Source organism: Streptomyces sp. NPDC001927, from assembly GCF_053594455.1.
Window position 1 is genome coordinate 451,265 of record NZ_JBSFEN010000001.1, and the last position, 54,632, is coordinate 505,896.

General features: G+C 71.6%; 58 protein-coding genes (2 of these 58 running past the window's edge). 18 read left to right on the forward strand and 40 right to left on the reverse strand.

Annotation, left to right across the window (positions count from 1 at the left end):
• From ACWCO8_RS01755 to ACWCO8_RS01790, 8 genes are all read right to left on the reverse strand, one after another.
• On the reverse strand, positions 1–16 hold the 5' portion of the coding sequence (locus ACWCO8_RS01755; protein WP_451030433.1) for an alpha/beta fold hydrolase. The gene continues 773 nt to the left of window position 1, outside the view; only the first 16 of its 789 coding nucleotides appear in the window; its start codon is at positions 14–16; the stop codon falls past the left edge of the window.
• A gap of 43 nt (positions 17–59) precedes the next feature.
• Positions 60–1,076, reverse strand: coding sequence for a TIGR03842 family LLM class F420-dependent oxidoreductase (locus tag ACWCO8_RS01760; protein WP_451030434.1), 1,017 nt, complete (start codon positions 1,074–1,076; stop codon positions 60–62).
• Positions 1,077–1,088: 12 nt separating this feature from the next.
• Positions 1,089–2,492, reverse strand: a complete 1,404-nt coding sequence (gene hydA / locus ACWCO8_RS01765; protein ID WP_451030435.1) for a dihydropyrimidinase — start codon at positions 2,490–2,492, stop codon at positions 1,089–1,091.
• A 29-nt stretch (positions 2,493–2,521) separates the two neighbouring features.
• Positions 2,522–3,802, reverse strand: coding sequence for an aspartate aminotransferase family protein (locus ACWCO8_RS01770; protein WP_451030436.1), 1,281 nt, complete (start codon positions 3,800–3,802; stop codon positions 2,522–2,524).
• Positions 3,799–4,641, reverse strand: a complete 843-nt coding sequence (locus ACWCO8_RS01775; RefSeq protein WP_362012871.1) for a nitrilase-related carbon-nitrogen hydrolase — start codon at positions 4,639–4,641, stop codon at positions 3,799–3,801. Before ACWCO8_RS01775 ends, ACWCO8_RS01770 begins: the two co-directional genes overlap by 4 nt.
• 180 nt (positions 4,642–4,821) lie before the next feature.
• Positions 4,822–6,081 carry a UL36 very large tegument protein gene (locus ACWCO8_RS01780; RefSeq protein WP_451030437.1) on the reverse strand — a complete coding sequence of 420 codons (1,260 nt, stop codon included), beginning with the start codon at positions 6,079–6,081 and terminating at the stop codon, positions 4,822–4,824.
• Between the two features lie 156 nt (positions 6,082–6,237).
• Positions 6,238–6,618 carry a PPOX class F420-dependent oxidoreductase gene (locus tag ACWCO8_RS01785; protein ID WP_451030438.1) on the reverse strand — a complete coding sequence of 127 codons (381 nt, stop codon included), beginning with the start codon at positions 6,616–6,618 and terminating at the stop codon, positions 6,238–6,240.
• A gap of 34 nt (positions 6,619–6,652) precedes the next feature.
• A complete protein-coding gene (locus tag ACWCO8_RS01790; protein WP_362012864.1) occupies positions 6,653–6,904 on the reverse strand; it encodes a helix-turn-helix transcriptional regulator in 252 nt (83 codons plus the stop codon).
• 46 nt (positions 6,905–6,950) lie between these two features.
• On the opposite strand from ACWCO8_RS01790, the gene map reads away from it, so the two are divergent.
• A complete protein-coding gene (map, locus tag ACWCO8_RS01795) occupies positions 6,951–7,718 on the forward strand; it encodes a type I methionyl aminopeptidase (RefSeq protein WP_451030439.1) in 768 nt (255 codons plus the stop codon).
• Between the two features lie 53 nt (positions 7,719–7,771).
• Here map and ggt read toward each other — a convergent pair whose 3' ends face one another.
• Entirely contained in the window at positions 7,772–9,574 is a 1,803-nt protein-coding gene (ggt, locus tag ACWCO8_RS01800) for a gamma-glutamyltransferase (protein WP_451030440.1), read from the reverse strand.
• A gap of 104 nt (positions 9,575–9,678) precedes the next feature.
• On the opposite strand from ggt, the gene ACWCO8_RS01805 reads away from it, so the two are divergent.
• Complete coding sequence (locus ACWCO8_RS01805) at positions 9,679–10,410, forward strand: hypothetical protein (RefSeq protein ID WP_451030441.1); 732 nt, start codon at positions 9,679–9,681, stop codon at positions 10,408–10,410.
• On the opposite strand, the gene ACWCO8_RS01810 is transcribed toward ACWCO8_RS01805, so the two are convergent.
• Both ACWCO8_RS01810 and ACWCO8_RS01815 read right to left on the reverse strand, forming a co-directional pair.
• Positions 10,361–11,665 carry a cytochrome P450 gene (locus ACWCO8_RS01810; protein ID WP_451030442.1) on the reverse strand — a complete coding sequence of 435 codons (1,305 nt, stop codon included), beginning with the start codon at positions 11,663–11,665 and terminating at the stop codon, positions 10,361–10,363. The genes ACWCO8_RS01805 and ACWCO8_RS01810 overlap by 50 nt on opposite strands.
• A gap of 14 nt (positions 11,666–11,679) precedes the next feature.
• The gene (locus ACWCO8_RS01815) at positions 11,680–12,270 is read right to left on the reverse strand and encodes a hypothetical protein (protein ID WP_451030443.1); all 591 of its coding nucleotides are present in this window, start codon (positions 12,268–12,270) and stop codon (positions 11,680–11,682) included.
• 160 nt (positions 12,271–12,430) lie between these two features.
• Between ACWCO8_RS01815 and ACWCO8_RS01820 the strand changes: the two genes are divergently transcribed.
• A complete protein-coding gene (locus ACWCO8_RS01820) occupies positions 12,431–13,618 on the forward strand; it encodes an Ig-like domain-containing protein (RefSeq protein ID WP_451030444.1) in 1,188 nt (395 codons plus the stop codon).
• Between the two features lie 137 nt (positions 13,619–13,755).
• Positions 13,756–15,321 (forward strand): alpha/beta fold hydrolase, encoded by a 1,566-nt coding sequence (locus ACWCO8_RS01825; protein WP_451030445.1) that lies wholly within the window; start codon positions 13,756–13,758, stop codon positions 15,319–15,321.
• 52 nt (positions 15,322–15,373) lie between these two features.
• Here ACWCO8_RS01825 and ACWCO8_RS01830 read toward each other — a convergent pair whose 3' ends face one another.
• The 11 genes from ACWCO8_RS01830 to ACWCO8_RS01880 form a co-directional block, all read right to left on the reverse strand.
• A complete protein-coding gene (locus ACWCO8_RS01830; RefSeq protein WP_451030446.1) occupies positions 15,374–16,246 on the reverse strand; it encodes an amino acid ABC transporter permease in 873 nt (290 codons plus the stop codon).
• The gene (locus ACWCO8_RS01835) at positions 16,243–16,887 is read right to left on the reverse strand and encodes an amino acid ABC transporter permease (RefSeq protein WP_362012845.1); all 645 of its coding nucleotides are present in this window, start codon (positions 16,885–16,887) and stop codon (positions 16,243–16,245) included. The genes ACWCO8_RS01830 and ACWCO8_RS01835 overlap by 4 nt, the downstream gene beginning before the upstream one ends.
• Before the next feature lie 13 nt (positions 16,888–16,900).
• Complete coding sequence (locus tag ACWCO8_RS01840) at positions 16,901–17,818, reverse strand: glutamate ABC transporter substrate-binding protein (protein WP_451030447.1); 918 nt, start codon at positions 17,816–17,818, stop codon at positions 16,901–16,903.
• Positions 17,819–17,835: 17 nt separating this feature from the next.
• Positions 17,836–18,582 carry an amino acid ABC transporter ATP-binding protein gene (locus ACWCO8_RS01845; RefSeq protein WP_362012839.1) on the reverse strand — a complete coding sequence of 249 codons (747 nt, stop codon included), beginning with the start codon at positions 18,580–18,582 and terminating at the stop codon, positions 17,836–17,838.
• Positions 18,583–18,720: 138 nt separating this feature from the next.
• Positions 18,721–19,158, reverse strand: coding sequence for a DUF6278 family protein (locus ACWCO8_RS01850; protein WP_362012836.1), 438 nt, complete (start codon positions 19,156–19,158; stop codon positions 18,721–18,723).
• An 86-nt stretch (positions 19,159–19,244) separates the two neighbouring features.
• On the reverse strand, positions 19,245–20,024 hold the full coding sequence (locus ACWCO8_RS01855; RefSeq protein ID WP_451030448.1) for an exodeoxyribonuclease III: 780 nt from the start codon (positions 20,022–20,024) through the stop codon (positions 19,245–19,247).
• 30 nt (positions 20,025–20,054) lie between these two features.
• On the reverse strand, positions 20,055–20,687 hold the full coding sequence (locus ACWCO8_RS01860) for an MBL fold metallo-hydrolase (protein ID WP_451030449.1): 633 nt from the start codon (positions 20,685–20,687) through the stop codon (positions 20,055–20,057).
• Positions 20,688–20,727: 40 nt separating this feature from the next.
• The gene (pcaDC, locus tag ACWCO8_RS01865) at positions 20,728–21,996 is read right to left on the reverse strand and encodes a bifunctional 3-oxoadipate enol-lactonase/4-carboxymuconolactone decarboxylase PcaDC (protein ID WP_451030450.1); all 1,269 of its coding nucleotides are present in this window, start codon (positions 21,994–21,996) and stop codon (positions 20,728–20,730) included.
• Positions 21,997–22,074: 78 nt separating this feature from the next.
• Positions 22,075–22,752, reverse strand: coding sequence for a class F sortase (locus ACWCO8_RS01870; protein ID WP_451030451.1), 678 nt, complete (start codon positions 22,750–22,752; stop codon positions 22,075–22,077).
• A 106-nt stretch (positions 22,753–22,858) separates the two neighbouring features.
• A complete protein-coding gene (locus ACWCO8_RS01875; protein ID WP_451030452.1) occupies positions 22,859–23,365 on the reverse strand; it encodes a sortase in 507 nt (168 codons plus the stop codon).
• 248 nt (positions 23,366–23,613) lie between these two features.
• Positions 23,614–25,275, reverse strand: a complete 1,662-nt coding sequence (locus ACWCO8_RS01880) for an FAD-dependent oxidoreductase (RefSeq protein ID WP_451030453.1) — start codon at positions 25,273–25,275, stop codon at positions 23,614–23,616.
• A gap of 231 nt (positions 25,276–25,506) precedes the next feature.
• On the opposite strand from ACWCO8_RS01880, the gene ACWCO8_RS01885 reads away from it, so the two are divergent.
• From ACWCO8_RS01885 to ACWCO8_RS01915, 7 genes are all read left to right on the forward strand, one after another.
• Positions 25,507–26,628, forward strand: a complete 1,122-nt coding sequence (locus ACWCO8_RS01885; protein ID WP_451030454.1) for a SchA/CurD-like domain-containing protein — start codon at positions 25,507–25,509, stop codon at positions 26,626–26,628.
• A gap of 66 nt (positions 26,629–26,694) precedes the next feature.
• A complete protein-coding gene (locus ACWCO8_RS01890; RefSeq protein WP_362012817.1) occupies positions 26,695–27,165 on the forward strand; it encodes a cupin domain-containing protein in 471 nt (156 codons plus the stop codon).
• Complete coding sequence (locus ACWCO8_RS01895) at positions 27,162–28,430, forward strand: beta-ketoacyl-[acyl-carrier-protein] synthase family protein (RefSeq protein WP_451030455.1); 1,269 nt, start codon at positions 27,162–27,164, stop codon at positions 28,428–28,430. Before ACWCO8_RS01890 ends, ACWCO8_RS01895 begins: the two co-directional genes overlap by 4 nt.
• Entirely contained in the window at positions 28,427–29,674 is a 1,248-nt protein-coding gene (locus tag ACWCO8_RS01900; RefSeq protein WP_451030456.1) for a ketosynthase chain-length factor, read from the forward strand. Before ACWCO8_RS01895 ends, ACWCO8_RS01900 begins: the two co-directional genes overlap by 4 nt.
• A gap of 24 nt (positions 29,675–29,698) precedes the next feature.
• Entirely contained in the window at positions 29,699–29,959 is a 261-nt protein-coding gene (locus tag ACWCO8_RS01905) for an acyl carrier protein (protein WP_362012809.1), read from the forward strand.
• 2 nt (positions 29,960–29,961) lie between these two features.
• A complete protein-coding gene (locus ACWCO8_RS01910; RefSeq protein WP_362012805.1) occupies positions 29,962–30,441 on the forward strand; it encodes an SRPBCC family protein in 480 nt (159 codons plus the stop codon).
• A 58-nt stretch (positions 30,442–30,499) separates the two neighbouring features.
• A complete protein-coding gene (locus ACWCO8_RS01915) occupies positions 30,500–30,832 on the forward strand; it encodes a TcmI family type II polyketide cyclase (protein WP_362012803.1) in 333 nt (110 codons plus the stop codon).
• A 90-nt stretch (positions 30,833–30,922) separates the two neighbouring features.
• Here ACWCO8_RS01915 and ACWCO8_RS01920 read toward each other — a convergent pair whose 3' ends face one another.
• Both ACWCO8_RS01920 and ACWCO8_RS01925 read right to left on the reverse strand, forming a co-directional pair.
• Positions 30,923–31,951, reverse strand: a complete 1,029-nt coding sequence (locus tag ACWCO8_RS01920; protein ID WP_451030457.1) for a methyltransferase — start codon at positions 31,949–31,951, stop codon at positions 30,923–30,925.
• 53 nt (positions 31,952–32,004) lie between these two features.
• The gene (locus tag ACWCO8_RS01925; protein WP_451030458.1) at positions 32,005–33,069 is read right to left on the reverse strand and encodes a right-handed parallel beta-helix repeat-containing protein; all 1,065 of its coding nucleotides are present in this window, start codon (positions 33,067–33,069) and stop codon (positions 32,005–32,007) included.
• Positions 33,070–33,256: 187 nt separating this feature from the next.
• Here ACWCO8_RS01925 and ACWCO8_RS01930 point away from each other — a divergent pair, with 187 nt between their 5' ends.
• Entirely contained in the window at positions 33,257–34,804 is a 1,548-nt protein-coding gene (locus ACWCO8_RS01930) for an MFS transporter (RefSeq protein WP_451030459.1), read from the forward strand.
• A gap of 33 nt (positions 34,805–34,837) precedes the next feature.
• On the opposite strand, the gene ACWCO8_RS01935 is transcribed toward ACWCO8_RS01930, so the two are convergent.
• The 6 genes from ACWCO8_RS01935 to ACWCO8_RS01960 all read right to left on the reverse strand — a co-directional run bounded on the left by ACWCO8_RS01935 (position 34,838) and on the right by ACWCO8_RS01960 (position 40,311).
• A complete protein-coding gene (locus tag ACWCO8_RS01935; protein ID WP_451030460.1) occupies positions 34,838–35,413 on the reverse strand; it encodes a hypothetical protein in 576 nt (191 codons plus the stop codon).
• The gene (locus ACWCO8_RS01940) at positions 35,410–36,588 is read right to left on the reverse strand and encodes an ROK family glucokinase (RefSeq protein ID WP_451030461.1); all 1,179 of its coding nucleotides are present in this window, start codon (positions 36,586–36,588) and stop codon (positions 35,410–35,412) included. The genes ACWCO8_RS01935 and ACWCO8_RS01940 overlap by 4 nt, the downstream gene beginning before the upstream one ends.
• A 57-nt stretch (positions 36,589–36,645) precedes the next feature.
• A complete protein-coding gene (locus tag ACWCO8_RS01945; protein ID WP_451030462.1) occupies positions 36,646–37,440 on the reverse strand; it encodes an ATP-binding cassette domain-containing protein in 795 nt (264 codons plus the stop codon).
• On the reverse strand, positions 37,437–38,492 hold the full coding sequence (locus ACWCO8_RS01950) for an ABC transporter permease (RefSeq protein ID WP_362012785.1): 1,056 nt from the start codon (positions 38,490–38,492) through the stop codon (positions 37,437–37,439). The genes ACWCO8_RS01945 and ACWCO8_RS01950 overlap by 4 nt, the downstream gene beginning before the upstream one ends.
• Entirely contained in the window at positions 38,489–39,508 is a 1,020-nt protein-coding gene (locus tag ACWCO8_RS01955) for a sugar ABC transporter substrate-binding protein (RefSeq protein ID WP_362012782.1), read from the reverse strand. The genes ACWCO8_RS01950 and ACWCO8_RS01955 overlap by 4 nt, the downstream gene beginning before the upstream one ends.
• Positions 39,509–39,591: 83 nt before the next feature.
• A complete protein-coding gene (locus tag ACWCO8_RS01960) occupies positions 39,592–40,311 on the reverse strand; it encodes a GntR family transcriptional regulator (protein WP_362012941.1) in 720 nt (239 codons plus the stop codon).
• A gap of 146 nt (positions 40,312–40,457) precedes the next feature.
• On the opposite strand from ACWCO8_RS01960, the gene ACWCO8_RS01965 reads away from it, so the two are divergent.
• Positions 40,458–41,462: a Gfo/Idh/MocA family protein gene (locus tag ACWCO8_RS01965; RefSeq protein ID WP_451030463.1), complete on the forward strand. Its 1,005-nt coding sequence runs from the start codon at positions 40,458–40,460 to the stop codon at positions 41,460–41,462.
• Positions 41,463–41,492: 30 nt separating this feature from the next.
• Here ACWCO8_RS01965 and ACWCO8_RS01970 read toward each other — a convergent pair whose 3' ends face one another.
• The 4 genes from ACWCO8_RS01970 to ACWCO8_RS01985 are packed head-to-tail and all read right to left on the reverse strand — an operon-like array spanning position 41,493 to position 45,019.
• Entirely contained in the window at positions 41,493–41,927 is a 435-nt protein-coding gene (locus tag ACWCO8_RS01970; protein ID WP_362012774.1) for a PaaI family thioesterase, read from the reverse strand.
• Between the two features lie 4 nt (positions 41,928–41,931).
• Complete coding sequence (locus ACWCO8_RS01975) at positions 41,932–43,116, reverse strand: cytochrome P450 family protein (RefSeq protein WP_451030464.1); 1,185 nt, start codon at positions 43,114–43,116, stop codon at positions 41,932–41,934.
• Positions 43,117–43,136: 20 nt separating this feature from the next.
• Positions 43,137–43,805: a response regulator transcription factor gene (locus ACWCO8_RS01980; RefSeq protein ID WP_451030465.1), complete on the reverse strand. Its 669-nt coding sequence runs from the start codon at positions 43,803–43,805 to the stop codon at positions 43,137–43,139.
• Positions 43,802–45,019: a sensor histidine kinase gene (locus ACWCO8_RS01985; RefSeq protein WP_451030466.1), complete on the reverse strand. Its 1,218-nt coding sequence runs from the start codon at positions 45,017–45,019 to the stop codon at positions 43,802–43,804. Before ACWCO8_RS01985 ends, ACWCO8_RS01980 begins: the two co-directional genes overlap by 4 nt.
• A 146-nt stretch (positions 45,020–45,165) precedes the next feature.
• On the opposite strand from ACWCO8_RS01985, the gene ACWCO8_RS01990 reads away from it, so the two are divergent.
• From ACWCO8_RS01990 to ACWCO8_RS02000, 3 genes are all read left to right on the forward strand, one after another.
• Positions 45,166–45,384: a hypothetical protein gene (locus tag ACWCO8_RS01990; protein WP_451030467.1), complete on the forward strand. Its 219-nt coding sequence runs from the start codon at positions 45,166–45,168 to the stop codon at positions 45,382–45,384.
• 134 nt (positions 45,385–45,518) lie between these two features.
• Entirely contained in the window at positions 45,519–46,280 is a 762-nt protein-coding gene (locus ACWCO8_RS01995) for a hypothetical protein (RefSeq protein WP_451030468.1), read from the forward strand.
• A gap of 79 nt (positions 46,281–46,359) precedes the next feature.
• Positions 46,360–47,196, forward strand: coding sequence for a hypothetical protein (locus tag ACWCO8_RS02000; protein ID WP_451030469.1), 837 nt, complete (start codon positions 46,360–46,362; stop codon positions 47,194–47,196).
• 22 nt (positions 47,197–47,218) lie between these two features.
• On the opposite strand, the gene ACWCO8_RS02005 is transcribed toward ACWCO8_RS02000, so the two are convergent.
• The 3 genes from ACWCO8_RS02005 to ACWCO8_RS02015 form a co-directional block, all read right to left on the reverse strand.
• A complete protein-coding gene (locus tag ACWCO8_RS02005) occupies positions 47,219–47,593 on the reverse strand; it encodes a hypothetical protein (protein ID WP_362012758.1) in 375 nt (124 codons plus the stop codon).
• A gap of 11 nt (positions 47,594–47,604) precedes the next feature.
• Positions 47,605–48,531 carry a DMT family transporter gene (locus ACWCO8_RS02010; RefSeq protein WP_451030881.1) on the reverse strand — a complete coding sequence of 309 codons (927 nt, stop codon included), beginning with the start codon at positions 48,529–48,531 and terminating at the stop codon, positions 47,605–47,607.
• A 114-nt stretch (positions 48,532–48,645) separates the two neighbouring features.
• On the reverse strand, positions 48,646–49,257 hold the full coding sequence (locus ACWCO8_RS02015) for a dihydrofolate reductase family protein (RefSeq protein ID WP_362012755.1): 612 nt from the start codon (positions 49,255–49,257) through the stop codon (positions 48,646–48,648).
• Positions 49,258–49,503: 246 nt separating this feature from the next.
• On the opposite strand from ACWCO8_RS02015, the gene ACWCO8_RS02020 reads away from it, so the two are divergent.
• On the forward strand, positions 49,504–50,253 hold the full coding sequence (locus tag ACWCO8_RS02020) for an SDR family oxidoreductase (RefSeq protein WP_451030470.1): 750 nt from the start codon (positions 49,504–49,506) through the stop codon (positions 50,251–50,253).
• A gap of 217 nt (positions 50,254–50,470) precedes the next feature.
• Here the strand turns inward: ACWCO8_RS02020 and alc are convergent, their stop codons facing one another.
• The gene (gene alc, locus ACWCO8_RS02025) at positions 50,471–51,586 is read right to left on the reverse strand and encodes an allantoicase (RefSeq protein ID WP_451030471.1); all 1,116 of its coding nucleotides are present in this window, start codon (positions 51,584–51,586) and stop codon (positions 50,471–50,473) included.
• Positions 51,587–51,589: 3 nt separating this feature from the next.
• On the reverse strand, positions 51,590–52,924 hold the full coding sequence (gene allB / locus ACWCO8_RS02030) for an allantoinase AllB (protein WP_451030472.1): 1,335 nt from the start codon (positions 52,922–52,924) through the stop codon (positions 51,590–51,592).
• 335 nt (positions 52,925–53,259) lie between these two features.
• On the opposite strand from allB, the gene ACWCO8_RS02035 reads away from it, so the two are divergent.
• Positions 53,260–54,069: an IclR family transcriptional regulator gene (locus tag ACWCO8_RS02035; RefSeq protein ID WP_362012747.1), complete on the forward strand. Its 810-nt coding sequence runs from the start codon at positions 53,260–53,262 to the stop codon at positions 54,067–54,069.
• Positions 54,070–54,124: 55 nt separating this feature from the next.
• Here the strand turns inward: ACWCO8_RS02035 and ACWCO8_RS02040 are convergent, their stop codons facing one another.
• Positions 54,125–54,632 carry the 3' portion of an ABC transporter ATP-binding protein gene (locus ACWCO8_RS02040; RefSeq protein ID WP_451030473.1) on the reverse strand. It continues 176 nt past the right edge of the window, so 508 of the gene's 684 nt are visible here — the last part of the coding sequence; its start codon lies off the right edge, out of view; its stop codon occupies positions 54,125–54,127.

A 54,632-nucleotide genomic window follows, 5' to 3' on the forward strand; every position in this document is an offset into this window, starting at 1 on the left:
CGTGCACGCTCGCCATGGGTTCAGGGTAGGTCCGCCCCGCGGATTTCTCAGCGCCGCCGCTACGAAGCGAACTGGGGGATCACCTCGGAGCCGTACGCGTCGATCGTGAACTCGCGGTTGTCGTGCATGTTGTAGACGGCGAACTGGTGGACGCCGAGGTCCTTCAGGTGACGGAGCTTGGCGATGTGGGCCTCGGCGGGGCCCAGGAGGCAGAAGCGGTCGACGATCTCGTCGGGGACGAACTCGGTGTCGGGGTTTCCGGCGCGGCCGTGGTGGCTGTAGTCGTAGCCGTGCCGGTCCTTGATGTACGCGGTGAGGGCGTCCGGGACCATGCCGGAGTGCTCGCCGTACCTGGCGACCAGATCGGCGACGTGGTTGCCGACCATGCCGCCGAACCAGCGGCACTGGTCACGGGCGTGGGCCAGGGCCTCGGGCGAGTCGTCGGCCGTGACGTACGCGGGCGCGGCGACGCAGATCGTGAGGGCGTCGGGGTCGCGGCCGGCGTCGGTCGCGGCCTGGCGGACCGCCTTCACCATCCACTCGGTCAGGAACGGGTCGGCGAGCTGGAGGATGAAGCCGTCGGCCTTCTGCCCGGCGAGGGCGAGGGCCTTCGGGCCGTACGCCGCCATCCAGACCGGGAGCTTGCCGCCGGCCACCCAGGGGAGGCGGATCGGGTTGCCGTCCACCTCCGCCTCGCGGCCCTCGGCGAGGTCGCGGATGACGTCGATGGCCTCGCCGAGGCGGGCCAGGGTGTTGGGCTTGCGGCCCGCCACCCGCATCGCCGAGTCGCCCCGGCCGATGCCGCACACCGTCCGGTTGCCGTACATGTCGTTGAGCGTGGCGAAGGTCGAAGCCGTCACCTCCCAGGTCCGTGTCCCGGGGTTCGTCACCATCGGGCCCACGTGGAGCTTGGTGGTGTGTTCGAGGATGCGGCTGTAGATGACGAACGGCTCCTGCCACAGCACTGCGGAGTCGAAGGTCCAGCCATAGCGGAAGCCGTTGCGCTCCGCCCGGCGCATCAGGCCGACGACCTCCGAGGCGGGCGGGTCGGTCTGCAGGACGAGTCCGAAGTCCACGTCGTCGTTCTCCTAGTTCAGATACTGGCAGGTGGATCGCGGGGTGAAGACGCCGTGCCCGGCGCGCCCGGTGAACTTCCGTTGGTCGATGACGACTTCGCCGCGCGAGAGGACGGTCTCGACCTGGCCGGTGACGGTCCTCCCCTCGTACGCCGAGTAGTCGACGTTCATGTGGTGGGTCTCCGCCGACAGCGTCTGGACGGTGTGCGGGTCGTAGATCACGACGTCGGCGTCCGCGCCCGGCGCGATGGTGCCCTTCTGCGGGTACATGCCGAACATCCGCGCCGGGGAGGCGCAGGCGATCTCGATCCAGCGGCGGCGGGAGATGTGGCCGTCCACCACGGCCTGGTGGAGCAGGTCCATACGGTTCTCCACGCCCGGCAGCCCGTTGGGGATCTTCGAGAAGTCCCCCCGGCCCAGGTCCTTCTGGCCCGTGAAGCAGAACGGGCAGTGGTCGGTGGAGACCACCTGCAGGTCGTTGGTCCGCAGGCCCCGCCAGAGCGCCGCCTGGTGCTCCTTCGGCCGAAGGGGCGTGCTGCACACGTACTTGGCGCCCTCGAAGTCCGGCTCCGCCAGGTTGTCCGTCGAGAGGAACAGGTACTGGGGGCAGGTCTCGCCGAAGACCGGCAGGCCCTTGTCACGGGCCGCCGCGAGCTCCGCGACCGCCTCCTCCGCCGAGACGTGGACCACGTACAGCGGCGCCCCGGCGACCCGCGCGAGCTGGATCGCCCGGTGGGTGGCCTCGGCCTCCAGAAGGACCTTGCGGACCTCGCCGTGGTAGCGGGGGTCGGTCTCGCCGCGGGCGAGCGCCTGCTCCACCAGGACGTCGATCGCGATGCCGTTCTCCGCGTGCATCATGATCAGCCCGCCGTCGTCGGCGGCCCGCTGCATCGCCCGCAGGATCTGCCCGTCGTCCGAGTAGAAGACCCCCGGATAGGCCATGAACAGCTTGAACGAGCTCACGCCCTCCTGGACGAGCCGGTCCATCTCCTTCAGCGTCGACTCGTTCACGTCCGACATGATCATGTGGAAGCCGTAGTCGATCGCGCAGTTGCCGTCGGCCTTGGCGTACCAGGCGTCGAGCCCCTCGCGCAGGGAGCGGCCGACGCTCTGCACGGCGAAGTCGACGATGGTCGTGGTGCCGCCCCAGGCCGCCGCCCGGGTGCCGGTCTCGAAGGTGTCGGAGGCGAAGGTGCCGCCGAACGGCAGCTCCATGTGGGTGTGCGCGTCGACGCCGCCCGGGATGACGTAGCGGTCGGTGGCGTCGATCGTACGGTCGGCGGTCCAGCCGGCGGCCGCGTCGGAGCCGTGCGCCGCCAGAGCGGCGATCCGGCCGTCCTCGATGAGGACGTCGGCGTGGATCTCGTCGGCGGCGGTGACGACGAGGCCGCCGCGGATGAGGGTGCGGGTGCTCACGGGTGTTCCCCCTGGCTGATGGCGGTGAACTACAGGGAACGGAGGGCCTGTTCGAGGATCGCGGCGCCCTCCTCGGCCTCGGAGACGGTGAGCGAGAGCGGTGGCGCGACCCGCAGGGAGCTGGTGTTGTGACCGCCTCCCTTCCCGATCAGCAGACCGTTCTCGCGGGCGGCCTCCAGGACGGCCGAGGCCGCCGCCGGGTCCGCCTCGTCGGTGCCTGGGCGGGTGAGTTCGATACCGATCATCAGGCCGCGGCCGCGCACCTCCCGTACCGCGTCGACGCCCGCGACTGCCGCGCGCAGCCGCTCGATAAGGAGGCCTCCGACGCGCCGGGCGTTGCCCTGGAGGTCGTGTTCGAGGAGGTACCCGAGGTTGGCGAGGCCCGCCGCCATCGTGATCGGCGAACCGCCGAAGGTGGAGATGGAGTTGGCGTCGATGCAGTTCATGATCTCGGCGCGGGCGACGACCCCGCCGACCGACATGCCGTTGCCGATGCCCTTGGCGAAGGTGAGGATGTCCGGCGGACCCGCCTGGCCGTGCGCCTGCCAGCCCCAGAAGTGCTCGCCGGTACGGCCCCACCCCGTCTGCACCTCGTCGGAGATCCACAGGATGCCGTGCCGGTCGAGGACGCGGCGGAAGGCGGCGTACAGCCCGTCGGGCGGGGAGGTGAAGCCGCCGACGCCCTGGATGGGTTCGGCGATCAGCGCGGCGACGTCCCGGGTGTGCCCGAGGAGGTCTTCGAGGTCGGCGACGCACGCCTCGATGAAGCGCTCGTCGCTGTACTGGGCGTAGGGGCCGCGGGTACGGACGCCACCGTGCACGTACAGGGTCTGGAGCGGGGAGAGGCTCGTCGGGGACCAGGCGCGGTTGCCGGTGATCCCGACGGTGGAGAAGGAGCGGCCGTGGTAGCTGTTGCGCATCGCGAGGATCTGGTTGGAGCGGCGGTACGCGGTGGCCAGCAGCAGGGCCGTGTCGTTGGCCTCGGTGCCGGAGGTGGTGAAGAAGACCCGGGCGTCGGGGATGCCGGAGAGCGTCGCGATCCGCTCGGCGAGCTCCACCATCGGGCGGTTGAGGTAGAGCGTGGAGGAGTGGATGATCCGGCCGGCCTGCTCGGCGACGGCCTTGGTCACCTCGGGCACGGCGTGGGCGGTCATGGTGGTGAGGATGCCGCCGAAGAAGTCGAGGTACCTCCTGCCGTCCGCGTCCCAGACGTGCCGGCCCTCGCCGTGGGTGATCTCGATCGGGTCCTTGTAGTAGAGGGCGACCCAGTCGGGGATGACGGAGCGGTGGCGGTGGTACAGGTCGTTCACGGCTGCACCAGCCCGTCGTAGGCGTCGGGGCGGCGGTCGCGGTAGAAGGCCCACTGCTGCCGCACCTCGTCGATGAGGCGGAAGTCGAGGTCCCGGACGATGAGTTCCTCGGCCTTGTCGGAGGCGACCTCGCCGACGAACTGGCCGCGCGGGTCGACGAAGTAGCTCGTCCCGTAGAAGTCGTTGTCGCCGTACTCCTCCTGGCCGACCCGGTTGATCGCGGCGACGAAGTACTCGTTCGCTACGGCGGCCGCGGGCTGCTCCAACTGCCAGAGGTAGGAGGAGAGGCCGCGCGAGGTGGCCGACGGATTGTACACCAACTGGGCGCCGTTGAGACCGAGTTGGCGCCAGCCCTCCGGGAAGTGGCGGTCGTAGCAGATGTAGACGCCGACCTTGCCGACGGCGGTGTCGAAGACCGGCCAGCCGGCGTTCCCGGGCCGGAAGTAGTACTTCTCCCAGAACCCCTTGACCTGGGGGATGTGGTGCTTGCGGTACTTGCCGAGGTAGGTGCCGTCGGCGTCGATGACGGCGGCGGTGTTGTAGTAGAACCCGGCGCCCTCGACCTCGAAGACGGGGACGACGATCACCATGCCGGTCTCGCGGGCCAGCTCCCGCATCCGCGTGACGGTCGGCCCGTCGGGGACGGGCTCGGCCCAGCGGTAGTGCTCGGGCTCCTGCACCTGGCAGAAGTAGGGGGCGTTGAAGACCTCCTGGAACCCGATCACCTTGGCACCCTGCCGGGCCGCCTCGCGGGCGTGCTCCTCGTGCTTGGCGATCATGGATTCGGTGTCGCCGGTCCAGGTCGCCTGGACAAGTGCGGCGCGTACGACGTCGGTCATGAGCTGCTCCTTCGGCGCGGCGTCAGAGAGCCTCTACGCACGTAGACGCGGTGCGTAGGAGGAGAACGTAAGCCCCGTCACACCCCGGAGCAAGACCACCGCCGTGAACCGCCGGAGTCGATCATGTTTCCTACCCGAGTGGTCCATGTCGGACACGCACCGACACGTACGGTAAGCCCATCAGGTCACCGGCAGGCCCGCGACGCGCAGGGCGTGGACCAGGTCGCGCTCGCGGGCCGGGGACAGCGCGCGGGCCGCTTCCCGGAGTTGGGGCACGAGATCGCGCGGGTCGTCCGCGGCGAGCCGCGCGGCGTCCTCGGGGGTACGGACCCGCACGAAGGCCGTGAGCAGGGCCCGGGCCTCGCGCTGGTGGCCCTCGGCGCGCAGCGCGGCGCACGCCCCGGCGAGTTCGCCGACCGGGCGGGCGACGCCCTGCCGCAGCAGCTGCTCGCAGTCCTCGGCCCGGCCCGCGTCGGCGAGCGCCCCGGCGACGGCGGCGAGACGTCCGGGCGGCAGCGAGGCGGCCTCCCAGAGGAGGGTGGACCAGTCGGCGCCGAGGCCGACGCGGTGCAGCTCCGCCGCGAGCGCCGGAAGCCAGCCGGGCGGCCCGGCGACGGCCTCGCAGAGCAGCACGTGCGCCTCACCGCTGCGCCCCTGGGCGCGCAGCCGCCGGAGGGCGTACACGGCGTTGCCGGCGGCGCGGACGGCGTCCGCCTCGGTCGCCACGGGGGCGGTACGGGCGGCACGTGCAGCGGGTCCGTGCGACGCGTCGGCGCCGCCGAACCGGGCTCCTCGGGGCGCGGCCCCGGCCACGGGGAGCTCGACCGCCTCGGGGCTGGGCGCGGGTGCGGGGCCCTGCGCGTCCTCGACGCCGTCGAACCAGGCGTACCGGGCGCCGCGCGGCTTGCGCCGGGCGGCGGGAGCGGGGGCAGGAGTGCGTTCCCGGTCCGGGCCGAGCGCCGCCAGCCGCGCCGTCAGCTCCGCGACACGGGACGTCGCGCGGGCGTGGTCGTCCCCCGCCCAGGCCAGCGCGTCGGCGATCCGGTCACCGTCCGGGGCGTGCGGGGTGTCGCGGAGGCGGGCGGTGAGCTCGTAGGTGCGGGTCTCCGCGTGCCGGCGCTCGTGCTCCAACGCCGCCAGCCGCTCCCGAAGCGCCTCCGCCCCGCCCGGTCGCCGGTCGTGGGCGGCGGCCGCCGCTCCGTGCAGGGCCCTGGCCCGGGCCGCCTCGACGCCGTGGGGCGACTCGCCCAGGTCCTGGAGCAGTGACTCGACGACGTCCCAGGGCGGGATCTCCGTACCGCCGAAGCAGGCCCGCAGGCCCTCCGGGTCACGGCCGGCGAAGACCCCGTACCAGCCCTCGCCCGGCACCAGGCGCCCCGCCACGCCGCCCAGCCAGCGCGCGAACGCGCCGATCTCCACCGGGAGTTGATACACCGTCATATCGCCCGCACCGCCCGTGCACTCGACTGGAACCTTCCGGTCCACGAGTATTCGACCCCAGTCGTGTTACGGGACGACTACGGACTGTTTTCGCCCCGCGATCACCTCGACGGCGAACGGGTCGGAATCGGAATCAGAGTCGGGATCGCATCGGAATCAGAAGCTGACCGCGATCCCCGTGTGCGGCCGCTTGCCCAGCCGGGCGATCGTGGCGGGCCAGTCGACGAGCCAGTACTGCCAGGTGTACTTGCGCGAGAGCAGCTTCCGCACCCGGCGCAGCTCCTCGCCCTCCAGAAGCCGGCCGGTGCCCTCCAGTCGGACCGCGCCCTCGCTCACGTTCCCGCGGACGTCGCAGACCGCGACCACCGCGCGCGGGTCGTTCCGCAGCCGCTTGACCTTCCAGGCGTCAGCACGGGAGTAGGCGTACAGCTCGTCGCCCTCCACGGCGTACCAGACCGGGGTCGGAACACCGGTGCCGTTCTTGCGGAAGGTGGTCAGGCTGACGTAGCGGCCGCGCCGCAGCTCCTCGGGAATCATGCGGTCGAGGGTACGCAGGGGCGGCTGCCCGATGTCAGACGGGGACCAGTGCGCACCGCACCACGAGGTCGTCCATCGACAGGCCGAGGGCGGCCGCGAGGGCCGCGACGGTGAAGAAGGCGGGGGTCGGAGCCCGGCCGGTCTCGATCTTGCGGAGGGTCTCGGCCGAGAGTCCGGCCGTCGCCGCGATCTCGACCATCGAGCGGTCGCCGCGCGCCTCGCGGAGCAGGCGGCCGAGCCGCTCGCCGCGCTCGCGCTCTTCGGGGGTCAGGGGTGTGCGCACCATGTCGCCATACTAATACCGGTATAGTAATTGCGGTATAGTAATTGGCATGGTGGAGATCAAGACGGACGAGAACCTGCGTGCCATGCGCGCCGCCGGACGGGTGGTCGCCGAGGCGCTGGCGGCCGTACGGAAGAAGGCGGCGCCCGGCGTCACCGGCAAGGAGCTGGACCGGGCGGCCCGCGAGGTCCTCACAGCGGCCGGGGCCGGATCACCGTTCCTCGGCTACCGCCCCGAGTGGGCGCCCGTACCGTTCCCCGCCGTCGTGTGCGTCTCCGTCAACGACGCGATCGTGCACGGCATCCCGGAGGACCGCCGCCTCGCCGACGGGGACCTGGTCTCCGTCGACTGCGGGGCACTCCTCGGCGGCTGGGCCGGCGACTCCGCCATCAGCTTCACGGTCGGTCGGGCCCGCCCGCAGGACACACGGCTTGTCGACACGGCGAACGCCGCCCTGGAGGCCGGCATCGGCGCCGCCGTCGTCGGCAACAGGATCGGCGATATCGCGCACGCGATCGGCCGCGTCTGCCGGAACGCCGGCTACGGCATCCCGGACGGATTCGGCGGGCACGCCATCGGGCGCCGGATGCACGAGGACCCGGGCGTCCCCAACGAGGGACGACCGGGCCGGGGCATGCCGCTGCGCCACGGCATGGTCCTCGCGATCGAGCCGATGGTCATCGCCGGGGGCGGCGACGACTACTACACGGCGCGGGACGGCTGGACGATGCGTACGGTCGACGGCTCGCGCGCCGCACACGCGGAACACACGGTCGCGATCACGGACGACGGCCCCAGGATCCTGACCGCGCTGTAGCGCCCCCCGAGGGGAGCACTACAGCGTCCACCAGCCGTACGCACCTACATCGCCTACCCCACCGGCCGCACCACCATCGCCGACCCGCCTCCACGCCGCACGGTCTCGGCGGCGGCGACCCAGCGGCCGTCCGGCAGGCGCTGGACGCCGGTCGCCGCGCCGATCTCCGGGTTCTGCCGGAAGCCGTGGCCGATGGACTCGAGCTCAGCCTTCAACGGGCTGTTCCACAGGCCCGGTTCGAGCTCCGTGGTCGTCTGGTTGCGCTGGCTCGCGCGGGGCGCGGCGATGGCGTCGACGAGCGGCAGGTCCCGGTCCACGACGCCCGTGAGCGTCTGCAGCACGGTGGTGATGATGGTCGCCCCGCCCGGCGAACCGAGCGCGAGGACCGGCCGGTCGTGCCGGTCGAGCACGATCGTCGGAGACATCGACGAGCGCGGCCGCTTCCCCGGCCCTGGAAGGTTCGGGTCGTGGACGGCCGGGTTCGCCGGGGCGAAGGAGAAGTCCGTCAGCTCGTTGTTGAGCAGGAAGCCGCGGCCCGGGACGGTGATCCCGCTGCCGCCCGTCGACTCGATGGTCAGCGTGTACGAGACGACGTTGCCCCACTTGTCGGCCACCGTGAGATGCGTGGTGTTCTCGCCCTCGTACGTCGTCGGCGCAGCCGTCCCGCCGCTCGCGCAGGCCTTCGGGTCACGCGGGTCGCCCGGCGCGAGCGGACTGGTCAGCACGGCGTCGTCGCGGATCAGGCACGCGCGGGAGTCGGCGAACCGCTGCGAGAGCAGCTCCCGCGTCGGCACGTCCTCGAACGCCGGGTCGCCGACCCAGCGGCCCCGGTCGGCGAACGCGATCCGGCTGGCCTCGATGAACCGGTGCAGGTAGGCCGCGCGCGAGGCGGAGGAGAGGTCCGTGCGCTCCAGGATGTTGAGCGCCTCGCCGACACTCGTACCGCCGGAGGAGGACGGGGCCATGCCGTAGACGTCGAGGCCCCGGTAGGACATCTTCGTGGGACTGCGCCGTTCCGTCTCGTACGTGGCGAGGTCACGCTCCGTCAGATCGCCCGAGCGGACCACCCGGGTGGCCCCGTCCCGTACCGGAGGCTTACGGACCGTGTTGACGATGTCCCGCGCCAACGGGCCCCGGTAGAGCGCGCCGACGCCCTCCCGGCCCAGCTTCTCGTACGTACGCGCCAGGTCGGGGTTCTTGAACGTCGAGCCCACCACGGGGAGTTGGCCGCCCGGCAGGAACAGCTCCGAGGAGGCCGGGAAGTCCCGGAAGCGGGCCTCGTTGGAGGCCGTCTGGGCGCGGAACGTGGCGTCGACGGTGAAACCGTCGCGGGCGAGACGCTCGGCCGGTTCGAGGAGCGTGCGCAGGGACTTGCTGCCCCAGGTGTCGAGCGCGGCCTTCCAGGTCGCCGGCGTGCCGGGGGTGCCGACGCCGCGGCCGCTGGTCATGCCCTCCTCGAACGGGATGGGCGCGCCGTTCTCCACGAAGAGGTTCGCGTCCGCGGAGGCCGGCGCGGTCTCGCGGCCGTCGATCGTACGGACCGTACGGGTCCTGGCGTCGTAGTGGACGAAGTAGCCGCCTCCGCCGATGCCCGCAGAGTAGGGCTCGGTGACACCGAGGGCGGCGGCCACGGCGACCGCCGCGTCGACGGCGTTGCCGCCCTTGCGGAGCACCTCGATGCCCGCGGCGGAGGCGTCGGCGTCGACGCTCGCGACGGCGCCGCCGTAGCCGACGGCGACGGGTTCCTTCACGGGCGGCCGCGGGCCGCTCCCCGTCGGTGGCGCGGCCGCGCCCACCGAGAGCACCGTCACGGCGACGGCGAGCAGAGAGACCTTCCGAGCGGCGGAACGACGCATCCGTACCTCCAGTCAACAACCGTCCGCGCAGCGTAACTTCCGGCCCGCCCTCCCGTCAGGACCGCCTCGAACAGTGGTACGCCGTACCGCTAGCATGCGCGCCCATGAACGAAGACCTGCGCAATGTCGTGCTGGGCGTGCTGGCGACCGGGCTCAGCGCCTCACTGGGCTGGCTGACCCGGACGTATCTGTGGCGCCGGAAACTCCGACGCAAGCAGGCGTTCTTCGGGCTGCGCGACGGCTCCGAGTGCCTGCTCGTGGTGAACCGTCAAGCGGGCAGCGAGCGCGCGGTGCACCATGTCGACGTCTCCGCTCTGCTCGAACTCTCCGCCCTGATCAAGGACTGCGGGGCGCGCCCGGAGATAGTCCAGCACGACGAGGCCCGGCAGGGGCTCGGCGACCGCGCGGAGTTCTGCGTCGGCGGGCCGTACTCCAACCGCCGGATGGCGGCGCATCTGTCGTCCCTGCTGCCCGGTCTGACGATGAACGTGGAGACGGAGCCGGCGGCGGACCGGGGCATGTTCACGGTCGGGGGCGAGGTGTACCGGTGTGTGAACGGGTCCACCGAGCATGTGGTCCTCGCCCGTCTCACCGGCGGCGAGGGCGGGCTGCCGGTCTTCCTGCTCTGCGGCCAGGCCGCGGTCGCCAACCGGGCCGCGAGCCGCTATCTGGCCCGGCACCACGAGAAGTTGGCGCGGAAGTACGGCTCCGGTCCCTTCGTGCTGCTCCTGAAGGTCGTCAACTCGGACGCGTACGGCCCCGATGTGGTGGAGCTGGTCGCCGATGTCACGCGGGCGGCGCGGATCGCGCCCGCAGTCGAACCGGCAACGACTTGAGGCCGTTGACGAAGTTCGAGACGAGGCGGCGGGGCGGAGCGGTGAGTTCGAGGTCGCCCAGGGTGTGACGCGCCTCCTCGTGCAGGACACGGAGTTGGAGCCGGGCGAAGTGGGCTCCGAGGCAGACGTGCGGCCCCTCGCCGAAGGAGACATGCAGGTTGGGGTTACGGGTCAGGTCGAGGCGGTGGGGGTCGACGAAGACGCGTTCGTCGTGGTTGGCGGAGGCGTGGAAGACGACGACCTTGTCGCCGGCGGCGATGTGCCGGCCGGCGAGTTCGGTGGCGCGGGTCGCGGTGCGCCGGAACGACAGCACGGGCGGGTGGACGCGCAGGAGTTCCTCGACGGCCCGGTCGAGGGCGACCTCGCCGCTCCAGAGTCGGCGGCGTTCGTCGGGGTGGCGGGCAAGGGCGAGCAGTCCGCCGGGGGCGGCGCTGCGGACGGTGTCGTTGCCGGCGACGGTCAGCAGGAAGAAGAACATCTCCAGCTCGGCGGGCCGGAGTTCGGATCCGGCGAGCACGGTCATGACGTCGTCAGCGGGATGCTTCCTCTTGTACGCGGCGAGTTCCTGGGCGTACGCGAACATCTCGGCGAGCATCGCGGGTGAGCGGGGGTTGACGGGCCGTCCCTGGTGGTCGAGGACGGGTGGCTCGTCGGGGTCCTGGTAGGCGATGACCCGCTCGGTCCAGGTGAGGAGCAGTCCCCGGTCGCCGGCGGGGACGCCGAGCAGGTCGGTGAGGTTGAGCAGCGCGTAGTCGTCGGTGACGGCGCGGACGAGGTCGACCTCGGGTCCGTCGTCGAGGGCGCCCTGCAGCAGCTCCCGGGCGCGCGCCCGCGCGGTGTCGGTGAACCGTTCGATCCGCCCGGGTGTGAAGGCCCGGCTGACGAGTCGCCGGAGTCGGCCGTGGTGGGGAGGGTCCTGATTGAGCATCATCCGTCGGATGAACGGCAGGTCGGCGGGGTCGGGATCGCGGATCTGCGTGGCGCCGAGGTACGAGGAGTAGGCGTCGGGTTCCCTGAGTACCCGTACGACGTCGGCGTGCCGCGTCACGGCCCAGAAGCCGCTCCCGGCGGGCCACCCGAGGACCTCGTGTTCCTCCTGCCAGGCGACGGGCCTCCGGTCGCGCAGTGCGCGGTAGGCGTCGTGCGGGACGCCGTCGGCGTAGATCCTGGGATCGAAGACATCACAGGCGTCGAAGGCATCGGGAACGTCTCTGTCACTCGCCACGCCCCCACCCTGGCCCGCCGGTCCCCGCATTTCCAGACGGCCCCTCACTCTTCGGTGCGTGTCCAGAGGCTCAGGTCGCTGCTCGTCGCGACGGCGAGCGTCCGCCCGGACGGGGAGAAGCCGACGGCGCGGAACTCGGACCAGGTCGCGTCGAACACGTGCCACCACGTCTCGCCGTGGAGCCCGCGCCAAGGCGCCCCGCCTTCGGCGGAGAGCAGGACGCGATGGTGGGGCCAGGCGGGCGCGACGGCGTCCACGCTCCACCCGCCGTGGGCGGTGGTGTGCAGCCCGCCGCCGTAGAGCCCGGCGATGTGCACCCGCTGCCGCGTCAGGGGCCCGAGTCCGGGGCAGGAGAGATCGGGGCCTTCGGGGATGTCGTCCTCTGGGTCCCTGTCTCGGGCGATCTTCTCTCCGGAGACGGCGTCGAACAGTCCGTGCCCGGTACTCGAGACGACCATGACGAGGTCGTGCCCGCTGCGGGGGTCGACCCCGAAGCCGATCCCGAGCAGTCCACCCACGGCGGCGTACGGCTGGAACACCGAGCGCCAGGGCGTCGGCGGGTCGACCCGCGGTGCGGCGAGTACACGCTCCCTCAGGTCCTTCTGGTACGGCGAGAGCCCGGGGGTGTCGGACATGCGGTGGTGCTCCTTCGGGGTGGGGCGGTCAGGCGGTTTCGGTGGCCGAGTATCGCCCATCTCACATCCGACATCACCGAAATAGATCGGATTATCGCAACCTCCTCCGCCCTGATGCCCTCTTCCCTCGGCAAGAGAGATCACTCAGGAGGTTGTCCCTGTGAACCGCATCCGCCCGCGCGCCCTGCTCACCGCCACCGCCGGGGTCCTCGCCGTCGCCGCGCTCAGTTCGTGTTCCGGGGGTGCGGCGGCCGCCGGGGGCGAGGGTGGGAACGGCGGGGGGAAGGAGGTTCCGCCGATGCGGATATCCGTGAACCTCACCGGTGAGAGCGCCAAGGCCGGTGAGCCGGTCACCGTGACGCTCGCGGACGGGAAGCTGCGTGAGGTGACGGTGACCGACTCCAAGGGTGGCCGGCTCGACGGGAAGGTGGCCGCGGACGGGAGGACGTGGACGTCGGCGCGGAACGCCACGCCCGGGACCGCGTACGCCGTCGAGGCGCGGGACGGTGCCGGGGCCACGGCGAAGGCCGCGTTCACGACCGCAGCCCCCGAGAAGGTCAACAAGGTGACGCTCGCCCCGGGGAAGAACACCACGGTCGGCATCGCCCAGCCGCTGTCGATCGTCTTCGATCACCCGGTGAAGAACAAGGCCGAGGTCGAGAAGCACCTCAAGGTCACCACCTCGAACAACACCGAGGGTTCCTGGGGGTGGATGCAGGACTGGCTGACGGGCTCGGACCGGGTCGACTGGCGGCCGAAGGAGTACTGGAAGGCCGGTACGAAGGTCACGCTCGACGCCTCCCTGAGCGGGATAAACTCCGGCACCGGCGGCGGCTGGTTCGTCCGCGACTACACGACCACCTTCTCGATCGGGAAGAGCCAGGTGGTCAAGGTGGACCTCGACAACCACCGGCTGACGCTGACGCGCGACGGGCAGACGGTGAAGGACGTCCCCATGTCGGCCGGTACGCCCGGGGGCGAGAAGGCGTCCTGGCGCGGGAAGACCGTGCTGATGGCCAAGGAGGGGACTATCAACATGCGTTCCGAGACCGTCGGCCTCGGTGACGCCTACGACAAGATGGTCGACTACTCGATGCGGCTGACCTGGTCGGGCATGTACGCGCACGCGGCGCCGTGGAACGCGGCGTACTTCGGCAACGCCAACAAGAGCTCCGGCTGCATCGGGATGAGCGACGCCGACGCGAAGAGTGTGTACGACGCGGTCCAGGTCGGCGACCCCTTCGAGGTCACCGGTTCCGACGCCAAGGGGACGCAGGCCCTGAACAACGGGTACGGGGAGTGGAACCTCTCCTGGGCCGACTGGCAGGCCAAGAGCGCGCTGCGCTGATCACGGTCCCTCGCGCGTTCAACAATCGTTACCCTCGCGTAACTTACCGACCAGTTACCTCAGGTAAGCCCAGCCGGTTACCGTCGGGTCACTTTTGCACTGTCCCCACCAGTGACACGAGCAAGGAGTGACCCCCCGTGCGCGTACCCCTCGCCCTCGCCGTCTCGGCCGCCCTGGTGGCCGGGACGGCCCTCGGGCTCGCCCCCGCCGCCACCGCGGCCCCGTCCGCCGCCACCGCCGCCCCCTCCGTAACCTTCGTCGACATCGCCGGCGACGGTGGCACCGTCCTCAAGGCCAACGTCGTCACCCCGGCCGGCGCCGGCGCCGCGGCCCGCTACCCCGTGATCGTGCTGCCCACGAGCTGGGCCGTGCCCCAGATCGAGTACCTCGTCCAGGCCCAGAAGCTCGCCGACTCCGGTTATGTCGTGGTGAGTTACAACTCGCGAGGCTTCTGGCAGTCCGGCGGCGAGATCGAGACCGCGGGCCCCAAGGACGTGGCCGACGCCTCCAAGGTCATCGACTGGGCGCTCGCGAACACGCCCGCCGACCCGGCCAAGGTCGGTATGGCGGGCGTGAGTTACGGCGCCGGGATCAGCCTCCTGGCCGCCGCGCACGACAAGCGGATCAAGGCCGTCGCCGCGCTGAGCGGCTGGGCGGACCTCATCGAGTCCATCTACAGCGGCCGCACCCAGCACCTCCAGGCCGCCGCCCTGCTCGGCGGCGCGGGCTATCTCACCGGCCGCCCCGGTCCCGAACTCAAGGCGATCCTGGGCGACTTCCTCTCCTCCAACCTCGCCAAGGAAGGCGAGATGATCGCCTGGGGCGAGAAGCGGTCACCCGCCACCTACCTCGACGAGATCAACGCCAACGGCGCCGCCATCATGCTCGGCAACGCCTGGGGCGACACCATCTTCCCGCCCAACCAGTACGCCTCCTTCTACGAGAAGCTCCAGGGCCCCAAGCGCCTGGAGTTCCGCCCCGGCGACCACGCCACCGCCGAGGCGACCGGCCTGCTCGGGCTGCCCAACGACACCTGGACCAGCGCCCACCGCTGGTTCGACCACCACCTCAAGGGCGTCGACAACGGCATCGACCGCGAGCAGCCCGTCCAGCTCAAGTCGCGGTCCACCGGCGGCTACGAGGGCTACCCGGACTGGAAGTCGGTCGGCGCGAACGAGCGGAAGATCACCCTCGGCGGCTCCCAGCGGATCTGGGCGAACGTCGACTCCGGCGCCAACGGCGGTGTGGTCCTGCTCTCCAACCTCCTGGACCAGCTGGTCAAGGCCCCGCCCGTCGCCTCCATCCCCCTCCTCCCCCGCTCCTTCGCCGGCGTGTGGCAGTCGGAGCGGTACGACACGCCCCAGCGGGTGCGCGGTACGGCGAAGCTGCACACCACGGTCACCTCCACCAAGGAGAGCGGCACCCTCGTCGCGTACCTCTACGACGTGGGCCCGCTCGGCCTCGGCAAACTGGTCAGCAACGCGCCGTACACCTTCCACGGCAAGACTCCCGGCACTCCTTTCCCCGTGGACCTGGAGCTGTTCTCCACGGCCTACGACGTCCCCGCGGGCCACCGGCTCGCCGTGGTCGTCGACACCGTGGACCCGCTCTACATCGAGCACAACCCGACCGGCGCGCAGCTGACCTTCTCCTCCCCTGCGGCCGACCCCTCGTACCTGTCGGTCCCACTGCGAGCGGAGTGATCACCGGCTGCTGCCGGGCGGGCTTGGCTCCCCGCGAGCTACTGCGCGGCCGCTACGGCCGCGTGGGGGGACCCCCACCCGGCAGCAGCGTCCCTGGTTCGGCCGGGGCGACATCCACGGCCTGTGTCTTGGGACTGCGCCGCTCCCTCCTGGCCACCCAGGTGGCGAACCAGGAGAGGAGCACGCACATCCCGATGTAGATCGGCGAGATGATCATGACGACGGGGATGAACGGCAGGTCGTAGTCGAGGTTCGACGCGATCAGCTTCCCCGCGTGCAGGAACTCCTCGTAGGTGATGAGGTATCCGAGCGAGGTGTCCTTCAGCGCCACCACCAGCTGGCTGATGATGGCGGGCAGCATCGCGCGCAGCGCCTGCGGTGCCAGGACGTAGGTCATCACCTGGGTCTTGCGCAGGCCGAGCGCGTACGCGGCCTCCCCCTGTCCCCGGTCGACCGAGTTGACGCCCGTACGGAACACCTCGGCGAGCACCGAGCCGTTGTAGAGGGTGAGTCCGGCGACAAGGGCGGGCAGCGGCTGGACCTTCAGCGCCACGAAGATGAAGAAGATCATCACAAGCACGGGCATGGCGCGGAAGAACTCGACGAGCAGGGTCGAGACCCAGCGGAAGACCGCGCGTTCCGACAGCCGACCGACCGCGAGGACGGCGCCGAACGCGAGCGAGAGCACCGAGGCGTAAGCGAAGGCCTTGAGGGTGTTCCCCAGTCCGCGGAGCAACAGCTCCTGGATGCCGACGTATTCGAAGGGCGACCATTTGGTGGCCGTGAACTGGTCGGTGTCGAAAAGGAGATAGAGGATCCAGCCGGCGAGCGCGAGGATCACGACGGTCGAGATGACGCCGTAGAGGAGGTGGCGTTGACGGGTGCGTGGTCCCGGGATGTCGTAGAGGGCGGTGGAATCGGTCATCGGGCGACTCCCCAGCGCTTCTCCATGACGTTGAAGATCGCGCTGATGGTGAGGGTGATGATGAGATAGCCGACGGCGATCCAGACGAAGGTCCAGACGATGTTGTAGCCGAGTTCGCTCAATGTCTTGTAGGTGCCCAGGAGTTCGTTGACGCTGAACGCCCCGGCGATGGCGGAGTTCTTGGCGAGCGCGATCAGGGTGGAGCCGATGGGCGGGATGACGGAGCGGAACGCCTGGGGCAGCACGACCGCGTTGAGGGTCTGACTGAACGTCATGCCGAGGCTGCGGGAGGCCTCTCCCTGGCCGCGCGGCACGGTGTTGATGCCGGACCGCAGGACCTCGCAGATGAAGGCCGAGGTGTAGCAGCCGAGCGCGAGGACGGCGAAGAGCTCGAAGGGGAGCACGAGTCCGAAGCGCGGCAGGCCCAGCATCACGGCGAAGAAGAGCAGCGTGAGCGGGGTGTTGCGCAGGATGGTGACCCAGACCGTGCCGAAGACCCGGAAGGAGCCGACCGGTGCGACCCGGAAGGCGGCCATCACGAAGCCGAGGACGAGGGCCAGGGCCGAGGAGTAGACGGTGAGTTCGACGGTGCCGAGGAAGCCTTCGCCGTAGGTCTCGAAGTTGTCTGTCAGGACGTCCATGCCGGGCTCCTCCTCAGCTCGCCGGGTAGCGGTCGACGGCGGGCGGCTGCGGGGCGGGCACCCCCGAGAGGCCGAGGGTCACGTCGTAGGCCTTCTTCCAGTCGCCGTTCTTCTCGTGGAACGCGAGGGCGTCGTCGAGGGCGAAGCGCAGGGCGTTGTCGTTCCGGGGGACGCCGACGCCGTACGGCTCCTTGGAGAACGGCTTGCCGACGACCTTGAGTTCGTTCGGGACCTTGGCCGCGTAGCCCATGAGGATGGTGTCGTCGGTGGTGACCGCGTCGACCTGGTAGGTGAGCAGGTTGTCGACGCAGACGGAGTACGTGTCGTAGGCGACCAGTTCCGCCTTCGGGTAGTCCCGCTCCATCCGCTGGTACGGGGTGGATCCGGCGGCCGAGCAGACCCGTTTGCCGTCGAGGTCCTGGGGGCCGTGGATGTCGTTCTCGTCGGTGCGGACGAGCAGCGACTGGCCGGCCATGTAGTAGGGGCCCGCGAAGCCGACGAGCTTCTTGCGGTTGTCGTTGATGGTGTACGTGCCGACGTAGTAGTCGATCTGGCCGTTCTGCAGGGCGGTTTCGCGGTTGGCCGAGGCGATGGTCCGGAAGCTGATCGTGGCCGGGTCGAAGCCGAGGGAGGCGGAGAGCATCTTGGCGATCTCGATGTCGAAGCCGGAGTACGTTCCGGTGGCCGGGTCCTTCTCCCCCATGTAGGGCTGGTCCTCCTTGGCGCCGACGACGAGGTGACCGCGCTTCTTCGCCCGTTCCCAGGTGGGAGAGTCGGGCAGTTGGAACGCCGACTGGACCTGGTAGACGGGGAGTTCGTCGGGCTGCGGCCCCTTGACGGGCGGACTGCCCTCCTTGCCGCAGGCAACCAGGGCGGTCAAGGAGACGGCGAGCAGCGCGAGGACGGTGGGATGACGTCGCGTTCGGTGCATGTGGTGTCCGCCCCCGCTCAGTGCTTGAGGATCTTGGACAGGAAGTCCTTGGCGCGTTCGCTGCGCGGGCTGGTGAAGAACTCCTCGGGTGTGCGGTCCTCGACGATGCGGCCGTCGGCCATGAAGACGACCCGGTTGGCGGCGGAGCGCGCGAAGCCCATCTCGTGGGTGACGACGACCATGGTCATGCCCTCGCGGGCGAGCTGCTGCATGACCTCGAGGACCTCGTTGATCATCTCGGGGTCGAGGGCGGAGGTCGGCTCGTCGAAGAGGAGCGCCTTGGGGTCCATGGCGAGGGCGCGGGCGATCGCGACGCGCTGCTGCTGGCCGCCGGAGAGCTGGGCGGGGAACTTGTCGGCGTGGGCGGCGAGGCCGACCCGGTCGAGGAGCTCGCGGGAGCGCCGGTCGGCCTCCTCCTTCTTGCGCTTGCGGACCTTGATCTGCGCCAGGGAGACATTGGCGAGGACGGTCTTGTGCGCGAAGAGGTTGAAGGACTGGAAGACCATGCCGACCTCGGCACGGAGCCGGGCCAGCGCCTTGCCCTCCTCCGGGAGGGGCTGTCCGTCGATGATGATCTCGCCCGACTCGACGGCCTCCAGCCGGTTCATGGCCCGGCAGAGGGTCGACTTCCCCGAGCCCGAGGGCCCGATGACGACGACCACCTCCCCGCGCCCGACGGTGAGACTGATGCCTTGAAGGACGTGCAACGTGCCGTAGTGCTTGTTGACGTCACGCAGCTCGATCAACGGATCGACGACCGCCATACGCTCCCCTGCCCCTTTTCAGCCGTGTCGAGGTCAGCGCAAACTATCCGGCGCAAAAGGGGACTTCATGGTCGACACGCGTAAAACCGGTATAAGCCGTATTTACTGCAAAGGAGTGTTCGGCGGGGGTGCGGGCGCTCAGAACTCGGCGGCCTCGCCGTACATCTGGGAGAGCTCCGGCGACCCGGTCATGGCCCAGTCGAGCCCGGCCTCGACCACGTTGATCTCCCGGCCCGAGGCGAGCCGCACCACCGGCTGTCCGCCGGGCCACACCTGCCAGCTCGCGCCCGGCACGTTCCGCACGATGACGGTGCCGAGATAGAGGCCGGCGTCGTTGCCGATCCAGGGCAGCTCCTCCGGATCGTCGCGCCAGCGCGGCGAGAGCTGGTCGAGGGCGGCGAGCGAGCGGGGGCTGTCGTCGAGGGTCACCCCGCGGTCCTGGACTCTGGCGCGCAGCAGCTCGCACTCGGCGAGCAGCTCACCCACCCCTTCCGGGTCGCGGTCGAAGGCCGCGGCCAAGGGGGGCTGATCGGCCTCATGCCGCTTGCGCCAGTTGTCCAGGAACGGGATGTTCATCCGAACAGCGTCGCATTTCACCCTCCCGTGGCACCACCCGGCGCGCGGAGATCATCCACGCCGGGGGCCCGGGGAGGGGTCGGAGGCTAGACGTCCAGGTCGACGACGACCGGGGCGTGGTCCGAGGCGCCCTTGCCCTTGCGTTCCTCGCGGTCGACGTAGCCGTCCTTGACCGCGTCGGCGAACGGCTTGTTGCCGTACACCAGGTCGATGCGCATGCCCCGGTTCTTCGGGAAGCAGAGCTGGCGGTAGTCCCAGTACGTGAAGGGGTGGTCGTACTTGAGCGGGCGCGGGACCACGTCCTGGAGGCCCGCCTCGCGGAGCCCGGCCAGCGCGGCCCGCTCCGGCTCGGTGACGTGTGTGAGGCCCTCGAAGGCCGAGCGGTCCCAGACGTCGTCGTCGGTCGGGGCGATGTTGTAGTCGCCGAGGACGGCGAAGGGCCGCTCCGCCGCCGCGTCCTCGGCGACGGCCGCCTGGAGCGCCTCCAGCCAGCGGAGCTTGTACGCGTAGTGCTCGTGGGCGACCTCGCGGCCGTTCGGCACGTACACCGACCAGACCCGGACCGGTCCGCAGGTCGCGGAGATGGCCCGGGGCTCCTGCACGCCTTCGTACTCCGGCCCGCCGGGCAGGCCGGTGACCACGTCCTCCAGGCCGACCTTGGAGATCAGGGCCACGCCGTTCCACCGGCCGGTGGCGTTGACCACCGACTCGTACCCCAGCTCGCGCAGCTCGTCGGTGGGGAACTGCTCGGCGGTGCACTTGGTCTCCTGGACGCACAGCACGTCCGTGCCGGTGCTCTCCAGCCAGGCCAGGAGTCGAGGCAGGCGGGCGGTGATCGAATTGACGTTCCAGGTCGCGATGCGCATGAGCGCAAGCCTAACGGCGGGGTGTGACAGTCACAGCTGCGTGGAGTCGCCCGGGGTGAGCCGGCCGTGGTCCGTGCCGCCGAGCGCGCCGATCTGCCGGTCGTAGATCGGCCGGGCGAGGTCGGTGAGCAGGGCGTCGTGGATGTCGATGGCGCGCCGCGGCATGACCTCGCGTACGTACTCGATGACCTCGGAGATCTTGTTCCAGGGGGCCATCACCGGCAGCATCAGCGTGTCCACCGGCCGGTCCGGGACGGTCAGCGCGTCGCCCGGGTGGAAGACCGCGCCGTCCACGAAGAAGCCGATGTTGGTGATCCGGGGGATGTCCGGGTGGATCACCGCGTGCAGCTCGCCGTGGACCTGGACGTCGAATCCGGCGGCGGTGAACGTGTCGCCGTGGCCGACGGTGTGGACGCGGCCCGGGAAGGCGGCCGACAGCTGGTCCGCGACGCTGCGCAGGGTCCAGATCTCGGCCGCCGGGTTGGCCTCGAGACCGGCCCGGAGCCGGTTCTCGTCGAAGTGGTCGGGGTGCTCGTGGGTGACGAGGAGGACGTCGGCGCCGAGGGCGGCGTCCTCCTCGCTGAAGTTCCCGGGGTCGATGACGAGCGTCCGCCCGTCCTTCTCCAGGCGGACGCAGGCGTGCGACTTCTTCGTCAGCTTCACGGGACTCCCCCTCACGACGGGCCGTACGGGCCCGGCCAGCCTACGCCTGAGGGGTGGTCTCCTCCTTGATCACCCTGCCCACGACGCGCAGGGCGCTCTCGGCGGCCGGGAGCCCGCAGTAGACGGCGGTCTGGAGCACGACCTCGCGCAGCTCGTCGGGGGTGAGCCCGTTGCGCAGGGCGGCCCGGGTGTGATCCGCGAGGGCGTCGAGATGGCCGCCCGCGATCAGCGCGGTCAGGGTCACGCAGCTGCGGGTACGGCGGTCCAGGCCGTCCCGGTTCCACACCTCGCCCCAGGCGTAGCGGGTGACGAGGTCCTGGAGGTCGGCGCCGAACGCGTCGGCCCTGGCCTGCTCCACATGGGCGTCGCCGAGGATCTCGCGGCGGAGCCTGTCCCCCCGTTCGTACGGGTCGGGGCGCGCGCTCCCGGTGGCCTCGGCTGCCGGCTCGGCGGGCGCGATCTCGGCGACGGGCACGACGGAGGCGGAGGCGGGCGGCATCGGCGGCGCCGGCAGCGTGGCCTGGGTGTCGTGGACGATCCCGGCGAAGTGGTCGATGAGCAGCTCGGTGACGGCGGCCGGCTGCTCGACGGGGGCGAGGTGGGAGGCGCCGGGGACGACCGCGAGCCGCGCGTCGGCGATCCCGGCGACCAGGGTGCGGGCCTCGGCGGGGCCGGTGACCTGGTCGTCGGAGCCGACGAGGACCAGGGCGGGGACGCCGATCCGGCCGATGGCCTCGCGGACGTCGAAGAGGGCGAGCGCCTCGCAGGCGCCGATGTAGCAGCCGGGGTCGGTGGTGCGGACCATCTGCACGGCCCACTCGACGATGGCGGGCTGGGCGGCGCAGTAGGCGGGGGTGAACCACTGCTCGGGGGCGGTACGGGCCATGGGGTCGAGGCCGTTGGCACGGACGATCACCCCGCGCTGGCGGAACTCGTCGGCGCTGCCGAACCGGGGCGACGTGGCGACCAGGGCGAGCGAGGCGACCCGGTGGGGTGCGCGCAGCGCGAGGTCGAGGCCGACGGCGCCGCCGATGGAGCAGCCCGCGTAGCCGAAGCGCTGGACGCCGAGATCGTCGAGGGTGGCGAGCAGCCGGTCGCCGAGCTCGGCGACGGAGGTGAAGGGCCGGGCGGGCGCCCCGCCGTGACCGGGCAGGTCGAACCGGACGACGCGCCACTGCCGGGTCAGCTCGGGTATCTGCCGGTCCCACATGTGCATGGTCGTGCCGAGCGAGGGGCCCAGGACCAGAACCGGGGCGTCTTCTCTCCCGTCGAGGCGGTATTGCAGGGTGTTCGTCGGTGTCTCACTCACCCGCAAGACCCTCTCATCTCTCACCGGCTCGGACGTCGCCGGGTCGAAACTTGCGGCCCCTGTCCCACATGGCGGGCGCTACTTCGTCCCCGTGAAGGTCGCGAAGACCACCGTGTTGGCCCGATAGCCGGTGTCGCTCGACCAGTCACCGCCGCAGGTGATCAGCCGCAGCTCGGGGCGGCCCGAACCGCCGTAGACCTTGTCGTCGGGGAAGCGGTCCTTGGGATGGACCTCGACCGCGTCGACGGTGAAGAGGGCCGTACGTCCGTCCTCGCGCTCGATCTCGATCCTGGCGCCCCGGGAGAGGGCGTCGAGCCGGTGGAAGACGGCGGGGCCGAGCGGGGTGTCCACGTGTCCGGCCACCACGGCCGTGCCCGGCGCCCCGGGGGCGGGGCCGTCGGCGTACCAGCCGGCCACGGTCGGGTCGGACGTGGGCGGGGGGCGCAGTGCTCCGGCGCGGTCCAACTCCAGGGGGATCAGGCCCACGTTGATCCCGATGTCCGGAATCCTGAGCCACGCCGCGTCGGACCCGGGCAGCGGCCGAGGTCCGGTGCGGTCCCGTTCGGCCCCGGCGGCGGGCCGGGCGGGCGCCGGTGTGGCCTGCGGGGTCGTCGGCGGCCGCGAGCCGCCGTCGCCGCCTCCGGGTACGTGGACGAGCAGGACGATGCCGACGAGCGTCGCCCAGGCGAGCGCCCTGACCGAGGGGACGCGCCGGGACGGCGCTCCGTCCGGCCTCGGCCCGGAGCCGTTCTTCATGCGGATCGTGCCTCCGCTGGATGACGGCCCCGGATCTCCGCGCGGAGCCGGGGCCGTGGCTGTGGTGCGTGGGGCGTGAGGGGGTTGGGGGCGTGGGGGGTGGGGTTCAGGCGGAGTTCCGGGCGGCGGTGGCGCGGCGGCGCATCCTGATCAGGACGCCCGCGGCGGCGCCACCGAGGAGCAGCGCGCCGACGGCGTACGGACTGCCACCGCCGTCCCCTTCCGCGGCGGCGGCCCAGCCGAAGCCCGCTGCCACGGCACCGTTCGGCCGGCCGGAGATCTGATAGGTCACGGTCAGCTGGACGCGGGGCGGGCACTTAAGGGTCACGGTGTCCGTGCCGGAGACGGCGTCGGTGGGGAGCGTGAACTCACCCACCAGGACGCCCTTCCGGTCGCCCGGCAGGAGGTGGAACTTGCCGCCCGCCACCGACTCCCCCTTGCCGTACGTCTCCGTGCCGCACGCGGTGGTGCTGACGGTGACGGTGGAGCCGGGGGTCGCCTTCCTGGGGTTGACCCAGGCTTCACCGGTGGGCGCCGCGACGGCGGAGGGTGCGGACAGGGCGAGGGCGGTCAGGACCAGGGCGAGCTGGGAACCTGTACGTGCGAGACGCATGCTTCTTCTCTCCTTCGGCGGAGCTTTCCTGGCCGGCTGGACCGCGCGGCACCTGTGCTGTGCTCCGAGCACGAGAAGATCCCCGACCGGTGATCACCGCAACGGGAGGATCGCGCCCGATGTCCCCCGGTCGGGGTCTTGATCGTCCTTGCCGCTGATCATCGCCGCAGGTCACGGCGGCCCGTGCGCTGCGCGGAAACGCATGGCGTCCCGCGCGCGAACGGGCTAGGCGGGTCCCCGGGAAGCGGTCAGCCCCGGCCCAGGATCGCCGTGACGGCTTCCCGCAACGCCGCCACGGGATCCGTCGAGGCCCCTTCGGACCGCCACGCGACGAACCCGTCGGGGCGGACGAGCACCGCGCCGTCCGCGGTGACGCCGTGGGCCTCCGCCCAGTCCGTGTCGCTCTCGGGCGAGAGCTCCGCGTCGGGCCCGTCGCCGATCCGGTACGAGTCGAGCGGCACCGCCAGCTCCTGCCCGACGCGGGTCGCCGCGGTGTGCCACCCGCCTTCCTCGGAACTCAGGAGGACCAGGGACCGCTCGTACAGGTCGAGGGTGGAGACCCGGCCATCGGCGCGGTTCAGCCACAGGTGGGGTGCCCGGCTCCCGGGTTCGCCCGTCAGCCGCAGTCCGTCGGACACGACCGGCAGCGTCGGGTCGGCGCCCACGACGGCGCCCTGCGGATAGCGGTAGCCGAGCACCTCGTTGAGCAGGCCGCCCTTCCTTCCCTTCGGGCTACCGGCGCCGGCACCGGGGCCGGGGACGTACCCGGGGTGGCTGTGTTCGACCGACCGCGACGAGGCGCGGGCGCTCGTCGCCTCCGCCACCGGCCGGCGCTCCGCGTCGTAGGACCCGAGCAGGCCGGGGCCGGCCCAGCCGCCCAGGACGGCGGCGAGCTTCCAGGCGAGGTTGTGCGCGTCCTGGATACCGGTGTTGGAGCCGAACGCGCCGGTCGGCGGCATCTCGTGGGCGGAGTCGCCGGCGAGGAACACCCGGCCGTCCGCGTACCGTTCGGCGACTCTCTGGGCCGCGTGCCAGGGAGCTCTGCCCGTGATCTCCACATCGAGGTCCGGCACTCCCACGGCCCGCCGGATGTGTTCCGCGCACCGCTCGTCGGTGAACTCCTCCAGCGTCTCGCCCTGTTCGGGGTGCCAGGGAGCGTGGAACACCCAGCGCTCCCGGTTGTCGACCGGCAGCAGGGCCCCGTCGGCGTCCGGGTTCGTCAGGTAGCAGACGATGAAGTGCCGGTCGCCGACGACGTCCGCGAGGCCGCGGGAGACGAAGGTGACGCTCACGTTGTGGAACAGGTCGCCCGGACCGTTCTGCCCGATGCCGAGCAGCTCGCGGACCGGGCTGCGCGGGCCGTCCGCCGCGACGAGGTAGTCCGCGCGGATGGTGGTGTGCTCGCCGGTGTCGCGGCTCTTGACCTGTGCGGTCACCCCTTCGGTGTCCTGCTCGAACGACATCAGCTCCGTGGAGAACCGCAGATCCCCGCCCAGCTCCCGGGCGCGTTCGAGCAGCACCGGTTCGAGGTCGTTCTGGCTGCACAGGCACCACGCGGCGGGGCTGAAGCGGGCGAGTCCGCCGCCGGGGTCGATCTCCTTGAACAGCCACTCGCCGACATCGCCCACCAGGCTGGGCGTCTGCAGGATGCCGCCGTTCTCCGCCAGGACCGAGGCGGCCTTCTGGATGGACGGCTCGAGCCCGGCCGAGCGGAACAGCTCCATCGTGCGCACGTTGTTGCCGCGGCCGCGCGGGTGGATCGAGGTACCCGAGTGGCGCTCGACCAGGGTGTGCGGCACTCCGAGACGTCCCAGGAACAGCGAGGTGGACAGGCCCACCAGCGAGCCGCCGACGATGAGTACGGGCGTGCGGTGACCTGCTGCTTCGCCGGTCACGTCGAATCGGTTCATTGTTCGTCTCCCGGCGTCCTGCGACGCGAGTCGGGGATGGGATCCAGATTCAAGCCCTTCGGTGACGGGTCCGCGTGCCGGGGGCACCCGGATGACACGCGGTTCACTCGTCCGCTCGTTCGGGCTCGCGCGCTCTCGGCGCTCCTGTCAACCATCGACACATCACGACTCCGGCGTTTCGGTCGCGTAGGTCGTTCCCACCCCCCACCGAGAAGAGAAGAGGTGTGCCGGATGGCCCCCTCGGGACGCATCTCGCAGTCGGCGTTCGACGGCTCCAAGCTGCGAGTGATCCTCCTGCTCGACCTGTACGAAGGAGCTCAGCAGCAGTTCCTGGACGCGTACGAACTCATGCGCAAGCAGGTCGCCTCCGTACCCGGTCACATCAGTGACCAGCTCTGCCAGTCCATCGAGAACCCCTCGCAGTGGCTCATCACCAGCGAGTGGGAGAGCGCTCCGCCGTTCCTCGCCTGGGTGAACAGCGAGGAGCACGTCCAGACGGTCAAGCCGATGCACAGCTGTGTCCGGGACACCCGTTCGATGCGCTACAGCATCCTCCGGGAGACCGGTCCGGGTCAGCAGGCCTCGCGGGCCGCGGCAGCGGCGGACGTGCAGGTCGCCCCGCGCGTGGGCGACGGTGTGGCCCGACATGCCCTCACCTTCACCGTCAAGCCGGGCTCCGAGTCGAAGGTGGCGGAGCTCCTGGCCGGGTACGAGTCGCCCCGGGCCCAGGTCGACGAGACCACACGGCTGCGCCGTACCTCCCTGTTCATGCACGGCAATCGTGTCGTGCGGGCCGTGGAGGTGGAGGGCGACCTCCTCGTGGCGCTGCGGCACGTGGCCCGTCAGCCCGAGGTACGAGCGGTCGAGGAGGCCATCAACCCGTACCTGGAGCAGGACCGGGACCTGACCGACCCCGAGTCGGCGCGGGTGTTCTTCACCCGGGCCGCGCTCCCGGCCGTCCAGCACGTGGTGTCCAGCCGGCCGGCACCGGCCGAGCTGCGGCGGCACGCGCTGTACTACCCGGCCAAGGAAGGCCGCGGGATGGAGCTGGCCCGGCTGCTCGCCCACCAGGACCGGGCCGCCGCGGACGATCCGGACAGCCCGGTGTACGGCAGCACCGTGTTCCAGCGCGACGACATCGTGGTGCGCCTGGTCGACCTCACGGGCGAACTCGACCTCGACCCCGTCGCCTCCCTCGGGCTCAAGGGCTCCGGGAAGGCCGCGGAGCTCGAACTCCTCCTCGACGGCGCCGCGATCGGCGTCGAGGGCTCCCTGAAGACGGAGCGCAACCTCAACCGGCTCCTGTCGCACGCCGACATGCTGCCCGTCACCGACCGCTCGGCGGATTCCTGACGGCCGGTCACGGCCCCGTCGCAGTCGCTCCCCAGCACGTCACTGCCACATCCGGAGGTACCAACCATGCTCAAGCAGCGTCCACGCATCGTGAACCTGGACGAGACGGAACCCAACCGCAGGCGGGGAGGTGACCTGCGGGCCATGCTCACGCCGGCCACGGTGGGTTCCACCAGCGGCTTCATGGGCCTGGCCATCGTTCAACCGGGCGAGCGCATCGGCGAGCACTACCACCCGTACTCCGAGGAGTTCGTGTACGTCGTCTCGGGCGCGCTGGAAGTGGATCTGGACGGCGAGACGTACGCGCTCACGACCGATCAGGGTCTGCTGATCCCGATCGACATGCGGCACCGCTTCCGCAACGTGGGTGACGTGGAGGCGCGCATGGTCTTCCACCTGGGCCCGCTCGCCCCCCGGCCGAGCCTCGGCCACGTCGACACGGAGGGCACCGACGAGGCCGAGCTCGCCGCGGCGGGCCCGCACCTGACCGTGGGCGACCCGGGACAGGTGTCCGAGCGAAGCGGGGCCATCGAGTGACCCGGCGAGTGGCCGTCACCGGTATCGGTGTGGTCGCTCCGGGCGGCACCGGAGCGAAGGCGTTCTGGGACCTCCTCGCCGCCGGCCGTACCGCGACCCGCGGCATCACCCTGTTCGACCCGGTCGGGCTGCGCTCCCGTATAGCCGCCGAGTGCGACTTCGACCCGGCGGACCACGGCCTCGACCCGGAGCTGAGCCGCCACGCCGACCGGTACATCCAGTTCGCCGTCGTCGCCGCCGGGGAAGCCGTCCGCGACTCCGGACTCGACACCGACGCCGAGGACCCGTGGCGCGTCGCCGTCTCCCTGGGCAGCGCCGTCGGCGGCACCACCCGGCTCGAACACGACTACGTCCTGGTCAGCGAGGGCGGGCAGCGGTGGGACGTGGACCACCGCACGGCCGACCCCAAGCTGCACCTGGCGTTCTCGCCGAGCACGCTCGCCTCCGTCGTGGCCGAACAGTTCGGCGCCCGCGGCCCGGTGCAGACCGTCTCCACCGGCTGCACCTCCGGCCTCGACGCCGTCGGCTACGCCTTCCACACGATCGAGGAGGGCCGGGCGGACGTCTGCATAGCGGGTGCGTCGGACTCCCCGATATCCCCGATCACCATGGCCTGCTTCGACGCCATCAAGGCCACCTCGCCCGACAACGACGACCCGGAGCACGCCTCCCGGCCCTTCGACAACAACCGCAACGGTTTCGTCATGGGCGAAGGCGCGGCCGTGCTCGTGCTCGAGGAGTACGAGCACGCCAGGGCCCGCGGTGCGCACATCTACTGCGAGATCGGCGGCTACGCCACCTTCGGCAACGCGTACCACATGACCGGGCTGACCGGCGAAGGCCTGGAGATGTCCCGGGCGATCGACTCCACGCTCGACCAGGCCCGGCTCGACCCGACGCTGATCGACTACGTCAACGCGCACGGCTCGGGCACCCGGCAGAACGACCGGCACGAGACCGCCGCCGTGAAGCTGTCCCTGGGGGCGCACGCCTACGACACGCCCATGAGCTCCATCAAATCCATGGTGGGGCACTCGCTGGGCGCGATCGGCGCGATCGAGGTGGCCGCCTGCGTCCTCGCGCTGAAGCACCAGGTGGTACCTCCGACGGCGAACTACGAGACCCCCGACCCCGAGTGCGACCTGGACTACGTGCCGCGCACCGCCCGCTCCCGGAAGCTCAGGAACGTGCTCTCCGTGGGCAGCGGATTCGGCGGCTTCCAGTCCGCGGTCCTCCTGACGGGGCCGGGCGGGAGGACACGATGAGCACTGAGCGCCCACGGCGGGCCGTCGTCACCGGCATCGGTGTGATCGCCCCCAACGGATTGCGTGCCGACGCGTACTGGAAGTCCGTCCGGGAAGGGCTGGGCGTACTGGACCGGATCACCCGTGAGGGGTGCCAGGACCTGCCGCTCAAGGTCGCGGGCGAGGTCCGGGGCTTCGACGCCTCCTCCCTGATCGAGGAGCGTTTCCTCGTCCAGACCGACCGCTTCAGCCACTACGCGATGGCCGCGGCCCAGCTCGCCCTCGACGACGCCGGCATCGCCCACGACGACCCGGCGGAGCCCTTCGAGATCGGCGTCGTCACCGCGGCCGGTTCCGGCGGCGGCGAGTTCGGCCAGCGGGAGCTCCAGAAGCTCTGGGGCCAGGGATCCAAGTTCGTCGGCCCGTACCAGTCCATCGCCTGGTTCTACGCCGCGAGCACCGGCCAGATCTCCATCCGGAGCGGGTTCAAGGGACCGTGCGGGGTGGTCGCGAGCGACGAGGCGGGAGGCCTGGACGGCATCGCCCACGCCGCCCGGGCCGTACGGCGTGGGACCGGTGCGGTGATCGTCGGAGCGGCGGAGGCGCCGCTCGCCCCGTACTCGATGGTGTGCCAGCTCGGATACCCGGAGCTCAGCACCGTCGAGGACCCGGACCGCGCCTACCGGCCCTTCACCGCGGGAGCCTGCGGCTTCGTCCCCGCGGAGGGCGGCGCGATGCTCGTCGTGGAGGACGAGGACCGCGCCCGCGACCGGGGAGCCACCGTCCGGGCCGTCGTGGCCGGTCACGGCGCCACGTTCACCGGCGCCTCCCGGTGGGAGGAGTCCCGGGAGGGACTCGCCCGCGCCGTCCGCGTCGCCCTCGACGAGGCCGGCTGCGCGCCCGAGGAGATCGACGTCGTCTTCGCCGACGCGCTCGGCGTACCGGAGGCGGACCGCGCCGAGGCGCTGGCGATCGCCGACGCCCTCGGGGCACACGCGACCCGCGTTCCCGTCACGGCGCCCAAGACGGGCATCGGCCGTGCCTACTGCGGGGCGCCCGTCCTGGACACCGCCGCCGCGGTCTTCGCGATGGAGCACGGCGTGGTCCCGCCCACCCCCAACGTGTTCGACATCTGCCACGACCTCGATCTGGTGATGTCCCGCGCTCGCCCCGCCGAGCTGCGCACGGCCCTGGTCCTCAGCCGGGGACTCATGGGATCCAACGCGGCGCTGGTCGTGCGCCGCGGTGACGACTCCGCCCGGTAGGACCGGGCGGGAAGGAGAGCACAGATGATCACCACCACCCTGACCTTCGACGAACTCGCCGCGCTGATGAAGCAGTCGGCCGGGGTCACCGTCGACGCCCGGGAGCTGGAGAAGGCGCCGGACGCGCCGTTCGCCACCCTGGGCGTCGACTCGCTCGGCCTGCTCGGGATCGTCGGCGAGCTGGAGAACCGGTACAGCGTGGCGCTGCCCACGGACGCCGAGCGCTCCAAGACGCCGGCCGAGTTCCTCGGCCTGGTCAACACCGCCCTCAAGACGGGAGTCTGACGTTGTCCGGTCACACTGACAACAGCATCACCATCGACGCACCGCTCGACCTCGTCTGGGACATCACCAACGACATCGAGAACTGGCCGCGCCTCTTCAGCGAGTACGCCTCCCTCGAAGTGCTCTCCCGCGAGGGCGACTCCACCACCTTCCGCCTGACCATGCACCCGGACAAGGACGGGAAGGTCTGGAGCTGGGTGTCGGAGCGCACCGTCGACCGCCCCGGACGGACGGTCCGCGCCCGCCGGGTCGAGACCGGCCCGTTCGACCACATGAACATCCGGTGGGAGTACGAGGAGACGCCGGCCGGCGTCCACATGCGCTGGGTGCAGGACTTCGCGATGAAGCCCGAGGCTCCCGTCGACGACGCCTGGATGACCGACAACATCAACCGCAACTCCCAGACGCAGATGGCCCTCATCCGGGACCGCATCGAGCAGGTCGCCCGCGACCGCCGGAGCGCCTCGGTCCTGCCCGGCTGACCGCACCCGGCCGGGTCCCCGCCCTCCCCCACCCCCGCACTCCCAGGAAGGACGCTCGATGCACCACGCTCTGATCGTGGCCCGCATGGTGCCCGATTCGGCGCCGGCGATCGCCGATGTGTTCGCCGCCTCCGACCGCGGCGAACTCCCGCACCTTGTCGGCGTCACCCGGCGTCGCCTGTTCCAGTTCGGTGACGTGTACCTGCACCTCATCGAGTCGGAGCAGGACCCCGCGCCGGCCATCGCGAAGCTGACCGGCCACCCGGAGTTCCGGGACACCAGCGAGCGACTGTCGGCGTACGTCAGCGCGTACGACCCGCAGACGTGGCGGAGCCCCAAGGACGCCATGGCCCAGTGCTTCTACCGCTGGGAGCGCGACGGGGGTTCCTGACCCCGAGATACGCACGGCAGCGAAACCCGAGGCCGCCCGCCCCGCGAACGACGCGGAGCGGGCGGCCTCGGGTTTCGGGTCTCCCCGGCCTCAGCCGGGAACGGTGCACTCGAAGGCGTGGAGGTACGCGTTGACCGGGCGGATCTCGTCGATGACGAGCCCCGCGTCCGTCAGCCGTTCGACCATGCTCTGCCGGGTGTGCTTGGCACCGCCGACATTGAGGAGCAGCAGCAGGTCCATGGCGGTCGTGAACCTCATCGACGGCGTGTCGTCCACGAGGTTCTCGATCACGACGACCCGGGCGCCGGGGCGGGCCGCCCCGCGGACGTTGGCGAGCGCCCTGCGGGTGCTGTCGTCGTCCCACTCCAGGATGTTCTTGATGATGTACACGTCCGCCTGGACCGGGATGGACTCCCGGCAGTCCCCGGGCACGACACGGACCCGGGAGGCCAGAGGACCGTCCGCCCGCAGGCGCGGATCGGCGTTCTCCACCACCCTCGGCAGGTCGAGCAGTGTGCCGTGCAGGTCGGGGTACTTCTCCAGCAGACTCGCCAGGACGTGGCCCTGACCGCCGCCGATGTCCACGACCGACGTCACGCCCCGCAGATCCAGCAGCTCGGCGACGTCCTGCGCCGACTGCCGGCTCGACGTCGTCATGGCCCGGTTGAAGACGTACGCGGACTCGGGCGCGTCCTCGTTGAGGTACGCGAAGAACTCCCTTTCGTACACGTCCTCGAAGACGTTGCGGCCGGAGCGCACCGCCTCGTCGAGCTTCGGCCAGACGTCCCACGTCCACGGCTCGGTGCACCACAGTGCGATGTACCGCAGGCTCTGCGGGTCGTCCTCGCGCAGCAGCCGGGACATCTCCGTGTGCGCGAAGGTGCCGTCGGCCAGCTCGGTGAACACCCCCTGGCAGGACAGGGCGCGCAGCAGCCGGCGCAGGGTCCGCGGCTGGGTCTTGACCGCCCCGGCCAGGTCCTCCACGGTCATGGGCGTGTCGCCCAGGGCGTCGGCCACGCCGAGGCGGGCGGCCGCACGTACGGCGGCGGCGCACGCCGCCCCGAATACGAGTTCCCGCAGCCTCATGGGCGGCGGCGGAGCCGGATCAACAGTCGTCATCTGTCGCCTTGTCTGTGCAGTCGTGCCGTGGGTGAGGGAGTGGGTCCGACCGTTCAGCACATGCCCGCGGGCTCCGAGACCTCACAGGTGTTGCCGCTGAAGGTGTTGCCCTTGCCGGTGTCCCGGTTGGCCAGGTCGGCCGAACCGTTGCGCAGGACGACGTTGTCGCGGATCTCGTTGCGCTCGTTGAGGGCGCCGACGAAGCTCTTGAAGAGCACGATGCCGCCCGAGAGCGGCGAGGCGCCGACGTTGTCCTCGATCCTGTTCCGCTCCACCAGCGTCTCCTCGGCGCCGGTGAGGACGATGCCCGAGCCCTGCAGGAAGGGCAGTCGGGGCGTCTTGGGGCAGTGCTTGTTGTTGGCGTGGATGTAGTTCCGGCGCAGTTTCATCGCCCCGGCGCGCGGCGTGGACTCGTCGCCCACCACGAACACGGCGGCGCAGTTCCCGGTCGCCTCGTTGCGGTCGACGGTCAGGTTCCGCAGGCGCCGCACCGTGATGCCGATCCGGTTGCCGGAGAGCCGGTTGTGGCTGATCCGGGTTCCCTCGGCGTCGACGGCCCCGGCCTCCGTGTCGGTGGTGTTGGAGACGAAGAGGCCGGCGTCCGCGTTGTCGCGGGCGACGTTGTGGGTCAGCTCGCTGCGGACGGACCGCTCCAGGGCGATGCCCCAGTTGCCGTTCTTCTCGGCCGTCACCCGATGGACCTTCAGGCGGTCGGTACGGGACGCCCACAGGCCGTTCTTGGCGAAGCCCTGGAGCGTGAGCGAGCGCACGGTGACGCCCTTGACGGGACTGCCGTCCTTGCCGGTCACGCAGACGCCGTGACCGGCCTTGGCGCAGGTGTCGTCGGAAGCGGCCTTGCTGGGCGCGATGACCGTGGGGAAGACGGTCGAGCCGCGCAGGGTCAGGTCCGATGTGGTGATGCGGACGCTCTCACGGTAGGTGCCGGGAGACAGGACGACGGTGTCGCCCGGCTTCGCGGCGTCCACGGCCTTCTGGATCGATTCGCCGGGCTTCACCCGGTGCACCGTGCGGCTTGCGGTCGTCGGGGCGGCTGCGCCGAGACTCGTGGCCACGACAGCCACGGTGCAGGCCAGGACGGCGATCTGTCGTTTGGTCATGTGTCGAAGCTATGAGCGGGCGTTCCGACCTGCCACCGCTGATCCTCCAGGCGGACCTGGGCATACCTCCCTGCGGTCCACTCGATGGGCGTGGCGCGCGGGTCCTGAGGGGAAACGCCGCTCCGCCGTGGACCATGGGGGCCGCCGAGGGCACCGCTTCGGTGCGGCGGGCAGGGAAGAGGTTCGGATGCGCAAGTGGTGGCCCTTGGCGGCGATCTGTCTGGGCACCTTCATGCTGCTCCTCGACGTCACGATCGTGGTCGTGGCGCTGCCCGCCATGGCGGCGGACTTCGGCACCACGCTCTCCGACCTGGAGTGGGTGGTGGACGTCTACGCGCTGGCCCTGGCGTCGCTGCTGCTCGGCGTCGGTTCCCGCGCCGACCGGATCGGCCGCAGGAAGGTGTACCTCGTCGGGCTGATCGTCTTCACCGCGGCCTCGGTGGTGTGCGCGCTCGCTCCGAACGCGGGTGTGCTGATCGGTGCCCGTGCGGTGCAGGGTCTTGGCGCCGCCGGGATGTTCGGTACGACGATCGCCCTGCTCGGCATGCACTACAGCGGCCGGGACCGGGGGGTGGCCTTCGCCGTGTGGGGCGCCACCAACTCGGTCGCGGCGGCGGCCGGGCCGATGGTCGGCGGACTCCTCACCCAGTACCTGGACTGGCGATGGATCTTCTTCGTCAACCTGCCGGTCTGCCTGGCCGCCGTCGTAATGACCCTGCGCTCGGTGCGCGAGGCCAAGGGCGAGGGCCGGCAGCGTGCGGACGTCCTCGGCGTGGTCACCTTCACGGTGGCGAGCGGGGCCCTCACGTTCGGGCTGATCCGGGCCCACTCCGAGGGCTGGACGGCACCCTTCACGCTCGGCCTGTTCGCGGCGGCGGCCGTCGCCCTCGCCCTCTTCGTCGTGGTCGAGACGAGGCACGAGCACCCGGTCCTGGATCTGTCGCTGTTCCGCAGGCCGTCGTTCACCGGCATCATGATCAGCGCCCTGTTCCTGCAGGGCGCCGCGTTCGCCTATCTGCTGTACGAGTCGCTGTGGATGCAGTCCGTACTGGGGTACGAGCCCGTCCAGGCGGGTCTGTACATCCTGCCCATGTGCGCCGCCGCGTTCGTCATGTCGGCGCTCGCGGGCCGCTTCGGCCCCTGGCCGCCCCGGGCGTGCATCGGCGGAGGTCTCGCGCTGATCGCCCTGGGCTCCGGCATGCAGGCCGGCCTCGACGCGGGGTCCTCGGGCAGCAGCCTGGTGGCGGGGCTCGTCGTCGCCGGTCTGGGGGTCGGGCTCGTGACACCGAGCCTGTCGGCGGCGGCCCTGGCCACGGTCCCGCCGGAGCGCGCGGGCATGGTGGGCGGTGCGGTCAACACCTTCCGCCAGTTGGGCTTCGCCCTGGGGATCGCCGTGTTCGGCGTGATCTTCCAGTCGCGGATCGAGCGGGTGCTGAGGGCCGACGGCGGTGTCCCCGACCCGCACGGGACGGCCGCCGCTCTGAGCGGCGGACAGGCCCGGTCGATCATCGCCGGCCGGCCGGAGGGTGAACGCGCCGAGATGGCAGACCTGGTACGGGAGGCGTTCGCGTCCGGCCTGAACGGGGTCCTTGTCGTGGCGGCGGCGCTGGGGGCGGTCGCCTCCCTGCTCGTCGTCGCGACGGTACGCGTCCCGACGGGCGGCGCCGAGCGGCGGAAGCCGGACACGGGCGCGAGCCCGCGCGGGCGGGAGACGCAGACGGACGCCGCCCGGTAGCGGGCGGGCTCCTAGGCGGGTGCGCGGGACCTGTCAGGGCGTCGTCGTGGACACCACGTACACCGTGGGGGACGCGGGGTCCGTGAGGTCGACGGTGATGTCCTGGTTCGGCCGGGGCTTCGGGCGGTTGACCGTGGTGGAGGACCAGACGCGGTCGGCCGGGAAGGTCCAGCCGACGATGTCCGCGTCGCGGTCGCTCACGGTGACCGTGCCGGAGGTCAGCGCGGAGCGGCTGGAGCCGACCCCGTTCAGGAAGGTGTCGAGGCGGGCCGCGGTCGTCGTGAACTGGACGTACAGCCGGCTGGTCTTCCAGTTGCTGGTCTCGAAGTAGGCGACCTTCGAGCTGCCCTGCGGGATCGGCACCTCGAAGACCCGGCGCTTCATCAGCGAGGGCCAGTTGTCGCTCAGGCCCGTGGCCGAGGACTCGCGCTCCTTGTCGCGGCCGCTGTCGCGGCTCTGACCCGCGGAGATCATCAGATACCCGGCGGGGATGCCGACGAGCAGCACGATGATGATCGCGGTCAGCCAGCGCCGGCGGATCATGTGGCGCCGGTCCTCCGGCATCTTCGTGCTCTGTTCGGGCGAGGTGGTCGGGGAGGGGACGGTCATGAAGGCGGGTCCTGGGTGGTGCGGGAGGAGGTGCGGGGTTCGGTGGCGGCCCGGAGGACCTGGGCGTACCGCTCGTACCGTTCGTAGCGCTCGACGCGGCGCCGGTTGGCGCGGCGGAAGCGGCGGGCAACGAGCCGGGCGAGGTCGGCCGCGCCGACCATACCTGCCTCGGGGCCGAGCTGGGCCTTGGTGATCCGGGCCTCGGGGCGGTACCCGCGGCCGGTGAGGTGGCGCCGGAAGGCGTCCCTGGCCGGGCCGATCAGCAGGTCGTCGGCGGCGCTGACGCCCCCGCCGATGACGAAGCAGGAGGGGTCGAGGGCGGCGGCCAGGTTGGCGATGCCGACGCCCAGCCACTGGCCGATGTCCTGGAGGAGCTCGACGCACATGGCGTCGCCCTCGCGGGCCAGCTCGGTGATGAGCGGTCCCGTGATGTCCGGGACGTTGCCCTTGACCCGCTCGATGATGTTGTACGCGACCGGGGAGTCCGCGGCCGCCAGCTCCTTGGCCTCGCGGACCAGCGCGTTTCCGGAGCTGTACTGCTCCCAGCAGCCCCGGTTGCCGCACGGGCAGCGGTGGCCACCGGGGACGACCTGCATATGGCCGAACTCGCCGGCCACTCCGTACTTGCCGCGCTTGACCCGGCCGTCCTCCAGGATCGCGCCGCCGATGCCGGTGCCGAGCGTGATCATGACGAGGTGGTCCTCGCCGCGCCCGGCGCCGAAGCGCCACTCGGCCCAGGCGGCTGTGTTCGCGTCGTTGTCGACCATGACGGGCACGGCGAGCCGGGACTGGAGGGAGTCGCGCAGCGGCTCGTTGCGCCAGGCGAGGTGCGGGGCGAAGAGGACGGTGGCCCGCTCGGCGTCCACCCAGCCCGCCGCGCCGATGCCGACGGCGTGCACGTCGTGCCGGTCGGAGAGGTCCAGGACCAGTTCGACGATGGTGTCCTCGACGACCTTGGGGCTCTTGGACTTGTCCGGCGTCTCGGTCCGTACCTTCTCCAGGATCGTGCCGTCCGCGTCGACGACCCCGGCCATGACCTTCGTACCGCCGATGTCGATGCCGACGGTGGGCACCCGGGGCGCGGTCAGGTGGGAGCGCCGTTCCCGGGTGCCGACGGTCCGCAGCACCGTGGCCCGGGCGGCGCCGCGGTGGGAGAGGTCGCGGTAGGTACTCATCGGCTCGATTCTGCCAGGTGCGGTGTAGGAGGGCCGTGACGAAGGGAGCCCCGCGGGTCACGGCGCCTGCGGGCGCTCCAGCTCGTGTCGGAGGTCGTCCAGCTCGCTGCCGCCCGCCATCTGCCGGGTCAGCTCGTCCAGGGTGACCGAACTCTTGGTGTGGCTGCCCGCCATGACTCCGCGCTTGAGCAGGACGAACCGGTCGCCGACGAGATAGGCGTGGTGCGGGTTGTGGGTGATGAGGACCACGCCGAGGCCTTGGTCACGGGCGGCGGCCACATACTTCAGGACCACTCCGGACTGCTTGACGCCGAGCGCGGCGGTCGGCTCGTCCAGGACCAGGACCTTGGCGCCGAAGTGGACCGCCCGGGCGATGGCCACGCACTGGCGCTCGCCGCCGGAGAGGGTGCCGATGGGCTGGTCGACGTCGCGCAGGTCGATGCCCATGCGGAGCAGTTCGGTACGGGTCGTCTCGCGCATCAGCTCGACGTCGAGGCGCTTGAAGGGGCCCTTGCCCTTCGTGGGCTCCGAGCCGAGGAAGAAGTTCCGCCAGACCGGCATCAGGGGGACGACGGCCAGGTCCTGGTAGACGGTGGCGATGCCGCGGTCGAGCGCCTCGCGCGGGTTGGCCAGGGAGACCTCCTCGCCCTCGATGCGGAAGGTGCCGGCGTCGTGCCGGTGCAGACCGGCGACGATCTTGATGAGGGTGGACTTGCCGGCGCCGTTGTCGCCGAGGACGCAGGTGATCTCGCCCGCGTGGACCTCCAGGGAGACCCCTTCGAGGGCGCGGATGTTGCCGTAGAACTTGCTGACGTCGTCGAGCTCGACGAGAGGGGTGGCTTCCGTCGTCATTTGGTTGCCTCCACGCGCCTGCGGATCCAGGCGTTCAGCAGGGTCGCGAGCAGGAGCATCGCTCCCAGGAAGAACTTGAACCAGTCCGGGTTCCACTCCGCGTACACGATGCCCTTGCTGGTCATGCCGAAGATGAACGCGCCGACCGCCGAGCCGATGGCGGAGCCGTACCCGCCGGTGATCAGACAGCCGCCGATGACGGCCGCGATGATGAAGATCAGCTCGTTCCCGACGCCCTCGCCGGACTGGACGACATCGAAGGAGAAGAGCAGGTGCTGGCCCGAGATCCAGGCGCAGAAGGCCACGCCCATGTAGAGGCCGATCTTGGTCCGGTGGACCGGGACGCCGACCGCGCGGGCCGCGTCGGCGCCGCCGCCGACGGCGAAGATCCAGTTGCCGAAGCGGGTGCGCAGCAGGATCCAGGTGGCGACGGCGACCAGGCCGATCCACCACAGGATGGTGACCTTGAGGTCGACGCCGCCGATGGTCACCTGCGAGGCGAAGAGCTTCTTCGCCGAGGAGAAGCCCTCCATGTCGGCGATCGACTTCGTGGAGACGGTGCCGCTGATGAGCTTGGTGAAGCCGAGGTTCAGGCCGGTCAGCATCAGGAAGGTGCCGAGGGTGATGATGAAGCTCGGCAGCTTGGTGCGGGTCAGCATGACGCCGTTGAAGACGCCGATGGCGAGGGTGACGAGCAGCGAGACGCCGACGCCGACCCAGACGTTCGCGGTCATCTGGTAGCTGAACATCGACGAGATCAGCGCCGAGCTGGTGACCAGGACGCCCGCCGAGAGGTCGAACTCGCCGCCGATCATCAGCAGCGCGACGGGCACCGCCATGATGCCGAGGGTGGAGGCCGCGTAGAGGACCGTGCCCAGGCTGGACGCCTTCAGGAAGCTGTCGGCGACGAGCGAGAAGAAGACGAAGAGGGCGATCGCGCCGACGATCGAGCCGAGCTCGGGCCTGGCCAGGAGCTTCTTCAGCGGCGAGGTGCGCAGCAGCCGCTCGTCGACATGGTCGATGCCGTCTCCTGTCGGGGCGATCCCGCTCATCGGGTGCCCCGCTCCGTGTAGCCCTTGAGCGCGGTGGCGTCGTCCTTGGTGATGATCTGCGGGCCGGTGAGGACCGGCTTGCCGCCGCCGAGGACGTCGGCGTTGTACTTGTACAGCCAGAGCAGGTCGACGGCCTCGTAGCCCTGGAGGTAGGGCTGCTGGTCCACGGCGAAGCCGAGGGCGCCCGAGGAGAGCCCGGTGGCGACCTTGGCGTTGAGGTCGAAGGTGTCGATCTCGGCCGCGGATCCGGCGGTCTTCTTCGCCTGGACGGCGGCGTCCGCGAAGGGCGCGCCGAGGGTGACGACGGAGTCGATGGCCGGGTCCGACTGGAGCTTGGCCTCGATGGAGGCCTGGACGTCGGGCATGTTGGTGCCGTCGACGTACAGGTTCTCCATCTCGCCGTCGAAGGTCTTCTTCGCTCCGGCGCAGCGCTGCTCGTGGCCGACGTTGCCCTGCTCGTGCAGGACGCACAGAGCCTTCTTCTTCCCGCGCTCGTCCAGCTCGTCGCCGACGGCCTCACCGGCGACGGTCTCGTCCTGGCCGATGTGGGTGAGCGCCCCGAAGGCCTTGGACTGCTCGGAGCCGGAGTTCACGGTGATCACCGGGATGCCGGCCTTGACCGCCTTCTCGACGGCCGCCTTCATCGCGTCGGGCTTGGCGAGCGTGACGATGAGGCCGTCGACGCCCTTCGCGATGTACGAGTCGATGAGCTGGGCCTGCGCCTGCGCCTCGTCGCTGTGGGCGTAGAGGAAGTTGATGTTGTCCTTGACGGCGGCCTGCTCGGCGCCGTTCTGGACGATGTCCCAGAAGGTGTCGCCGTCGCCCGAGTGGGTCACCATGGCGAAGGTCCACCGGGGGGTGTTCACGGCCGCCTTCCCCTGGGCCGCGGCCGCCTTGCGGGCATCCTCCGCGCGCTTCCCGCCGGTGCTGCTGCACCCCGCGAGTGCGGCGGTGAGCGCCACCGCGAGCACGGCGCCGACTGCGGCGCGTACCCCTCCTGTCCGAAGCCTGGTCACGAGGCCGTGCCCTCCTTTGTGTCCTTCTGCGTGCATTGCAGTATCGGTCATGGGGGTCGCGCGGACTTCAGCGGGTCTGCAGGTCAGGGGCGGACCAGGAGCTGGAACTCGAAGGAGTACCGCGAGGCCCGGTAGAGGTGGGAGCCGAACTCGACGGCGCGGCCCGTGTCGTCGAAGGTGGTGCGTTCCATGGTGAGCAGTGGTGCCCCCTCCTCCTCGGCGAGCAGTTCGGCCTCGGCGGCCGTGGCGGCGCGGGCGCCGACGGTCTGGCGGGCGCTGTGCAGAGTGATACCGGCGCCGCGCATCAACCGGTAGAGCCCGGTCGCCTCGAGGCGGCCCGCGTCCAGGTCGAGCAGTCCGGCCGGGAGGTGGTTGCGCAGGTACGCCATGGGCTCGTCGTGCGCCGTACGGAGTCGCTCCACGTACCGGACGTCGCTGCCCTCCGGTACGCCGAGGGCCGCCGCGACCGGGGCCGCGGCGGGTTCGACGCGGTCGACGAGGACCCGGGTGGCGGGGCGCTGGCCGGCCGTCTCCAGGTCGTCGTAGAGACTGCTGAGCTCCAGCGGACGCCGGACCTGACTGTGCACGACCTGCGTGCCCACGCCGCGCCTGCGGACCAGGAGCCCCTTGTCGACCAGCGACTGGATGGCCTGCCGAACGGTGGGCCGGGACAGGCCGAGCCGGGTGGCGAGGTCGATCTCGTTGCCGAGCAGGCTGCCGGGTGCCAGGGAGCCGTTCTCGATGGCCGCTTCCAGCTGCCGGGCGAGCTGGTAGTAGAGCGGGACCGGGCTGGTGCGGTCCACGGCGAGATGGGGCGGCTCGGCGGGCGGCGGCTGCTGCTTGGACACGGACGGGAGCGTAGCCCGAGGAGATGATGACAGGAAGTGGTGAAGTCCGATTGTCCTGACAAATCCTTGACAGGGTCCCGGTCCGGCACCACCTTGGGGCCATGCGTATCGGACTGATCGGAACGGGTCGTATCGGGGCCTTCCACGCGGGCGCGCTCGCCCGCCACCCGGGGGTCGAGTCGCTGGTGGTGGCGGACGCGGACGCCGAGCGGGCGGCGCGGGTGGGTGGGGCGATCGGCGCGGAGCCGGCGCCGAGCGTCGACGCCCTCCTGGACCACCACGCGCTCGACGCCGTCGTCATCGCCTCCGCGACCGCCGCCCATGCCGAGCTGATCGCCCGCGCGGCGGGCGCGGGGCTGCCCGCCTTCTGCGAGAAGCCCATCGCCCTGGACGTGCCGGGCACGCTCGGGGCGCTGCGGGCGGTCGAGGCGGCGGGTACGGAGCTCCAGCTCGGCTTCATGCGCCGCTTCGACGCCGGTTACGTGGCGGCCCGGGAGGCGGTGCGGTCCGGGCGGCTCGGCCGGCTGCACACCGTGCGGGCGGCGACCTCGGACCCGGCCCCGCCGCCCGCCGCGTATCTGCCGCTCTCCGGGGGCCTCTTCCGGGACTGCCTGGTGCACGACTTCGACATACTGCGGTGGGTGACCGGGCGGGAGGTCGTCTCGGTGTACGCGACCGGTTCGGACGCGGGCCCCGCGATGTTCCGCGAGGCGGACGACGTGGACACGGCGGCGGCGGTGCTCACCCTGGACGACGGCACGCTGGCGGTGGCGACGGCGACCCGGTGCAACGGCGCCGGGTACGACGTACGGATGGAGCTGGCCGGCGAGCTCGACCAGATCGCCGTCGGCCTGGACGACAGGACCCCGCTCACCTCGGTGGAGCCGGCGGGCCCCGCGGCCCCCTTCAAGCCGTGGACGGGCTTCCTGGAACGCTTCGCTCCGGCCTACGAGGCCGAACTGGACGCGTTCGTACGGTTGGTACGGGGCGAGGCCCCGAACCCCTGCGACGGCCGGGAGGCCCTGGAGGCGCTCCGGATCGCGGAGGCGTGCGAGCGCTCACGGCGTGAGGGCCGCCCGGTCCGCGTGGACGAGATCGCGTCGTAGGCGGACCGGGCGGGGCGCTCGTGGGAGCTCTCAGCCCGTCGCCGCGAGCACCGTTCCCTGGGCGACCGCGCACAGGGTCTCGGTGCCCCCGCCGTCCACGGTCAGCAGGTCGCAGCGCACCACGGCCTGCCGACGGCCTGCGTGGACGACCGAGGCGCGGGCGCGCAGGGTCACGCCGACGGCGGGGCGGACGTACTGGATGGAGAACCCGGCCGTCAGGACGGCCGGGCCGAGGGCCGCGCCGGCCGCGAAGGTCAGCGCGTTGTCGGCGGCGTACGAGAGCACCCCGCCATGGACGAAACCGTTCTGCTGCTGGAGTTCCTCGCGGAGGTCCACCTCAAGGGTCGCCCCGCCGGCGCCGAAGGCGGTGAGCCGGGCGCCGACGAACCGGCTGAACGGCTGGGCGTCGAGGACCTTCCGCGCGACGTCGAGGTCGAAGTCCGGGGTGGGTGCGGTGTCGGTCATCGGGTCACCACCGGACGGGCAGGCGGCGGACACCGCGGATGAGGAGGCCGGGCATCCACTCCCAGGGAGCGGCTTCGGGGTCGAGTTCCAGCCGCGGGAAGCGCTCCAGGAGTGTCCGGATCGCGACGGTGCCCTCGAGGCGGGCGAGCGGGGCGCCGAGGCAGTAGTGCAGGCCGTGCCCGAAGGCGAGGTGGCCGCGCGGTTCGCGGCGGATGTCGAAGCGGTCCGGTTCGGGGAAGCGGGCCGGGTCGCGGTCGGCGCCCGCGAGGGAAACGAAGACCGGCGCGTGCGCGGGGATCTCCGTGCCGGCGACGGTGGTCGCCTCCTTGGCGATCCGGAAGGTGGTGGTCGCCACCGGACCGTCGTAGCGCAACCCTTCCTCGACGGCCCCGTCGATGAGACCGAAGTCGGCGCGCAGGTCGGCGAGTTGGTCCGGGTGGGCGAAGAGGGCCCGCATCGTGTTGGAGATCAGATTGACGGTCGTCTCGTGCCCGGCGATGAGCAACACGTAGGCCATCGCCCGCAGTTCGGGCAGCGACAGCCGGTCGCCGTCCTCGTCGCGGGTGGCGATCAGCGCGGACAGCAGATCGTCGGCGGGCCCGGCCGCCCGCTTGTCCTCGATGAGCTCACCGAGGTAGGCGCCGAACCCCTCGACGACCTCCCGCTCGGGCGTGCCGCCGGTCGGCGCGACCAGCTCGTTCGACCAGCGGCGGAAGGAGTCGCGGTCGGCCGCCGGAACGCCGAGGAGCTCGCAGATGACGGTGATGGGCAGCGGGAAGGCGAAGGCGTCCACGAGGTCGGCGCGGCCGGCCGGCTCCGCGGCCATCGCCTCGACCAGCTCGTCGGCGAGCTCCTGGACGCGCGGCCGCAGCGCCTCCACCCGCCGGGCGGTGAACTCCCGTGCGACGAGCTTGCGCAGCCGCGTGTGGTCCGGCGGGTCGACGGCGAGCAGGTTGGGACCGATGACCTCCTCGTCGATCGGCGTGAAGCCGATGACCGAGGGCGACTTGACCAGCCGCGGGTCGGTGAGCGCGGCCCGCCCCTCCTCGTGACCGACGACGAGCCAGAACTCCCAGCCGTCGGGCATACGGACGTGGTGGACGGGACCGCTCTCACGGAGCTTGGCGTAGTAGGGATACGGGTTCGCGGTGAAGTCCGCGCCGTACTCCCCCAGATCGATGACGGACATACGCCCACCCTAGGTCGGGGCTATCGGCCGTCCTCGTCCAGGAGGCCCGCGTCGTGGACCAGGAGGGCGATCTGGACACGGTTGTTGAGGTCGAGTTTGGCCAGAATGCGTGAGACGTGGGTCTTGACCGTCGGCACGCTCAGGTACAGGGCCGCGGCGATCTCGGCGTTGGACTGGCCTCGGCCGACGGCGATCGCGACCTCGCGTTCCCGGTCGGCGAGTTCGGCGAGGCGGACGGTGGCGGTGGTGCGGCGCGGCTGCTCCTGATGGCCGACGACGTGGGTCATCAGCTGGCGGGTGACGGCCGGGGAGAGGACCGGGTCGCCGGAGGCGACGCGGCGGACGGAGGCGACGATCTCGGCCGGCGGGGTGTCCTTGAGGACGAAGCCGGCGGCCCCTGCCCGCAGCGCGCGCAGGACGTGGTCGTCGGCGTGGAAGGTGGTGAGGACGAGGACCTGGGGCGCGTCGGGGCGGGCGCGGAGCCGTTCGGTGGCGGTGAGGCCGTCGACGTACGGCATCCGGATGTCCATGAGGACGACGTCGGGGGCGAGCCGGGCGACGAGGTCGGGGACGTCCCGGCCGTCGGTGCCCTCCCCGACGATATCGATGTCGTCGGCGCCGCCGAGCATCAGGGTGAGTCCCGCGCGGACCAGGGGGTCGTCGTCGACGATGAGCAGCCGGATGGTCATGGGGGCCACGGTAGCCAGGCGTGGAGGAGGAAGCCGCCGTCGGGGGCCGGACCGTGGTCGAGGCGTCCGCCGGCGAGAGTCGCGCGCTCGGTGAGGCCGATGAGCCCCTGGCCGGATCCGGGGACGGGCGGGACAGGGCCGGTCGGGGCGGGGTTGTGGACGTCGACGGTCAGGCCCTCGCCGGGGCGGCCGCGCACGGTGACGGTGACGTCGGTCCCCGGGGCGTGCTTGCGGGCGTTGGTGAGGCCCTCCTGCGCGATCCGGTAGACGGTGCGACCGGTCGCGGTGGGGACGGCGGCCGGGTCGTCGACGGTGGTGTCCAGGACAACCTTCGCCCCGGCGGCGCGGGACTCGGCGACGAGCTCGTCCAGGGTGGCCAGGGTCGGCTGGGGACGGTCGCCCTCGCCGCCCTCGCCGGGCGCCCGCAGCACCCCGATGATCTCGCGGAGGTCCTGGAGCGCCTCGTGGGCGCTGTCGCGGATGACGCCGGCGGCCCGGGCGACCTGCTCGGGCGGGGCGTCGGGGCGGAACTCCAGGGCTCCGGCGTGCACGCTCAACAGGGTGAGGCGGTGGGCGAGGACGTCGTGCATCTCGCGGGCGATGGCCTCCCGGGCGAGCCGCTGCGCCTGCTGGGCGCGGAGCTCGGCCTCGGCCTCGGCGCGCCTGGCCCGCTCGCGCAGCGCCTCGACGAGCTGGCGCCGGGAGCGTACGAGCATCCCCCACGCGGTCATGAGCAGGATCAGGATCAGGCCGATGGCCATCCCGAGCGGCGCGCCGGTGGAGGGGTCGGGGCGTACGAAGACGGCGGCGACGGAGCAGGCGGCGGCGAGCGCGCCGATCCAGGCGATCTCCCGGAAGGGCTTGCGGACGGCGACGCTGAACAGGCTCACCAGGAAGGCTCCCCCGGCGACCGGCGCGACGACGCTGACGAGCGAGAGCACGACGGCGAGGCCCACGGGCCAGCGGCGGCGGAGCCAGAGGGCGCAGCAGGCGACGGCGCCGACGACCTGGTCCGCGAAGGCCACGACCTCGCTGTTGTACTGGTCGCTGGTCTCGGCGGCGAGGAGGCCGACGAAGACGGCGCAGAGGAAGAGCGCCGTGTCGACGACCCAGTCCCGTACGGTCCGCCGCGGCCTGCGGCCGGGCGCCCCGCCGGCCGTGGGGTCGGCCATGGCTGAGGGAAGCAGCCAGGCGTAGGGGTCCGTACGTGTCATACAGACCAAAGTACGCACGTCAGGGGCGCGGAGCCGGTCCTGGGCCGCCGGAAGCGACCAAAGTCGCGCGGGAGGCGACTTCGGTAGCACCCGGTGTGGCCGCCTGGCCGACGCGGGGGCCGCGCCCCGGGCGCCAGGATCGGCGCATGAGGAAGTTCCTGGAGTTCGTGGGCGGGGTCGTGCTGTTCGGCGGCCTCGCGGGGGTGGTGCGCGAGTTGACCGGTTGGTTCCCCATCATGGGGTTCACCCGGGCGCTGACGGACAACGTCTGGTTCCTGGAGGGCCGCGAGATCCTCGCCAACGTGGCGATCGCGGTCGTCGGCTTCGCGATCGTCATGATCGCCGACACCAAGCGCCGTACCTGAGTCGGGTGGGGGGAGGTCGGTCGTTCCGGTGACCGGATGCCCCCGTACGGATCGCGGGTGGTGCGCGGCTCGCCGAGGTGTAGTGGGGTGGGCCGCACCGAACGGCCCATTTCCACCGACAGGGGGCGACCGCCGTGAGCCGAGAGCACGCCCCCGGACCGACGGGACCGACCGGACCCACCGAGCCGACCGGACCGACGGGACCGACCGGACCCACCGAGCCAAACGGGCCGACCGGGCCGGCGCGGCGGGACGAGGTCGTCGGCGAGGCCCGTTGGCCGATGGCCACCGCCGTCGTCGCCGCCATGGTGCTGACCCTGTTGCTCCCCGACGACCTCCGCCTTGCCCCCGTCTGGGTGCTCCCCAGCGTCGAAGGGCTGCTCCTGCTGGCGCTGATCGCGGGCGACCCGGGCCGGATCGACCGCCGCTCCTCCGCTCTGCGCACCGTGGCGGTCGCCCTGGTCGGCGTCCTGGCGCTCGGCGCCGTCTGGTCGACCGTCCAACTGGTCGACGACATCATCCACGACGGGGCGGAGACCGCCTCCGCGACGAGTCTGCTGCAGACCGGCGGCACCGTCTGGGCCGGTACCGTCCTCGCCTTCTCCCTGCTGTACTTCGAACTCGACAGCGGCGGCCCGGGCGCCCGCGCCCACCACATGCCCGCCGCCCCCGCGCTCGCCTTCCCCCAACAACTCAGCCCCGAGATCAGCCCGCCCGACTGGCGCCCGCGCTTCGTCGACTATCTGTACCTCGGCCTCACCAACGCGACGGCGTTCAGCCCGACCGACGTCATGCCGCTGGCCCCCTGGGCCAAGATCGCCATGGCGGTCCAGTCGCTCGTCTCCCTCCTCATCCTCGGCCTCGTGGTCGCCCGCGCCGTCAATGTGCTCGCCTAGAGGCCGCTGGAGGCCGCCGCGGCCCGCCGCAGCCCGCCCGAAAAGGCATGATTCATCCCCCAGCGGATAGAGTCGGCGGGTGGCCAGAGGCACAGAACACGCCGAGGGACCGGGACCGTTCACGACCCGGCTCACCTGGCGGCTCGGGGACGGCGGCACCGCGGTCTGGGAGTCGCGCCTGGCGCGCAAACGCGCGCGGCTGACCGTACGCGCCGCCGGGGAGCCGGAGCCTCGCTCCCGTACGGCGGACAGCGTGGCCGTCGCCCGGACGCGCAGGCTCAACGCCGTCGCCGCGGGCGCGTTCACCGTCGGCGGGGCGCTCTTCGCCCTCGGCGCCGGCCTGGCCCAGTTCGGCCCGGGTGATGTGACGGGTGCCTGGATCTACTTCGCCGGCGGCCTGTTCTTCAACACCGGCGGGTACGCCTCGCTCCTCCAGACCGTCAACACACCCGTCCGGGACGGAGCGGCCGGCGCGCTCGCCGCGCGGCCCTGGTCCTGGTGGAGGTACGAGCCCTCCCGGATCGACTGGCTCAGCGCGTTCCTGCTGTTCGCCGGCACGATCGTGTTCGGCATCAACCTCGTGGGCTCCCTGCTGCAGGGGCTCACGGTGCAGCAGGCGAACCGGCTCATCTGGGCCCCCGACATGGTCGGGTGCATCCTGTTCCTGGTCTCGGGGCACCTCGCGCTGGTCGAGGTCTGCCACGGCCGGCCCCGGGTGCGCGCGCACGACCTCGCCTGGTGGATCGTCGCCGTCAATCAGCTCGGCTCGGTCCTCTTCATGGTGTCGGCCCTGGCCGCCTTCACCCGACCCGCGACCGGGAGTCTGGTGAACGTCGACATCGCCAACTGGGGCACCCTTGCCGGAGCGGCGTGCTTCTCCGCCGGCGGGGTGCTCCAGTTCTACGAGCGGCCCTGAGGACCACGAGCGGCCCTGAGGCCTACGAGCGACCTTGACTCGCCTCGTTGAGGCGGGTGACCTCGGCGAGGTGTTCGGCCATCCGGTGGGAGACGGAGCCACTGGTGTAGAGGACCCCGCCGATCACGGCGAACGGGATCGAGCCGCCCAGGATCGCGACCATCTCGGGCCAGTCGCGTTCGGCGACGCACGCGTCGCGCTCGCTGTGCAGGTACTCCGAGCTCCAGCGCGACTCGCACTCGTCCTCGCTGCGGCCGTCGACGGCGGTGTACGGGAGGAAGATCCCGACCACGAACCAGATCCACAGCAGCCCGGCGACCGTGAGCAGCCCGAGTCCCCAGCCCTGGGTGCGCCGTGCGCGGGCGCGGAAGTCTATGTCGTACGGCAGTGAACGCATGGGGCAAGAACCTACCGGGCGCTCTCGTCGGCGGCCCGGCGGCCCCAACTCGTGCCCGCGAGCACCAGGATGGCGCCCGCGAAGCCCAGCGCGCCGGGGCGGTCGCCGGCGATCGCGATGCCCGCGGCGGCGGCCCACAGCGGCTCCGTACCGAGCAGCAGGCTGACCCGGGAGGGGGACGTGCGGCGGACGGCCCACATCTGCACGAAGAAGGCGAAGAGCGTGCAGAAGACGGAGAGGAAGAGCAGGCCGGCCCATTCGCGCGGCCCGAAGTCGAGCGCCACCGACCAGGGCGAAGCGCCGGTGCCGGGGACGGTGGCCAGCAGCGCGAAGACGGCGACGGCCGAGCCGAGTTGGGCGGTGGTGAGGGAGAGTGAGTCGGCTTCCTGGACGGCCTTGAGCCGGGCCATGGCCATGACGTGCACGGTACGGGCGAGGGCGGCGAGCAGCATCAGGAGGTCGCCGAGGGACGGGGCGGTGAAGCCGGCGCCCTGGGTCAGCAGCACCACACCGGCCACCGAGAGCCCGGCGGCGCCGAGGAACGCGCGGGGCGGCCTGGTGCGGGTGACGGCGGCCTCGGCGAGCGGGGTGAGAATCATGGTGAGGCTGATGATCAGGCCCGCGTTGGTGGCGGAGGTGTGGACGACGCCGTAGGTCTCCAGGAGGAAGATCCCGCTGAGGATCAAGCCGAGGAGGCCCGCGCCGCGCCACTGGTCCGCGCGCAGCGCCCGCAGCCCGCGCCATCCGGCGACCGCGAGCGCGGGCAGGACGACGGCGAAGCGCAGGACGAGGACGGCCACGACGGTGTGCGTGGTGGTGATGCCCTTGGCGGCGAGATAGCTGGCGCCCCAGACGACGGCGACGAGGAGCACCGGGAGGTCGGTGAGCCAGGCGCGGCGCGGGGTGCGAAGGGGTACGGAGGCGGCGATCGTGGACATCGGGGCGGCCTGCTCCAACACGTCGGACGGGGTGGAGACTTCAGCGGCTCGCACGCGGGACGATCACCGTACCGGGAGAGGCCTGTGGTGGCTACACCTTTCCTCGGGGCTCGGCTACTCGAACGTTCCGTACTCGGGGCGGCCGGCCAGCTCGTACGTGTTGATGGAGATGCCCGTGCTCGTGGTCCTGGACCCGACGTTGCGGAAGGCGGTGGGCTTGGCGCCCTCGGCGAAGAACCGGAAGCCGCTGCCGAGGACGACGGGGAACACGAGCAGGTGGAGCGTGTCGATGAGGTCGGCGGCCATCAGGGACTGCGCGAGCCCGCCGCTGCCGTGCATCTGGATCTCGCCGTCGACGCGGTCCTTCAGGGCCGCGACCTCCTGGACGGCGTCGCCGGAGAGGATCGTCGTCGGGGCCCAGTCGGCCGTCTTGAGGGTGCGGGAGGTGACGTACTTGGGGAGGGCGTTGAGCTGGGAGGCGATGAGGTTGGCGGGGTCGGTCTGCTTGGGCCAGTACGAGGCGAAGATCTCGTACGTGTGGCGGCCGAGCAGGAAGGCGGCGGGCCGGCCGAAGATCTCGTCGACGAAGGCGCCGAAGTCGTCGTCCCCGAACGGGAAGGCCCAGCCGCCGTGCTCGAAGCCGTTCCTGCGGTCCTCGTCGACCCCGCCGGGCCCCTGATAGACGCCGTCGAGCGTCACGAACTGGGTGAGGGAGAGCTTGCCCATGGTGGTGCCCCTTCGCTGTGGTGCCGCTGTGAGTGCCGGGTGCGGTGCCCCCCGGTTCATCGTGTCTCAGAAGCTCAGACCTCACCGCCCGGCGAAACTCATCGGCGCGCGAACGGCGACGCGCGAACGGCGGCGCGTGATCGTCGGCGCCTGATCCTCGGTGTCCGATTGCCGCCAGCGTCCGGCACCCTGCCCGACTTTGATTGAACCCGCAACGAGTGATGGGTTCTTCTCACGGAGGTCGAGATGTCCACGACGAACGGCATGAACGGCAAGGCGGTCCTGGTGACCGGCGGCAGCCGGGGGATCGGCGCGGCGACGGCGCTGCGGCTGGCCCGGGAGGGCGCGGACGTGGCGTTCACGTACGTCACGGGCGAGGGGCGGGCGAGGGAGGTGGCCGAGCGGATCGAGGCGGCCGGGCGCAAGGCGCTCCCCCTCCGGGCGGACGCGGCGGTGGCCGGGGACGCGGCGGGCGCGGTGGAGTGGGCGGCGGACGCGCTGGGCCGGCTCGACGTGCTGGTCAACAACGCCGGGGTCGGGGTGATCGCCCCGCTGGACTCGCTGACCCTCGCGGACACGGACCGGGTCCTCGCGGTGAACGTACGGGCCGCGTTCCTCGCCGCGCAGGCCGCGGCCGGGCGGATGGAGCGGGGCGGGCGGATCGTCACGATCGGTACGTGCATGACGGCCCGGGTCCCGGGCCCGGGAGGCACGCTCTACGCGACGAGCAAGTCGGCCCTGATCGGCCTGACCAAGTCCCTGGCACGGGAGCTGGGTGGTCGCGGCATCACCGCGAACATCGTCCACCCCGGCCCGATCGACACCGACATGAACCCGGCGGACGGCCCGTACGCGGCGGACCAGGCGGCCATGACGGCCCTGGGCCGCTTCGGCACGGCCGACGAGGTCGCCGCGATGGTGGCCTTCCTCGCGGGCCCGGACGCGGAGTACGTGACGGGCGCGGAATTCGCGGTGGACGGCGGGCACGCGGCCTAGGGCACGCACGAGGGCCGGCGAGTGAGCCGAAGGGCGCGCCGGGGGAACGGCCCCGAGCGCGCGGAGCCTCCCGAGGAACGAGGGAGGCGAGCACGGTCGGGGCCGTGAGCCCGGCTCAGGCGCCCGGAGGCGAACCGAGCCCAAAAAAAAGGGGGGTTCGCGAGGGCGCGCCGGTGCTGTCTTGCCGGTGCGCCCTCGCGGGCCGGGCGGGGTGTCGTTACCCGCCCAGTTCCTGGTGGCGGGCCGTCAGGCGCGCCGCGCCCTCCTCGGTGAGCGAACCGAAGAGGCGGAGGCGGGAGATGCCGCCGTCGGGGTAGATGTCGATCCGGACGCGGGAGCCGACCGCCGGGGTGTCGAGCACGAAGCGGTGGTTGGTGTCCGGCTGGAGGCGGGTCCGGGGCAGGATCTCGGTCCAGTCCTCGGAGCCCTCCGCGGCGACGGAGAGCGCCGCCCAGCCCGCGCTGTTGCCCTTGAGGTACGCCGTGTCGATCTCGACGGCGCGGATCTCCGACTCGGCGGCCAGGCTGTAGCGGATCCAGTCGTTGCCCTTGTCGCGGCGGCGCCGCGTCTCCCAGCCGTCGTCCATCTTGCGGGAGCGGCCCGGCTGGATGGTGTTGGTGGCCGGCGAGTAGAAGCGGTCGGAGGCGTCCTCGACCTGGCCGCCGTTCTCCAGGGCCGCGAGGTCGAAGGTGCCGAGGACGGCGAGCCAGCGCGGGTCCGGGGCGACCTCTCCGTACACCCGCAGTCGGGCGATGCCACCGTCCGGGTGCTGGTTGACGCGCAGGTGCGTGAAGCGCTGCTCGACGTCGACGGCGAAGCCGTTGGCGGCGTGGCCGCCGATCGCGGTGCGCGGGACGAGGGTCGTCCACTTCACGTCGTCCGCGAGGAGCTCCTCCGGCGACGGGGAGCCGGCGACCGAGGTGGCCTCGACGGAGACGGCCTGCGGGTAGTTGCCGCGGAAGTGCGCGGTGTCGACGACGATGCCGCGTACGACACCGGGGGCGCCCAGGCGCACGAGCGCCCAGTCGTGGTCGTCCTCGGTCGGGTGGGGCTGCTGGGCCGAGACACCACGACGGCGGCGGGTCTCCCAGCCGTCCATGATCTTGCCCTTGTGCCCGAAGTGCTCGGGGTCGAACTCGGCGGCCTCGGGCTTCAGCATGTTCTCGCGCTCGGCGAAGAACTCGTCGTTGGCGGCGGTCACGCCCGCGCCGAGGCGCCGGTCGGCCAGGTCCGCGTACTGCGTGAACGGGAAGTCCGCGGTGCGGTAGTCCGCGTACGGGTCACCGCCGCCGTAGGGGCTGGCGTCGCCGGTGAAGGAGGGTATGCCGGTCACGGGTCAGTTGGTCCTTTCGAGGAGGCGGCCGGTGGGCTCGGCGAGGGTGCCGCGGTCGGCGATGCGCTCACCGCGCAGCCAGGTGGACGTCACGACGCCGTGCAGGGTCTTGCCGGCGTAGGCGGTGACGCGGTTGCGGTGCTCGAGTTCGGCCGGGTCGACGGTGAAGGTCGCCTCGGGGTCGAGCACGGCGAAGTCGGCGTCGCGGCCAGCCTCGATCGCGCCCTTGCGCTCGAGCCCGGCGAGGGCGGCGGGGGCGGCGGACATCCAGCGGACGACGTCGGTCAGGTCGTGGCCGCGGCGCCGGGCCTCGGTCCAGATCGCGGGCAGACCCAGCTGGAGGGAGGAGATGCCGCCCCAGGCGGAGGCGAAGTCCGGGGTCTTGAGGTCGGCCGTCGACGGCGAGTGGTCGGAGACGATGCAGTCGATCGTGCCGTCGGCCAGGCCCTCCCACAGCGCGTCCTGGTTGGACGCCTCGCGGATCGGCGGGCAGCACTTGAACTCGGTCGCGCCGTCCGGGACCTCCTCCGCCGTGAGGGTGAGGAAGTGCGGGCACGACTCGACCGTGATCTTGACGCCCTCCGCCCTCGCGGCCCGGATCAGCGGCAGCGCGTCGGAGGAGGAAAGGTGCAGCACGTGCACGCGCGCGTTGAGGCGGCGGGCCTGGTTGATCAGGTTCTCGATGGCCGTGTTCTCGGCGTCGCGCGGCCGGGAGGCCAGGAAGTCGGCGTACTTCTCGCCGGCCTTCTGCGGCGCCGCCGCCAGGTGGTGCGGGTCCTCGGCGTGGACGATCATCAGGCCGTCGAATCCGGCGATCTCGGCGAGGGAGGCGGCCAGCTGCTCCTGGTCCAGCTGCGGGAACTCGTCCACGCCGGACGGCGACAGGAAGCACTTGAAGCCGAAGACCCCGGCGTCGAAGAGCGGGCGCAGGTCCTTGACGTTGTCGGGCAGCGCGCCGCCCCAGAAGCCGACGTCGATGTGCGCCTTGGTACGGGCGACATCCTGCTTGATCCGCAGGTGCTCGACCGTCGTGGTGGGCGGGAGCGAGTTCAGCGGCATGTCGAGCAGTGTGGTGATGCCACCGGCGGCGGCGGCGCGGGTGGCGGTCCAGAAGCCCTCCCACTCCGTGCGGCCGGGGTCGTTCACGTGCACGTGGGTGTCGACGAGCCCGGGGAGCACGACGTCGTCGCCGACGTCCTCCAGCCGGGCGCCGGCCGGTACCTCGGCGTCGTACGGCAGCACACCGGCGATCGTTCCGCCGGAGACGGCGATCGACGCGGCCCGCGTCCCCTCGGGGGTGATGACGCGAGTCGAGCGCAGTACCAGGTTGACGTCCACCCGTACCCCTTCCAGCAAGAATTTCAACGAACTGTTGAAGGAGTCTTCACTCAGGACGACATGTCGTCAAGGGCACACTTCCAGCATGGGCCCGTCGAGCGGCACCGCTCGTCGGCGGGCGATTGTCACTTGGATGTTTCCATGAAGTGGAATAGAAATTTCGTACAGTAGAACGTAGCTCCGTACATGCGGGGCGGAGACGGACGCCGCCGGGCGCCCGCCGACACCGGACAAACACCCCTTGACCGGCCTTTACGCCGGGACCGGGACCGTGTGTCCGACCGGACGGCCCGGTAGGCTGCTGCCTTGCCCGCCTGCCCCGAAAGGACCTTGACGTGCCGACGTCCAGCGCCAGCACCTCCGACGCCGCCAAGCCCGCTGCCGCGAGCGGTGGTGTCCAGTCCCTTGAGCGCGCCTTCGACCTTCTGGAGCGGATGGCGGACGCCGGGGGCGAGGTCGGGCTGAGCGAGCTCTCCGCCAGCAGCGGGCTGCCGCTCCCCACGATCCACCGCCTGATGCGCACGCTCGTGGCCTGCGGCTACGTACGCCAGCAGCCCAACCGCCGGTACGCACTCGGCCCCCGCCTCATCCGCCTGGGCGAGTCCGCCTCCCGGCTCCTCGGCACCTGGGCACGCCCGTACCTCGCGCGCCTCGTCGAGGAGACCGGCGAGACCGCGAACATGGCCCTCCTCGACGGCGACGAGATCGTGTACGTCGCCCAGGTGCCGTCCAAGCACTCGATGCGCATGTTCACCGAGGTCGGCCGACGCGTGCTGCCGCACTCCACGGGCGTGGGCAAGGCGCTGCTCGCCTACACCCCGGCCGACGAGGTGCGCGCGCTGCTCTCCCGTACGGGCATGCCGGCGGCGACCGAGAAGACCATCACCACGCCCGAGGGCTTCCTGGACGCGCTGGCGGCCGTGCGGGACGCGGGGTACGCGGTCGACGACAACGAGCAGGAGATAGGAGTCCGGTGCCTCGCGGTGTCGGTCCCCAACTCCCCCACGGCGGCGGCGATCTCGATCTCCGGCCCGGCGGGCCGGGTGACGGAGGCGGCGACGGAGAAGATCGTCCCGATCCTCCAGGAAGTGGCCCAGGAGCTCTCCACGGCCCTTGCGAACACGGCGGCCAACGGCCAGGCGTAAGCATGCGGAAAGGCCCTCTCCCCCGGCGGGGAGAGGGCCTTCTTCGTACTTCCGGTCAGGCAGCCGCCGCCCGCTCCGAGAGCCGGCCGTCCTCCACCAGGACCACCGTGTCCGCGCGCGTGGCGTGGGTGCGGTCGTGGGTCACCAGGACCGTCGCCGTCCCCCGCTCCCGCGTCAGGCCCGCCAGCAGGTCCATGACCGCCGCGCCCCGCTCGTGGTCGAGGGCGCTCGTGGGCTCGTCGACGAGCAGGACGGACGGCTCGTTCATCAGGGCCCGCGCGATGTTGACCCGCTGGCGCTGGCCGCCGGACAGCTGGTGCGGCCGCCGCGACGCCTGGTCCGCGAGGCCGACCGCGTCCAGGAGCGCCAGGGCCCTCCCCCGTACCGCCGAAGGCCTCGCACCCGACAGATGCGCCATCACCTGCACCTGCTCCAGGGCCGTCAGCGACGGCAGCAGGTTCGGCTGCTGGAACACGATCCCGATCCGCTCGCGCCGCAGCTCCGCCCGCCCGGCCCGGTCGAGCGCCGCCGTGTCCGTACCGGCCACGACGACCCGTCCCCGG

What these genes read in the sequence shown, in the direction of transcription:
- ACWCO8_RS01905 (WP_362012809.1), top strand. Translation starts at nt 29,699, where the DNA reads ATGATCACCACCACCCTGACCTTCGACGAACTCGCCGCGCTGATGAAG.
- ACWCO8_RS01915 (WP_362012803.1), top strand. Translation starts at nt 30,500, where the DNA reads ATGCACCACGCTCTGATCGTGGCCCGCATGGTGCCCGATTCGGCGCCG.
- ACWCO8_RS01815 (WP_451030443.1), bottom strand. Translation starts at nt 12,270, where the DNA reads ATGTCCGACACCCCCGGGCTCTCGCCGTACCAGAAGGACCTGAGGGAG.
- ACWCO8_RS01840 (WP_451030447.1), bottom strand. Translation starts at nt 17,818, where the DNA reads ATGCACCGAACGCGACGTCATCCCACCGTCCTCGCGCTGCTCGCCGTC.
- ACWCO8_RS02020 (WP_451030470.1), top strand. Translation starts at nt 49,504, where the DNA reads ATGTCCACGACGAACGGCATGAACGGCAAGGCGGTCCTGGTGACCGGC.
- ACWCO8_RS01775 (WP_362012871.1), bottom strand. Translation starts at nt 4,641, where the DNA reads ATGACCGACGTCGTACGCGCCGCACTTGTCCAGGCGACCTGGACCGGC.
- ACWCO8_RS01950 (WP_362012785.1), bottom strand. Translation starts at nt 38,492, where the DNA reads ATGAGCGGGATCGCCCCGACAGGAGACGGCATCGACCATGTCGACGAG.
- ACWCO8_RS01940 (WP_451030461.1), bottom strand. Translation starts at nt 36,588, where the DNA reads ATGAGTACCTACCGCGACCTCTCCCACCGCGGCGCCGCCCGGGCCACG.
- ACWCO8_RS01850 (WP_362012836.1), bottom strand. Translation starts at nt 19,158, where the DNA reads ATGAACATCCCGTTCCTGGACAACTGGCGCAAGCGGCATGAGGCCGAT.
- ACWCO8_RS01985 (WP_451030466.1), bottom strand. Translation starts at nt 45,019, where the DNA reads ATGACACGTACGGACCCCTACGCCTGGCTGCTTCCCTCAGCCATGGCC.
- ACWCO8_RS01875 (WP_451030452.1), bottom strand. Translation starts at nt 23,365, where the DNA reads ATGCGTCTCGCACGTACAGGTTCCCAGCTCGCCCTGGTCCTGACCGCC.
- ACWCO8_RS01965 (WP_451030463.1), top strand. Translation starts at nt 40,458, where the DNA reads ATGCGTATCGGACTGATCGGAACGGGTCGTATCGGGGCCTTCCACGCG.
- ACWCO8_RS01830 (WP_451030446.1), bottom strand. Translation starts at nt 16,246, where the DNA reads ATGACCGATTCCACCGCCCTCTACGACATCCCGGGACCACGCACCCGT.
- ACWCO8_RS02005 (WP_362012758.1), bottom strand. Translation starts at nt 47,593, where the DNA reads ATGCGTTCACTGCCGTACGACATAGACTTCCGCGCCCGCGCACGGCGC.
- ACWCO8_RS02015 (WP_362012755.1), bottom strand. Translation starts at nt 49,257, where the DNA reads ATGGGCAAGCTCTCCCTCACCCAGTTCGTGACGCTCGACGGCGTCTAT.
- ACWCO8_RS01870 (WP_451030451.1), bottom strand. Translation starts at nt 22,752, where the DNA reads ATGAAGAACGGCTCCGGGCCGAGGCCGGACGGAGCGCCGTCCCGGCGC.
- ACWCO8_RS01845 (WP_362012839.1), bottom strand. Translation starts at nt 18,582, where the DNA reads ATGGCGGTCGTCGATCCGTTGATCGAGCTGCGTGACGTCAACAAGCAC.
- ACWCO8_RS01920 (WP_451030457.1), bottom strand. Translation starts at nt 31,951, where the DNA reads ATGACGACTGTTGATCCGGCTCCGCCGCCGCCCATGAGGCTGCGGGAA.
- ACWCO8_RS01980 (WP_451030465.1), bottom strand. Translation starts at nt 43,805, where the DNA reads ATGACCATCCGGCTGCTCATCGTCGACGACGACCCCCTGGTCCGCGCG.
- ACWCO8_RS01835 (WP_362012845.1), bottom strand. Translation starts at nt 16,887, where the DNA reads ATGGACGTCCTGACAGACAACTTCGAGACCTACGGCGAAGGCTTCCTC.
- ACWCO8_RS01790 (WP_362012864.1), bottom strand. Translation starts at nt 6,904, where the DNA reads ATGGTGCGCACACCCCTGACCCCCGAAGAGCGCGAGCGCGGCGAGCGG.
- ACWCO8_RS01900 (WP_451030456.1), top strand. Translation starts at nt 28,427, where the DNA reads ATGAGCACTGAGCGCCCACGGCGGGCCGTCGTCACCGGCATCGGTGTG.
- ACWCO8_RS01970 (WP_362012774.1), bottom strand. Translation starts at nt 41,927, where the DNA reads ATGACCGACACCGCACCCACCCCGGACTTCGACCTCGACGTCGCGCGG.
- ACWCO8_RS01810 (WP_451030442.1), bottom strand. Translation starts at nt 11,665, where the DNA reads ATGCGGGGACCGGCGGGCCAGGGTGGGGGCGTGGCGAGTGACAGAGAC.
- ACWCO8_RS01785 (WP_451030438.1), bottom strand. Translation starts at nt 6,618, where the DNA reads ATGATTCCCGAGGAGCTGCGGCGCGGCCGCTACGTCAGCCTGACCACC.
- ACWCO8_RS01930 (WP_451030459.1), top strand. Translation starts at nt 33,257, where the DNA reads ATGCGCAAGTGGTGGCCCTTGGCGGCGATCTGTCTGGGCACCTTCATG.
- ACWCO8_RS01935 (WP_451030460.1), bottom strand. Translation starts at nt 35,413, where the DNA reads ATGACCGTCCCCTCCCCGACCACCTCGCCCGAACAGAGCACGAAGATG.
- map (WP_451030439.1), top strand. Translation starts at nt 6,951, where the DNA reads ATGGTGGAGATCAAGACGGACGAGAACCTGCGTGCCATGCGCGCCGCC.
- ACWCO8_RS01780 (WP_451030437.1), bottom strand. Translation starts at nt 6,081, where the DNA reads ATGACGGTGTATCAACTCCCGGTGGAGATCGGCGCGTTCGCGCGCTGG.
- ACWCO8_RS02010 (WP_451030881.1), bottom strand. Translation starts at nt 48,531, where the DNA reads ATGTCCACGATCGCCGCCTCCGTACCCCTTCGCACCCCGCGCCGCGCC.
- ACWCO8_RS01885 (WP_451030454.1), top strand. Translation starts at nt 25,507, where the DNA reads ATGGCCCCCTCGGGACGCATCTCGCAGTCGGCGTTCGACGGCTCCAAG.
- ACWCO8_RS01880 (WP_451030453.1), bottom strand. Translation starts at nt 25,275, where the DNA reads ATGAACCGATTCGACGTGACCGGCGAAGCAGCAGGTCACCGCACGCCC.
- ACWCO8_RS01975 (WP_451030464.1), bottom strand. Translation starts at nt 43,116, where the DNA reads ATGTCCGTCATCGATCTGGGGGAGTACGGCGCGGACTTCACCGCGAAC.
- ACWCO8_RS01990 (WP_451030467.1), top strand. Translation starts at nt 45,166, where the DNA reads ATGAGGAAGTTCCTGGAGTTCGTGGGCGGGGTCGTGCTGTTCGGCGGC.
- ACWCO8_RS01890 (WP_362012817.1), top strand. Translation starts at nt 26,695, where the DNA reads ATGCTCAAGCAGCGTCCACGCATCGTGAACCTGGACGAGACGGAACCC.
- ggt (WP_451030440.1), bottom strand. Translation starts at nt 9,574, where the DNA reads ATGCGTCGTTCCGCCGCTCGGAAGGTCTCTCTGCTCGCCGTCGCCGTG.
- ACWCO8_RS01945 (WP_451030462.1), bottom strand. Translation starts at nt 37,440, where the DNA reads ATGACGACGGAAGCCACCCCTCTCGTCGAGCTCGACGACGTCAGCAAG.
- ACWCO8_RS01855 (WP_451030448.1), bottom strand. Translation starts at nt 20,024, where the DNA reads ATGCGCATCGCGACCTGGAACGTCAATTCGATCACCGCCCGCCTGCCT.
- ACWCO8_RS01925 (WP_451030458.1), bottom strand. Translation starts at nt 33,069, where the DNA reads ATGACCAAACGACAGATCGCCGTCCTGGCCTGCACCGTGGCTGTCGTG.
- ACWCO8_RS01805 (WP_451030441.1), top strand. Translation starts at nt 9,679, where the DNA reads ATGAACGAAGACCTGCGCAATGTCGTGCTGGGCGTGCTGGCGACCGGG.